This is a genomic window from Phascolarctobacterium faecium DSM 14760, from assembly GCF_003269275.1.
Classification (GTDB): domain Bacteria; phylum Bacillota; class Negativicutes; order Acidaminococcales; family Acidaminococcaceae; genus Phascolarctobacterium; species Phascolarctobacterium faecium.
This window is the reverse complement of record NZ_QLTS01000004.1, coordinates 57672-115342: the sequence shown is the minus strand read 5'-3', so window position 1 is coordinate 115342 and position 57671 is coordinate 57672. Positions and strand designations below refer to the sequence as shown.

At 44.0% G+C, this 57671-nt stretch carries 45 protein-coding genes, 8 tRNA genes and 1 riboswitch (2 of these 54 cut by a window edge); of the genes, 5 read left to right on the top strand and 48 right to left on the bottom strand.

Going from position 1 to position 57671, the window contains the following annotated elements; genetic code table 11:
• The 30 genes from C8D73_RS06590 to C8D73_RS06445 form a co-directional block, all read right to left on the bottom strand.
• On the bottom strand, positions 1–3003 hold the 5' portion of the coding sequence (locus C8D73_RS06590; RefSeq protein ID WP_113077698.1) for an acyl-CoA dehydratase activase-related protein. The gene continues 1236 nt to the left of window position 1, outside the view; the window shows 3003 of its 4239 coding nt (coding positions 1–3003); its start codon is at positions 3001–3003; the stop codon falls past the left edge of the window.
• Positions 3004–3379: 376 nt separating this feature from the next.
• The gene (locus C8D73_RS06585) at positions 3380–5041 is read right to left on the bottom strand and encodes a nucleoside kinase (RefSeq protein WP_113077697.1); all 1662 of its coding nucleotides are present in this window, start codon (positions 5039–5041) and stop codon (positions 3380–3382) included.
• Positions 5042–5106: 65 nt separating this feature from the next.
• On the bottom strand, positions 5107–6354 hold the full coding sequence (locus tag C8D73_RS06580; RefSeq protein WP_021717861.1) for a pyridoxal phosphate-dependent aminotransferase: 1248 nt from the start codon (positions 6352–6354) through the stop codon (positions 5107–5109).
• A gap of 45 nt (positions 6355–6399) precedes the next feature.
• Positions 6400–7626 (bottom strand): aspartate kinase, encoded by a 1227-nt coding sequence (locus C8D73_RS06575; protein ID WP_021717860.1) that lies wholly within the window; start codon positions 7624–7626, stop codon positions 6400–6402.
• Positions 7627–7786: 160 nt separating this feature from the next.
• A complete protein-coding gene (locus tag C8D73_RS06570; RefSeq protein ID WP_113077696.1) occupies positions 7787–10147 on the bottom strand; it encodes an endonuclease MutS2 in 2361 nt (786 codons plus the stop codon).
• Between the two features lie 9 nt (positions 10148–10156).
• Positions 10157–12625, bottom strand: a complete 2469-nt coding sequence (locus C8D73_RS06565) for a U32 family peptidase (RefSeq protein ID WP_113077695.1) — start codon at positions 12623–12625, stop codon at positions 10157–10159.
• 18 nt (positions 12626–12643) lie between these two features.
• Positions 12644–12889: a cell division protein ZapA gene (locus C8D73_RS06560; RefSeq protein WP_021717857.1), complete on the bottom strand. Its 246-nt coding sequence runs from the start codon at positions 12887–12889 to the stop codon at positions 12644–12646.
• Between the two features lie 15 nt (positions 12890–12904).
• On the bottom strand, positions 12905–13765 hold the full coding sequence (locus C8D73_RS06555) for a protease inhibitor I42 family protein (protein ID WP_113077694.1): 861 nt from the start codon (positions 13763–13765) through the stop codon (positions 12905–12907).
• Between the two features lie 34 nt (positions 13766–13799).
• Complete coding sequence (gene gltX / locus C8D73_RS06550; RefSeq protein ID WP_113077693.1) at positions 13800–15266, bottom strand: glutamate--tRNA ligase; 1467 nt, start codon at positions 15264–15266, stop codon at positions 13800–13802.
• A gap of 161 nt (positions 15267–15427) precedes the next feature.
• A complete protein-coding gene (locus tag C8D73_RS06545) occupies positions 15428–16660 on the bottom strand; it encodes a M20 family metallo-hydrolase (protein ID WP_113077692.1) in 1233 nt (410 codons plus the stop codon).
• Between the two features lie 24 nt (positions 16661–16684).
• Complete coding sequence (locus tag C8D73_RS06540; RefSeq protein ID WP_044491727.1) at positions 16685–17944, bottom strand: DEAD/DEAH box helicase; 1260 nt, start codon at positions 17942–17944, stop codon at positions 16685–16687.
• Between the two features lie 124 nt (positions 17945–18068).
• Positions 18069–18157: transfer RNA gene (locus C8D73_RS06535), tRNA-Leu, on the bottom strand.
• A gap of 6 nt (positions 18158–18163) precedes the next feature.
• Positions 18164–18237 (bottom strand) — tRNA-Cys (locus tag C8D73_RS06530).
• A gap of 5 nt (positions 18238–18242) precedes the next feature.
• Positions 18243–18317, bottom strand: a tRNA-Gly gene (locus C8D73_RS06525).
• 5 nt (positions 18318–18322) lie between these two features.
• A tRNA-Phe gene (locus tag C8D73_RS06520) sits at positions 18323–18398 on the bottom strand.
• A 4-nt stretch (positions 18399–18402) separates the two neighbouring features.
• Positions 18403–18479: transfer RNA gene (locus C8D73_RS06515), tRNA-Asp, on the bottom strand.
• Positions 18480–18557: 78 nt separating this feature from the next.
• A complete protein-coding gene (locus C8D73_RS06510; protein WP_046431010.1) occupies positions 18558–19229 on the bottom strand; it encodes a hypothetical protein in 672 nt (223 codons plus the stop codon).
• A gap of 131 nt (positions 19230–19360) precedes the next feature.
• Positions 19361–21217 carry a TonB-dependent receptor plug domain-containing protein gene (locus C8D73_RS06505; RefSeq protein ID WP_113077691.1) on the bottom strand — a complete coding sequence of 619 codons (1857 nt, stop codon included), beginning with the start codon at positions 21215–21217 and terminating at the stop codon, positions 19361–19363.
• A gap of 19 nt (positions 21218–21236) precedes the next feature.
• On the bottom strand, positions 21237–22139 hold the full coding sequence (locus C8D73_RS06500; protein ID WP_113077690.1) for a ChaN family lipoprotein: 903 nt from the start codon (positions 22137–22139) through the stop codon (positions 21237–21239).
• 227 nt (positions 22140–22366) lie between these two features.
• On the bottom strand, positions 22367–23602 hold the full coding sequence (locus C8D73_RS06495; protein WP_113077689.1) for a nitrogenase component 1: 1236 nt from the start codon (positions 23600–23602) through the stop codon (positions 22367–22369).
• Positions 23599–24900: a nitrogenase component 1 gene (locus C8D73_RS06490; protein WP_113077688.1), complete on the bottom strand. Its 1302-nt coding sequence runs from the start codon at positions 24898–24900 to the stop codon at positions 23599–23601. The genes C8D73_RS06495 and C8D73_RS06490 overlap by 4 nt, the downstream gene beginning before the upstream one ends.
• A 15-nt stretch (positions 24901–24915) precedes the next feature.
• Positions 24916–25695: an ABC transporter ATP-binding protein gene (locus C8D73_RS06485; protein ID WP_249033586.1), complete on the bottom strand. Its 780-nt coding sequence runs from the start codon at positions 25693–25695 to the stop codon at positions 24916–24918.
• Entirely contained in the window at positions 25685–26689 is a 1005-nt protein-coding gene (locus tag C8D73_RS06480; protein WP_249033585.1) for a FecCD family ABC transporter permease, read from the bottom strand. The genes C8D73_RS06485 and C8D73_RS06480 overlap by 11 nt, the downstream gene beginning before the upstream one ends.
• Positions 26682–27677: an ABC transporter substrate-binding protein gene (locus C8D73_RS06475; RefSeq protein WP_021717844.1), complete on the bottom strand. Its 996-nt coding sequence runs from the start codon at positions 27675–27677 to the stop codon at positions 26682–26684. Before C8D73_RS06475 ends, C8D73_RS06480 begins: the two co-directional genes overlap by 8 nt.
• Positions 27677–28447 (bottom strand): nucleotide-binding protein, encoded by a 771-nt coding sequence (locus C8D73_RS06470; protein ID WP_113077687.1) that lies wholly within the window; start codon positions 28445–28447, stop codon positions 27677–27679. The genes C8D73_RS06475 and C8D73_RS06470 overlap by 1 nt, the downstream gene beginning before the upstream one ends.
• Before the next feature lie 219 nt (positions 28448–28666).
• A complete protein-coding gene (locus C8D73_RS06465) occupies positions 28667–29620 on the bottom strand; it encodes an ABC transporter substrate-binding protein (protein WP_113077686.1) in 954 nt (317 codons plus the stop codon).
• Position 29621: 1 nt separating this feature from the next.
• Positions 29622–30584 carry an apurinic/apyrimidinic endonuclease family protein gene (locus tag C8D73_RS06460; protein ID WP_113077685.1) on the bottom strand — a complete coding sequence of 321 codons (963 nt, stop codon included), beginning with the start codon at positions 30582–30584 and terminating at the stop codon, positions 29622–29624.
• Entirely contained in the window at positions 30584–32566 is a 1983-nt protein-coding gene (locus C8D73_RS06455; RefSeq protein ID WP_170123181.1) for a TonB-dependent receptor plug domain-containing protein, read from the bottom strand. Before C8D73_RS06455 ends, C8D73_RS06460 begins: the two co-directional genes overlap by 1 nt.
• A gap of 213 nt (positions 32567–32779) precedes the next feature.
• A riboswitch (cobalamin riboswitch) is annotated at positions 32780–32971 on the bottom strand.
• Positions 32972–33078: 107 nt separating this feature from the next.
• Positions 33079–33861, bottom strand: coding sequence for a hypothetical protein (locus tag C8D73_RS06450; RefSeq protein ID WP_113077683.1), 783 nt, complete (start codon positions 33859–33861; stop codon positions 33079–33081).
• Between the two features lie 117 nt (positions 33862–33978).
• On the bottom strand, positions 33979–34629 hold the full coding sequence (locus C8D73_RS06445; protein WP_113077682.1) for a DNA-3-methyladenine glycosylase family protein: 651 nt from the start codon (positions 34627–34629) through the stop codon (positions 33979–33981).
• 187 nt (positions 34630–34816) lie between these two features.
• Between C8D73_RS06445 and C8D73_RS06440 the strand changes: the two genes are divergently transcribed.
• From C8D73_RS06440 to C8D73_RS06430, 3 genes are all read left to right on the top strand, one after another.
• Positions 34817–34893, top strand: a tRNA-Asp gene (locus C8D73_RS06440).
• A gap of 3 nt (positions 34894–34896) precedes the next feature.
• A tRNA-Gly gene (locus tag C8D73_RS06435) sits at positions 34897–34971 on the top strand.
• Positions 34972–34975: 4 nt separating this feature from the next.
• Positions 34976–35051: transfer RNA gene (locus C8D73_RS06430), tRNA-Trp, on the top strand.
• Positions 35052–35156: 105 nt separating this feature from the next.
• On the opposite strand, the gene C8D73_RS06425 is transcribed toward C8D73_RS06430, so the two are convergent.
• The 9 genes from C8D73_RS06425 to C8D73_RS06385 form a co-directional block, all read right to left on the bottom strand.
• Positions 35157–35390 carry a hypothetical protein gene (locus C8D73_RS06425; RefSeq protein ID WP_113077681.1) on the bottom strand — a complete coding sequence of 78 codons (234 nt, stop codon included), beginning with the start codon at positions 35388–35390 and terminating at the stop codon, positions 35157–35159.
• Positions 35391–35507: 117 nt separating this feature from the next.
• On the bottom strand, positions 35508–36083 hold the full coding sequence (gene pyrE / locus C8D73_RS06420; RefSeq protein WP_021716931.1) for an orotate phosphoribosyltransferase: 576 nt from the start codon (positions 36081–36083) through the stop codon (positions 35508–35510).
• Position 36084: 1 nt separating this feature from the next.
• Entirely contained in the window at positions 36085–36801 is a 717-nt protein-coding gene (gene pyrF, locus C8D73_RS06415; RefSeq protein WP_021716932.1) for an orotidine-5'-phosphate decarboxylase, read from the bottom strand.
• Between the two features lie 12 nt (positions 36802–36813).
• Positions 36814–37776, bottom strand: a complete 963-nt coding sequence (locus C8D73_RS06410; protein WP_021716933.1) for a dihydroorotate dehydrogenase — start codon at positions 37774–37776, stop codon at positions 36814–36816.
• The gene (locus tag C8D73_RS06405) at positions 37770–38543 is read right to left on the bottom strand and encodes a dihydroorotate dehydrogenase electron transfer subunit (RefSeq protein WP_113077680.1); all 774 of its coding nucleotides are present in this window, start codon (positions 38541–38543) and stop codon (positions 37770–37772) included. Before C8D73_RS06405 ends, C8D73_RS06410 begins: the two co-directional genes overlap by 7 nt.
• Positions 38544–38547: 4 nt before the next feature.
• Entirely contained in the window at positions 38548–41757 is a 3210-nt protein-coding gene (gene carB, locus C8D73_RS06400; RefSeq protein ID WP_113077679.1) for a carbamoyl-phosphate synthase large subunit, read from the bottom strand.
• On the bottom strand, positions 41757–42836 hold the full coding sequence (gene carA / locus C8D73_RS06395) for a glutamine-hydrolyzing carbamoyl-phosphate synthase small subunit (RefSeq protein WP_021716936.1): 1080 nt from the start codon (positions 42834–42836) through the stop codon (positions 41757–41759). Before carA ends, carB begins: the two co-directional genes overlap by 1 nt.
• Entirely contained in the window at positions 42824–44116 is a 1293-nt protein-coding gene (locus C8D73_RS06390; protein ID WP_021716937.1) for a dihydroorotase, read from the bottom strand. Before C8D73_RS06390 ends, carA begins: the two co-directional genes overlap by 13 nt.
• On the bottom strand, positions 44100–45056 hold the full coding sequence (locus C8D73_RS06385; RefSeq protein WP_021716938.1) for an aspartate carbamoyltransferase catalytic subunit: 957 nt from the start codon (positions 45054–45056) through the stop codon (positions 44100–44102). The genes C8D73_RS06390 and C8D73_RS06385 overlap by 17 nt, the downstream gene beginning before the upstream one ends.
• Positions 45057–45479: 423 nt before the next feature.
• On the opposite strand from C8D73_RS06385, the gene C8D73_RS06380 reads away from it, so the two are divergent.
• Together C8D73_RS06380 and C8D73_RS06375 are read left to right on the top strand one after the other, a co-directional pair.
• Complete coding sequence (locus C8D73_RS06380; RefSeq protein WP_021716939.1) at positions 45480–45749, top strand: CD3324 family protein; 270 nt, start codon at positions 45480–45482, stop codon at positions 45747–45749.
• A gap of 117 nt (positions 45750–45866) precedes the next feature.
• Positions 45867–46580, top strand: coding sequence for an SAM-dependent methyltransferase (locus C8D73_RS06375; RefSeq protein ID WP_113077678.1), 714 nt, complete (start codon positions 45867–45869; stop codon positions 46578–46580).
• A 60-nt stretch (positions 46581–46640) separates the two neighbouring features.
• On the opposite strand, the gene ppsA is transcribed toward C8D73_RS06375, so the two are convergent.
• The 9 genes from ppsA to C8D73_RS06330 all read right to left on the bottom strand — a co-directional run.
• Positions 46641–49028 carry a phosphoenolpyruvate synthase gene (ppsA, locus tag C8D73_RS06370; RefSeq protein ID WP_021716941.1) on the bottom strand — a complete coding sequence of 796 codons (2388 nt, stop codon included), beginning with the start codon at positions 49026–49028 and terminating at the stop codon, positions 46641–46643.
• Between the two features lie 460 nt (positions 49029–49488).
• The gene (gene glyS / locus C8D73_RS06365; protein ID WP_211305787.1) at positions 49489–51636 is read right to left on the bottom strand and encodes a glycine--tRNA ligase subunit beta; all 2148 of its coding nucleotides are present in this window, start codon (positions 51634–51636) and stop codon (positions 49489–49491) included.
• Positions 51636–52514, bottom strand: a complete 879-nt coding sequence (gene glyQ / locus C8D73_RS06360) for a glycine--tRNA ligase subunit alpha (protein ID WP_021716943.1) — start codon at positions 52512–52514, stop codon at positions 51636–51638. The genes glyS and glyQ overlap by 1 nt, the downstream gene beginning before the upstream one ends.
• A 279-nt stretch (positions 52515–52793) precedes the next feature.
• Positions 52794–53528 (bottom strand): DNA repair protein RecO, encoded by a 735-nt coding sequence (recO, locus tag C8D73_RS06355; protein ID WP_113077676.1) that lies wholly within the window; start codon positions 53526–53528, stop codon positions 52794–52796.
• Positions 53521–54843, bottom strand: coding sequence for a hemolysin family protein (locus C8D73_RS06350; protein ID WP_021716945.1), 1323 nt, complete (start codon positions 54841–54843; stop codon positions 53521–53523). The genes recO and C8D73_RS06350 overlap by 8 nt, the downstream gene beginning before the upstream one ends.
• Before the next feature lie 101 nt (positions 54844–54944).
• Positions 54945–55856 carry a GTPase Era gene (era, locus tag C8D73_RS06345; protein WP_370835350.1) on the bottom strand — a complete coding sequence of 304 codons (912 nt, stop codon included), beginning with the start codon at positions 55854–55856 and terminating at the stop codon, positions 54945–54947.
• A 13-nt stretch (positions 55857–55869) separates the two neighbouring features.
• Positions 55870–56274 carry a cytidine deaminase gene (locus C8D73_RS06340; protein ID WP_021716947.1) on the bottom strand — a complete coding sequence of 135 codons (405 nt, stop codon included), beginning with the start codon at positions 56272–56274 and terminating at the stop codon, positions 55870–55872.
• A gap of 11 nt (positions 56275–56285) precedes the next feature.
• Positions 56286–56771, bottom strand: a complete 486-nt coding sequence (gene ybeY / locus C8D73_RS06335) for an rRNA maturation RNase YbeY (protein WP_021716948.1) — start codon at positions 56769–56771, stop codon at positions 56286–56288.
• Positions 56749–57671 carry the 3' portion of a PhoH family protein gene (locus C8D73_RS06330; protein WP_044491485.1) on the bottom strand. 37 nt of this gene lie beyond the right edge of the window, so the window shows 923 of its 960 coding nt (coding positions 38–960); its start codon lies off the right edge, out of view; its stop codon occupies positions 56749–56751. The genes ybeY and C8D73_RS06330 overlap by 23 nt, the downstream gene beginning before the upstream one ends.

Below are 57671 nucleotides of genomic sequence, written 5' to 3'. Positions count from 1 at the left end.
AAACGACGGCGGTATATAAGCAGGTATGTCTGTTTCCTGATGTTTATCAATACGTTCGCGCATGGCCGCCAGCAAAGAACGGATACGGATACGTGCGGAACTGATATGGTTGATCTCGTCGACCTTCAGTAAGGTATACAGCCTGTGATGACGCTCTAAAATCTCTTTTACTACGTCTGAGGTGATGGCATCAAGCCCGCAGCCGAAGGAACTGAGCTGAATAAGCTCTAATTCCTTATGTGCAGCCACAAATTCTGCTGCCCGATAAAGCCGGGAATGCCACGACCACTGGTCAACAACTACCGGCAACTGCCCTTTAAGGCTTTCCGGCAGGTCGGCAACCGCATCTTCCGAAATGACTGTTAAACCAAAGGAGGCGATCATCTCCGGCAAACCGTGGTTGATTTCCGGATCTGCGTGATAAGGACGCCCTGCCAAAACTACGGCATGCCCATGCCCGTCCAGCACTTTTTGCAGCAGCTTGTGCCCCATATCTCTGATTTCCTGCTTATAGCTAAGCTGTTCGGTACGTGCTGCCTGTACGGCAGCTTCCAGTTCCTTATGCTTCAGGCCTTCCTGACGGAAAACTTCTGCCAGACGTTCTGCCAGGCGTTTATCATGGTACAGCGGCAGGAATGGATGCATAAACTCAACATCGGCCGCCCGCAGCTCTTCCATATTGGCGTAGACACTTTCGGCATAGGTTGCTACGACCGGGCAGTTATAGCAGTTATTGGCTTTCTGACATTCTTTTTCATTGTAAGGAACACAGGGATAGAAAATCTTTTTGACCCCTTTTACCAGCAGATCATGGATATGTCCATGTACCAGCTTGGCCGGATAACAGAGTGAGTCGGAAGGTATGGAGGCCATGGCCGATTCGTACAATTCCTTTGACGACGGCCCCGACAGCTCGACCCGATATCCCAGCCGGGTAAAGAGCGTGAACCAGAAGGGGTAATCCTCGTACATATTCAAAATCCGCGGTATGCCGATGACACCGCGCTTAGCGGCTTCTACCGGCAGCGGTTCGTAATCAAAAACCCGGTGGTATTTATATGCATACATATTAGGCGCGCTGGTATTGGTCATTGGCAGCCCCGCACCGCGCGGGCAACGATTGCCCGTATGAAATACTCCTGCCGGGAAGTAGTGAGCAGTTACCAAACAATTATTACCGCAGCCGCCGCAGCGATAGCTTTTACTGCGGTAGTCAAAAGCAGACAGTGTTGTGGCATCTACCAATGTCGATTTTTCCTGACAGCGGTCGTGCGCCAGCAGCGCAGCGCCAAACGCACCCATCAGCCCTGCAATATCCGGTCTGATGACTTCTTTGCCTGTCAGCTGTTCCATAGCACGCAAAATAGCATCGCTGTGGAAGGTGCCGCCCTGCACGACGATGGTATCACCAAGCTCGCCTGCGTCACGCAGACGAATAACTTTATAAAGCGCATTTTTAACAACGGAAATAGCCAGCCCGGCTGCAATATCGCCAATGGCCGCACCGTCCTTCTGCGCTTGTTTTACTTTAGAATTCATAAAAACAGTACAGCGTACACCCAAATCAACGGGTTCTTTAGCTGTTAAAGCCAGCTTGGCAAATTCACCAGCGTCAAGCCCCAGCCCCTGCGCAAAGTTTTCGATAAAAGAACCGCAGCCGGCACTGCACGCTTCATTCAGCATCAGGCGGTCAGGAATACCATTTTTCACAAAAAAGCATTTGATATCCTGTCCTCCGATATCGATCAAAAAGGAAACCTGCGGCGCAAAAAACTGTGCCGCCCGTAAATGTGCTACGGTCTCAACTTCGCCGAAGTCAGCGCCAAAAGCGACCTTCATCATTTCTTCACCGTAGCCGGTAACAGCCGCTCCGCCGATCACAGCCCCGGCAGGCATTTTTCCGTACAGATCCTTTAAGGCAGCAGCGGCGATCTGTACCGGATTGCCGTTATTACCGCTGTAATAAGACCACAGCAGTTTGTTATCCTCTGAAAGCAATGCCATTTTTAAAGTTGTCGAACCGGAATCGATACCCAGATAACATTTACCGTTATATGCGGCCAAAGCTTCACGCTCTACCTGATGCTGGGCATGTCTGCAGCAGAATTTTTCATAATCAGCTTCATCTGCAAACAGCGGCGGCAGTTTTGCCACTGCGTCCAGCGGCGCATCGTTCACTTTTGCCAGGGCCTGCAGCAGCTTTTCTTCGTTAAAAATCTCGCCGTCCTTACCTGCCAAAGCAGCACCGATAGCGACGAAGCAATCCGCATCTTCAGTTATCAAAGCTGCGTCAGCCTGCAATTTTAAAGTAGCAATAAACTGCTTGCGCAGCTGCGGTAAAAAGTGCAGCGGGCCACCCAGGAAAGCAACTTTGCCGCTGATTGGACGTCCCTGCGACAAATTGCCGATCGTCTGATGAACTACCGCCTGCAAAACCGAGCCGGCAATATCTTCTTTAGAAGCACCGTCGTTGATCAGGGCCTGCACATCAGTTTTAGCAAAAACACCACAGCGTGAGGCGATCGGATAAATACGCTTGCAACTTTCTGCCATACTGCCAAGTCCGGTAGCGTCAGTACCCAAAAGCGACGCCATGTGGTCGATAAACGCGCCTGTGCCGCCGGCACAGACACCGTTCATACGCTGTTCCGGCGAACTGCCCAGCCAGGTTATCTTGGCATCCTCACCGCCTAATTCAACTGCTGTTTCCGCTTCGGGCAGCAAAGAACGAAGCGCCGCGCGACAAGCAATAACCTCTTGTACATGCGGCACCCCCATACGTTCGGCAAATCCAAAACCAGCCGAACCGGTCAATATCAACGAAAATTCCCTGCCGTCAATAATAGCGAGAATTTTCTGAATCTCTTGTAAAAATGCAGTGCTGGGATCTGACAAATGGCGAAAATAATCTTTAAAAATTATTCGCTCCTTTTCATCTAAGACCACAAATTTGATCGTAGTCGAACCAATATCGACCCCTAAATGATAAATCATCTTCTGCATATAAAATCCCCCTGTCAGGAAGCAGCGTCTCTTCCTGTAGCCACAAAACTTAAAGTCAAAGTCCCCAATGGTTACAAACCTGCTTTAAGCCCGCTGTTTCTGCGCTTTATCCCCTGTATAAGCAATCATTTGCAAAGCATATTTATTTCTGTTACTTAATTCAATAAAAGGCAGCTTTTTTATAATTATATACCTCTTTAACTGGTATTATCAATGGTTTCGGCAACAAAAATCAACAAAAATACTCCATTTGTCGGATTAATAAATTACAAAATATCAAGGATAAGTAAAAACAGGATTTTACCAAATCTCTATGGATACATATTAAAAACGGCAGCTTTTTTAAAAAGCTGCCGTTGGTGATGCTTTTATTCAATTACAGGGCTTCTTTAAAGGCGCTGCCGCCCACAAATTCACGTAAAATAGAGTTTTTGGGAATCAGCTCTTTATCCAGCGGTGTCACATGGCTAAGCAGTCCAAGCAGTCTTTGCGCGTTAGTATAGACCGCTTCTGTTTCCGGTACGCCTTGCAGCAAAGGCTCGGCATACTTTTTCAATACTGCAAACTCATACACCAGTGTGGTATTAAAAATAATATCTGCTTCTTCCTGGAATGGGAAAATATATTTTTCTTCCCCACGGCGTACATCGTCCCACAGCTTCAAAGTCATCAGCGCGTCATGCGAACGGAACTGCGAATCACGCACCAGCCGGCGCAGCAGACGCATATCGGTAGTCTGGATACGGTTGTAATCATCCAGCGACATCGGCGTCAGGGCACTGATATAGACTTTCAGTTTATTACGGGCCGGAACAACGGCAGAAATACGTTCGTTCAAGCCATGGATACCTTCGACGATCAGCACAGAGTTATCGCTCAAAGTCAGCTCACGGCCACGGTATTCGCGCAGGCCGGTACGGAAATTGTATTTGGGTATTTTAACTGTTTCACCTGCCAGCAGACGCTTTAAATGGTCATTGAATAATTCCAGATCGATCGCTTCGACGCTTTCAAAATCATAAGATCCATCCGCTTTGCGCGGTGTATTCAAACGTTCTTTATAATAATCGTCCATTGATATCGGCACAGGTCTGAGACCATTGACTACCAGCTGGATGCTCAATCTTTGTGCAAAGGTCGTTTTCCCCGAGGAAGAAGGACCGGCGATCAACACGAGATGTACGTCTTTGCCTTTATCAGTGATTTCATCAGCTATGGCGGCGATCTTTTTTTCATGCAGTGCCTCAGCTACCTGAATGATCACTCCGGCATGGTCCTCTTTTATAATGCGGTTCAGCTTGGCAACAGTATTGCATTGCAGCATAGTTGACCATTCTTCCATCTCGTGGAACATTTTATTGAGTTTAGGACTGTCAACAAAAACATCCAGTTCGTTCTGACCCGTTTCCGGATAATTGATAACGATGCCGTTTTCGTAGTTTATCAGTTCAAACAGCTTCAAATAACCGCAATCCGGCAGCATCGGACCGAAAAAATATTCCATATGGCCCTTCAAGGTATAACAGGTCAGCAGTAAATCATCATCAATAGCGTGCAGCAGCTCCAAGCGGTCAGCTTCGTTCCGCTCGCATAAAATTTTTTCAGCTTCTTTTTTATTTATATGTTTATAAATGATCGGTTCAGACTTGGCTGCCAGCTCTTTCATATAGTCTTCCAAGGCCTTTAAATCGTAGTTGCTGAGTACGATATCGTTAGTGATTTCGCAAAATAAAGCGCTGCCCAGGGAATTACGGGCCTCAATTTTTACTTCCGGCCGCAGCTCTTTGATAGCTACCAGAAAAAGGAACAGCAGGCTGCGCACATAAACGCGCATCCCCTCCTCCGTATCCAGCGTTATAAAATCAACTGTACCATTTTCAAAAACAGGCTTTTGCAGATCAGTGCCAATGCCATTGAAAATACCTTCCACGATCGGGCTTTGATAGTTAGCAGCAAAGTCTCTGCTGACTTCCAACAGCGTCGTTCCTGCAGGATACTCTCTGATAATATTGTTGGGTAATGTCAATTTAATTTTCATAAATACTCCTTATGGGAAAAAAGACCGGAACTTTTTTAGCTCCGGTCTTTGATTGTTATCAATGCTTATTTTTCTACAGCCTGCATTGCAGCCTGTACTTTTGCAGCCATACCGGCGATCTTTTTAAGCGGTACTGCGCAAACGGCAATACGTACACCTGCAGCCAAAGGAACAGCAAAAATATTGTCTTCGTGCAGTTTATCACAGATAGCATCGGGATTTTTTGCCGGAATGGACAGGAAGAAGCCTGCTACATAAGGCAGCATCGGCAAGCCGCATTCTTCGGCTTCTTTTGTGAACAGGTCGGCACGTGCTTTGATCATTTGATAATAATCGTCACGCTCTTTTTCGGTAGCGGCAAGCAGTTCCGGGTCACTGTAAATATTAGCCAGAGTTTTCATTGCCGGACGGTTGATGTTGGACCAGGTCGCACGGCTTGTATATTGGTTGATGGCGGCAAATTCTTCAATGATTTCCTTAGAAGAAGAAACGCCGATCATAGCGCCGGTGCGCTGGCCATAAAGTGTAAAGCCTTTAGACATACTGTATGCCACAATACTGAGAATGTTAGCAGGCAGATTAGAAAGCTTTTTGAAGATCTTACGAACTTCTTCTTTTTCGCCGGCATAATCAATATATGCTACGTCTAAAAGCAGCGTTACAGTTTTATCAGTACCTGCAGTCGCTTCTTTGATGATGTCGATAACGCCCTGCAAGTCTTCTTCACTGAGGCTGTAGCCAGTAGGGTTATGAGCCGGAGTGTTGATCATGAGCAGCAGGCTTTTCTGTTTGCCCAAAATCTCGTTGACTTTGGCTTTTAAAGCCGGCAGATTGTATTTATTATTTTCATCCAGCATTTTATAGGTATCCAGCTTACGTCCCATATCCTGACACAAAACCTTATACGGTCCCCAGTACCAGTCGGATGTCAGCGCAGTTTCACCTGCGTCCATATAGTTCCAGATAGTATGATGGATAACGCCTGTACCACCGGCAGTAGCAACAGCGGCGATATAGCCTTCAGGCCTGGAAGTGCCGAAAGCAGCAGTAATAACTTTTTCAAGATAATCAGGCAGTCCGGAAATAGGAGCGTAGGCGATCAGCTCGTTTGTCGCAAGACCACGGTAAACCTTTTCGATAGTCGGCAGACAAACAAGTTTTTCATCTTCGTCTAAAATAGCGCCGATAGTGGCATTGGTTACTTTGTCAGCACCGTATTTAGCTGCTGCGGCAACGGCAGCGGCATTAGCGCCGAAAATTTTATCCTGGGCAGATTTTCCTTTAGCATGATTAGCTGCAATACTAGTGATCATTGGTAAAAGGCCTCCTTAATTTATATAAGTAACTTTGCTTGCTTTTTATTTTGCGCCTTCCGGGAAGAAATGTTCGTGGATAGCGTTCACAGCGGTTTTAACGTCCTTTTCCGGCACCAGGCAGGAAACGCTGATTTCGGAAGTACTGATAACGTCGATATTGACGTTGGCTTTGGCAAGCGCACCGAACATACCTGCGGCAATACCGGGGCTGCCCAGCATACCTGCACCAACGATAGATACCTTGGCAACATTGACTTCAATGTCAGCTTTATCAAAATGCATCGTTTCCTTCAGGCTTTCAATAACGCTCATCGCTTCTACCATATCGGTTTGGGTAACGGTAAACAGGATGTCATTTTTATGGTCGGTAGCGCTTGCGCTTTGAACGATCATATCGACATCGATATTGGCTTCAGCCAGAGCCGAGAAGATTTTATAGGCAATGCCCGGTTCGTCGCTGACACCGCGAACGGCGATTTTTGCGACATTAGTATCGTGCGCTACACCGCGAATAACAAAGTTTTTCTCTTGCACTGTGTATTCCTCCCTAATAATAGTTCCGGGTACGTCGTTAAAGGTAGAACGTACATGGATGGCAACGCCGTTGTGCTCACCATACTCTACGGCGCGCGGCTGCATAACGCCTGCACCCAGGCGGGCCAGTTCCAGCATTTCCACAAAAGTGATCTCGTCCAGCTTCTGCGCTCCCGGTACGATACGTGGATCAGCGGTATAAACACCGTCCACGTCAGTATAGATATCGCACATATCCGCTTTCAGACCTGCCGCAATCGCAACAGCAGTAGTATCGCTGCCGCCGCGGCCCAAAGTTGTGATCTGTCCCAAGTCAGTAATGCCCTGGAACCCGGCAACGATAACTATCTTGCCTTCGTCCAGAGCCTGCTTGACCTGACAGGCTTGTACGTCTAAAATACTGGCTTTAGAATGCTTATCGTTCGTTTTGATACCAGCCTGAGCACCGGTAAAGGATACTGCGGGCTGTCCTTTAGCACAGAAAGCACTGGCCATCAGGGCAATGGAGACCTGCTCGCCTGTCGCAAGCAGCATATCCAGTTCTCTTTTCGGCATTTCGGGATTGACTTTAGCAGCTAAAGTCAGCAAATCATCAGTATGGTCGCCCATAGCGGAAACAACTAAGACGATTCTGTCGTCCGGTTGACGTTCGCGCAGAATCCGGTCAACGATACCATGCATCTTCTCAGGTGTCGCAACCGAGCTGCCGCCAAACTTTTTCACTAGTGTAGCCATTTACTTCCCCCCGTTTGTTAACTTGCTACCCGGAAAAATCCATTCCAAGCGCACATAAAGCATATATTTTCACTAACTATTATCACATTATTTAGTCTTTCGGTCAATATCTTCTACAAAATTTTCTTGATTGTATTACATTTTTACACAAAACTGCCTTTTACAGATAAATTACCGTCGCACCGGCACCGCCTTCATGCAGCGAAGCCAGCTCCAGTCTTTTGACCGCACGGTGCGCGGATAAATAGGCAGTCAGTCCGGCACGTAAAGCACCTGTTCCCTTGCCGTGAATGATACGCAGCTCCGGCAAACCTGCCAGCAGTGCATCGTCGATGCCTTTATCTACGGTCGGTATCGCTTCTTCGATCGTCATACCACGAACATCCAGTTCCTGTCTGGTAGAAGCAGTACGTGTGACCAGCATATCATGGGCATACCCCTTGCGTTTTTTAGGCCGCAGATCTTCGCTCACTTTGGTCTTACCTTTTACCAGCAGGCAATTTTTAGCAGGCACGTTAGTTTTTAATATACCTACCTGCACTGTCACATCGCCGCCGTTAACAGCAACAATCGTACCATTTTGACGCAGTGAAGGTAAAAAGACAGTCTGCCCGACTTTGGCAGTTTCTTTTGACAACGGCGTACCTTCCGGCAATGGCGCATCTTCACTGAACTGTTTATTTAACTGTTTGCGCGCGGCTTCTGCAGCAGCTTCCAGTTTTTTCGCATCAAAGTCAGCCTTCATTGAGCGCAGCTCTTTTAAAATAGCTTCCGATTCCCTACGGCTGCTGCGGTAAATCTCATCAGCCTGTTCACGGGCTTTACGCAGCATTTCGTTCTTGCGGCGGTCAAGCTCCTGTTTCTGCTTGTGCAGCTCCTGCTTAATCCGCTCACTTTCCAAACGCAGCATTTGTATTTCTTTGTTCTGCGATTCATATTGGCGGCGTTCGCCTTCCAGCTCGTGCAATACATCTTCCATATGCACATGTTCCTGATCCAGCAGTTTACCGGCATTTTCAACAATCTCTTCCGACAGTCCCAGCCTTCTGCTGATATTGAAAGCATTGCTGCTGCCCGGAACACCCATCAGCAATCTGTAGGTCGGCCGCAGACTGACAGGATCAAATTCCACGCTGGCATTTTCCATTCCCGTATGTCCATAAGCAAATGTTTTCAATTCGCTGTAGTGTGTCGTGATCATTGTCAGCACGCCCTGTTCATGCAAATGCTCTAACATCGCCATAGCCAGGGCAGCACCTTCGTTAGGGTCAGTACCGGCACAGATTTCATCCACCAGTACCAGATCACCGCTGCGCACTTCATTTAAAATCTCTACCAGATTGGTCATATGTCCGGAAAAAGTACTCAGGCTCTGCTCAATGCTCTGCTCATCACCAATATCGGCATAAATAGCTCTGAAAACCGGCATTTTAGCACTGCGGGCAGGTAAAAACAAGCCGGCCTGCGCCATTAACGCAAACAGCCCGACCGCTTTTAGAGCTACGGTTTTACCGCCGGTATTTGGACCGGTGATCAAAAGCGTATTAAAATCTCCGCCCAATTCTATATCCAGGGGCACTACTTGACTTTGATCCAGCAGCGGATGACGTCCCTGCACGATCTCGACTTTGCCGCCTAAATGCAGCATTGGCCTTACGGCTTTCTGAGCCTGCGCCAAATAAGCACGGGCACAGATAACGTCAAGATTTGTAAGAGTCTCGACGCCGGCAGTGAGCAGATCACCGTCTGCCCCGACGCTGCCGGACAGCTGCCTCAGAATCCGTTCTATTTCCTCTTTTTCTTCGGCCATATATTTTTTGATATCATTATTCAGGTTGACAACGGCCATCGGCTCAATAAACAGGGTTGCTCCACTGCCGGACTGGTCGTGAACGACGCCCGGAAAATTGAGTTTATATTCCTGTTTGATCGGAATGACATATCTGTCTCCGCGCATAGTTACCAGCGCGTCCTGGAAATATTTTTGATTATTAGGATCGTGCAGGACTTTTTCCAGCTGTTCACGCACACGGTTTTTCGCTATCTGAATGCCAGTCCGTAAGCCGCCAAGCTTTGTCGAAGCACTGTCTTTGATCTCGCCTTTTTCAGAAATAGCATTCTCCAGTTGTTTTTCCAGACGCGGCAGCGGCTGCAAAGCTTCGGCATAGGCTGCCAAAGTCGGTGCCAGCTCACTCTCCTCCTGCAAAAAGGTCTTGATCTGACGGATCGCCGCAGCCGTACTGCCGATCTCCATCAAGGTTTCAGCTTCCAGCACAGCCCCTAATTGGGCATGCTTAACAGCAGCCACAATATTATGCGCGCCGCCAAAGGGGAATCTTTTCCCTTCATCCAGCAGGCGCAGTGCCTCGGCGGTTTCCTCCTGCAAGCGCTTAACGATACTGAACTCACTTTCTGTGCGTATCGCTAAAGCCTGCGCCTTCCCCAGCGAGGTGGCAGTTTTGCTGGCCAGCAGCGCTTTTACTTTATCAAATTCTAATGTCTTAACAGCAAATCTTGCCATAATTACTCCTTATAATACGCCGCGGAAATAATGCCCCCTGGTCGTATGCGGCAGGTTTTCCGCAACTTCGCGGTCACCTCGCAGCACTTCCTTATACAGCGTTACCAATGATGCAGTTTCTTCATTAGTATAATTACGCGCGTCTAAACGCAGCCGGCCAACGCCGATACTTTCCATATGCTTGATATTGGTCAGCATCGACAGGTCATGCGCATTTAAAATATGCATTCGGCAGTTCTGATCGGTAACTATAGGAAACTTCGCATCCTTGCGGTCACTCAAAAACAACTGCTCCCGGCAGTTAAATTTACAGGCGCCCTGATGCAGATCACCTAAAAAGCTGCCGCCTACACAGTATTCCGAAACCATCATTTCAATCCGACCCTGCACCATACATTCCACAGGAACGGGGCTGACTGCGGCTAAATGTTCTACCTGCGCCATTGTCAGCTCGGCTGACAGGGTTGCTCCCACGGCGCCCTGTTCACGCCAGAATTCCAAATTCTGATCGTTATAAATATTCAAAGACATATCGGCCCACAAAGACAGCCCGCTGTATTGCTGCGCCAGCTGCCACAAGCCGTTGTTGCTGATATAAACAGCATCGGGCTTCAACTGCTGCCAATAGGCAAACAGCTCTGCAAAATAAGGCAGCTGTCCTTCTTTAACAATACGCGGTGTCGCTATGGCCCATTTTTTACCATAATTTTGAGCAAGACCGGCAACTTCGGCATAAGACTGCCTCGGCAGCTGCCTGCTGCTGAAAATATCCCCGCCAAAAATAATATAATCAGCGCCTCCTGCCAAAGCAGCCTGTGCTTTAGCAACAGTATCGGCATGCACAGTCAAAAGCGCATGTTTACTGCGGCTGATTTTTTCTGCAGGAACCAGATCACGCGGAACTTTATGACGTTGTACACGCATCGGTGCAAAAGCCTCCAGACGTGCAGTATCTAAAGCTTCGACAGCTAAACGGCGAGCCTCGTTGATCTCGCTCATCGGCACCATTACGGTTTCATCACATTCCAGCACCAAGTCTGACAGCTCATATTCAGTCGTGCCCAGTCGATCTACCTGTTTACGCACAGTTTCCTCATTTAAAGCATGCTTGCGGGCAGCTTCTACAATAAACTGCGTTTCACCATAGCCTGTATTGCCCTCGTCATCAGTCAGCAGCACCGTCATTGGATTGCCTGCTCTTGCTGTTACTAAAGCACTTACAGGGATACGGCGTTTGGCCTTCTCACCAAAGAACTGTGCGGCATATGTCATCAGACGGTTATCAAAGGTTCTGAAAACACGGTCATTCATTTTAATGCCATGCGGCACATCGATAGTGACCTGAGAACCTGCGGCAGCCACAGCTACTTCCTGTCCGTTCTGCAAAAGTGACGTCACAGTAGTGCCAACACGACCACCCACGCTGACCCAAAACTCTAAGCCATCATCCAAATGCAATTCTTTATCAAGTTTCAGTGTCGCTTTGTTAGCAGCTTTATCAAGCTTAACAACACGCCCCACCAAAACACCGCGATTGTTTGGCCGGCGGTCGCTCATCATTTCCCTGCCGGGCCGCTCCAGCAGATAAGCATTTGTAAAATCACGATTAAAGATCTGTTCAATATTGGCAAAATCTTCTTCCGGAACCTGGTAATCACCGCCAAGATAACTGTCGATAGCCCTGCGATAAGCATCGACAACTACGGCTACATATTCAGGACGCTTCATACGTCCTTCGATTTTATAGGATGTTACACCGGCTTCGATCAGCTGCGGTAAAATATCCAAAGTATTCAAGTCCTTAGGACTCAAAAGATATTGCCCTGCGTCTTTGCCGCTCAGCAGATCTTCTCCTGCTTCATTGACCAGCTTATAAGGCAGACGGCACGGCTGAGCACAACGTCCGCGATTGCCGCTGCGACCGCCGATCAGGCTGCTCATCAAACATTGACCTGAATAACATACGCACAAAGCTCCATGAATAAAAACTTCTATTTCTGTATCTGTGCCATGACAGATCGTATTTATTTCTTCCAGACTCAACTCGCGCGCCAGAACAACACGTTCCATACCGGCTTCAGCAGCAAGCTTAACACCCTCGGAATTAGTAACCGTCATCTGCGTACTGGCATGCAAAGGCAGGTCCGGCACTATTTGCCGGGCCAGACGGATCACACCCAGATCCTGTACGATAATACCGTCGATGCCCACATTACTCAAAAACAGCAGATAATCAGCCAATTCGCCCAGCTCACTGTCATCGACCAGCGTGTTGACAGTGATATACAGCCGCACACGGTGCATATGAGCAAAGTAAACAGCCTTCTGCATTTCTTCACGGTCAAAATTACTGGCATACTGACGTGCGCCAAAAGCTTTGCCGCCCATATATACAGCATCAGCACCGGCATTCACCGCCGCTTCCAACGCTTCCCAGCTCCCGGCAGGAGCGAGCAGTTCGATGGTTTGCTTTTTCATTAACTAAAAACCTCTTCTCTAAATATCCTTCGCCGCTTTCAGCAAGGCTTCATATTCACGACGTAAGGTATATAACTCTCCCGCCAGATCCAACGCCGCCCATACAGCGACTTTGGAAGTTGTGACCAAATGCTGGCTTGTCGCCAGTTTCTGCATTTTTTTATCGACCATTGCCGCAATCGCGTCCACATCAGTACGCGGCAAATCAGTCTTTAAAGTATATTCATCATTAAAAATTTTCACGGTAACGGCAGTTTTTTCCATCTCAGACCTCCGTTATCACAATACTTTAACAGTAAAGCTGAATTTGTCAAAGCCGCTGCCTTTTTCCCAGGCACGCTTATATTCCATATTCACCTTGTATTCGCCCGGCTCCTGGGCACCGAAAACAATTATTTCTAATCCAGGCATTCCGGTCCGGTTGTTGGCAGCATTACCAGGCAAAACATAAGAACGTCCCAGTTCATAAAACTGACCAGCATAACCATTACCCTCTACAAACCAGGAATAGCCCGTTGTACGATTGGATTCCAACTGTAAAGCCAGCAGCTCTCCGGCCTTCACAGTTACGACCTTATCCTCAACAGCACGAGTCAATCCATATACCGTAAGTAAACGGCCTGCTTCGCCTGTACGCAGCAACGGAAACAATTTACTATAAGAAACAAAATTACTGTAAGCAGCACCACTGCTGGTACGCGTATAAATACCGTTATCAGCAAATAACACGCCTTCATAAGCGCCTAAAATTTCATGTACGGCATTGCCTTCGCCAACAAAATCGCGAATGCTGAACTCATTGCCGGTAGTCATATCTAAATTTACAGCCTGATAAGCAGTACGGCCGCCGTTAGTCGCTTTCAGCAAAATACCGACTAAGCTGGGACGGTTCAGCTTCACTTCATAGCTGACTGTACCGCTGCCGCCAACCTGCGCCAGCAAGTCTTTGACTTTGCTGTTCAAAATGCCGTTAACACTTTTTTGAAGATTAGTATATCTCAGACCATCAATCTCCGGTATCTCGCCCTGCATATTCTTTGTCGCAACAACTTTGCTGAAAACAGTTGTTGGTTGCTCGGCAAAAGCTACAGTACTTAATCCCAGTATCAGGCAGCACAGTAAGATCCCCAGTATTCTCATCAGCGTCGCACCTCTTTCAATAAATATTTTTGATTTAAGCTAAGGCCTTGATATATTGAACAGCCTTGCGCATTCTGCTCAAGGTAGTTTCTTTCCCCAGCAGCACCATAACATCAAATAAGCCCGGGCTTACAGTACGACCTGTCAGAGCCAAGCGTGTCGGATGCACAACTTTTCCCAGTGATAATCCCTGCTCTTCGGCAATCTTATTATAAGCGGCTTCCGTACTGGCAAGATCAAAAGTCTCTAACGCTTCAAGCGCATTGATGCAGACAGTTAAGAGCTCGGCTGCTTCCGGTTTAAAATGCTTGCCGACCCCTTTTTCATCATAGCTTTCTACCTCTTTAAAGAAGTATTCTGCGGCTTCAACAACTTCCTGCAGTGTTTTGACACGTACGCGCACTACGTCTACCAAACGGGCAAAATAATCTTTATTTGCCTCCAGCCATGCTTCATCTACCAGGCCGGATTTGATGAAGAAGATTTTTGCCTCAGGCAGAACTGCTTCCAGCGGCAATGCTGATAAATATTGTCCGTTCATCCATGTAAGTTTTTTCGTATCATAAACGGCTGCCTTTTTCGACATTTTTTCCAATTCAAACTGAGTCACAGTGTCCTGCAGCGAGAAAATTTCTTCTTCGTTGCCCGGAGCCCAGCCCAGCAGAGTCAGATAATTTACAATTGCTTCCGGTAAATACCCCTGTTCACGGAATTCTTCAACAGAAGTTGCGCCGTGACGTTTACTTAACTTACTGCGGTCAGGAGCAAGTATCATCGGCATATGTCCAAATTTAGGAACAGCAAAACCACAGGCCTCATAAAGCAGTACCTGCTTAGGAGTATTGGATAAATGTTCTTCGGCACGCAGCACGTGACTGATGCGCATTAAATGGTCATCAACGACCACAGCAAAATTATAGGTCGGCATACCATTAGTTTTAACGATGACAAAATCATCAAATTGCGTTAAATCAAAAGTAACGTCGCCGTGGATCAGATCATGTACTGTCAGGTTTCCTTCCGTAGGTATTTTAATGCGTACGGAATAAGGCTCACCCTTAGCTGCTCTGGCCTTTGCTTCCTCGACAGGCAAATCTCGGCAGGTGCGGGCATAACGGAACGGCTGTTTGGCCGCACGTTGTTTCTCGCGTTCTGCTTCCAAAATTTCCGAAGTACAGAAGCAATAATACGCCTTACCTTCTTCCAACAGCTGTTCGGCAACCTTGCTGTAAATCTCACGACGCTCTGATTGGTAATATGGACCCACTTCACCGCCTACTTCAGGTCCTTCATCCCAGTTCAGCCCAAGCCATTTCAAACTGGTAAGTATTTGGCTTACGCTGTCTTCTTTCAACCGTTCAGTATCAGTATCTTCAATACGCAGCACCAGCTTACCATTATGTTTTTTAGCAAAAAGCCAGTTAAATAAAGCTGTTCTTGCTCCACCGATATGTAAATAACCCGTTGGGCTGGGTGCAAAACGCACACGCACTTCTTCCATGTTATCGTCTCCTCAAATTGAAAAATGAAAATTCTATATCATTATAATTATATTACGAACAAAGTAAAAAAGCAAAGCAGCCCTGCCTTAGCAGGACTGCTTTGCAGCAGATTTTACAGTTATTTTTCTTCTCAGCCTGTTTTTATCGTTTGGTTTACTTTTTAAGCAGATGCTTCTTCTTTTACAGCTTCCGCCAAAATCTCGATCGCCAGACAAATATCTTCGTTGTCAGCATATTCTGCCGGGTTATGGCTAATGCCGCCTTTACAAGGGACAAACAGCATACTTGCAGGAGCCAGTTTAGCCATGTGCATAGCATCGTGGCCGGCTCCACTGTTCATATGGCGATAAGCGATACCTTTCGCCGCACAGATAACATCCAGCTTTGCTGCCAGCTCTTCCGACAAAGCGACAGGATTATCGGCTGTCAGCATATCCATAGTGATAGTAATACTGTCATTTTTAGCAATTTCTGAAACCGCATCACGAATATCGCTCAAGGCACAGTTGATACTTTCTTCATCTACTCCGCGCAAATCTACCCACAAGGTAGCCTTGCCAGGAACTACATTGATCGAAGACGGCTCTACATCCAAAACACCAACTGTAGCTACCGTGCCACTTTCCGCTTCATTAGTTGCAGCTTCTTCAATGGCTATAACAAGCCTGGCCGCACTTACAAGCGCATCTTTACGAAAACCCATGGGAGTGGCTCCGGAATGATCAGCTATACCTTCGACAATGATTTTAAACCGCGTCGGCGCCGCAATATTATGAACGATACCAATGTGTTCACCTGTTTCTTCCAGTACCTTACCCTGTTCAATATGTATTTCCCAAAAACTTTTAAAGCAGCCTGCTGCTTTACGTGCCTGTTTGTAGGCAGCAGGGTCACAGCCCCATTCTGTCAGTGCTTCTTTAAAAGTCACTGCACCTTCTTTGGCAGCGCCCGAGAATTTATCAGGGTCGCCAACACCGGCCATCAGTTTACTGCCGATGGTAGCAAAGCCAAAACGGCTTGATTCCTCTGCCCTGAAAATAATAACCTCAATCGGCCGCTCCAGTTCTTCATCCTGCAGCATATAAAGTACTTCTAAAGCACCTACAACACCTACAGTACCATCATAGGCACCACCCTGCACGACAGTATCGATGTGGGAACCCATGGCAACAGGCGCCAAATCAGTATTTTTACCTTCACGACGCAAAAAGACATTACCAACAGCATCTACAGACAGCTTCAGCTGTAAGTCCTGTATCTGCTTGAGCAGCCATTCCTGCGCTGCTTTGTCTTCTGCCGTATAAGCCAATCTTGTGATTCCGTGTTCTGTTTTGCCAAATTGCGCCAGCCCCTGTAACAGTCCGGCTACTCTTTCTTTGTTTATCGCCTGCATAACAGTCCCCTCACTTTCTCACACTTATTTATTCTTATTTTGACGGCGGTTAGAGCCGGTCTTAGGTGCTTTACGTTTATCCACGACAGCTTTTTTACCGCGTTTCGGTTTAGCAGCTTCTGCCTTACGTTTTTTCTGTACTGGCGCATGCTCACGACGGGCTATCGTTTTGCCGTCTAAATTCTGCCGTTCCATTTTCACATCAAGCTTGTTTTCAATATTTTTGAGCCATTTTACTTCTTCAGCAGTGTATAAGGTAACTGCAATCCCCTCGTTACCGGCACGCCCAGTACGTCCTATTCTATGCACATACCAGTCTACGTCATGCGGTATATCATAATTAACGACATGAGTCACGCCTTCGATATCCAGCCCACGTGCAGCCAGATCACTGGCAACCAGGACCTGCAGCTTGGCCTCACGGAAGGCTTTCATTACTGTTTTGCGTTTGGCCTGCGACATCTCACCATGCAGCACATCTACATTATATCCCTGAGTTCCCAGCCACTCACCCAATTCTTTTGTGCGTTCTTTGCTGAAGCAAAAAACAATCATCAGATAAGGATTGTAACGGTCTATTAATGAAGCAACAGCCTTATTACGATATTCGTCCGTAGTTTTGATGCAGATCTGTTTGATATTTTCAACCGTTGCTTTATTAGGGTCAATATCGATCAAAGCACAATTACGGGTAATACGTTTACCAAGCTTCTGCACTTCCTCTGATAAGGTAGCACTGCACAGCATAGTCTGCCGTTCCGGATCAGTCATTGCGATAAGCTCCGAAGCTTCATCAATAAAGCCCTGCTTAAGCATTTCATCAACTTCATCCAAAACCAGATATTTAACTCCGCCAAGGTTAGTATTGCCTTTGCGAATATGATCTAAAAGACGCCCCGGCGTACCGATCAAAACATGGCTTTTGCCGTCCAGCTTATGCTTCTGCGCCTCAAAATCACGGCCGCCGGTAACCGCAAGCACCTTTACTTCACTTCCGCCCAATAACTTCTTCAGCTCTACTGCTATCTGCTGCGCCAGTTCACGAGTCGGCGTAATCACCAACGCCTGTACAAAAGGCTTAGCCGCATCCAGACGTTCTACCATCGGTACTAAAAATGCCAGTGTTTTACCAGTACCTGTCTGCGCTCTTGCGATAACATCACGGCCTGCAAATAAGGCCGGTATAGCCTGTTCCTGAACAGGCATCGGCTTTTTAATACCCATTTGCTTAAGCAGCTCAACCGTTTCAGCACAAACCTTCAATTCTGCAAAACTATTCACCATATTTCTCACCGCTTTCATTTCAAATCCTAAAATTAAATAATAAAAAAAGCGTCCGATGCGGGACGCTCCGTCAATCTCTTGCTTGACTATGTAGTTGTACTGCTTGCATTCACCATAAAAATAATGGTGCCGAGGACCGGAATCGAACCGGTACGGGGATCACTCCCCGAGGGATTTTAAGTCCCTTGCGTCTGCCAGTTCCGCCACCCCGGCAAAAAGTGGAGGCGACACCCAGAATCGAACTGGGGATAAAGGTTTTGCAGACCTCTGCCTTACCGCTTGGCTATGTCGCCTTAACTGGAGCGGAAAACGAGATTCGAACTCGCGACCCCCTCCTTGGCAAGGAGGTGCTCTACCACTGAGCTATTTCCGCATAAATGGTGCCTCAGCACAGAATCGAACTGTGGACACAAGGATTTTCAGTCCTTTGCTCTACCAACTGAGCTACCGAGGCAAAATGGCGACCCGGATGGGACTCGAACCCACGACCTCCGCCGTGACAGGGCGGCATTCTAACCAACTGAACCACCGGGCCATTCAAACCATGTAGGCATATTATATGGCATTTACATCAAGATGTCAAGAGTTTCAGACAATAAATTTATTACATTCGTTACGCTTTGCCAAGTTTTTGCAATGCCTGTTCCAGATTATTATCCAGCAGATTTTCCAGATCTTTTAAATTTCGGCAATCAAATTCATGTGTTATTCCTGTCATAAACCGTTTTTTCGTTTCAGCAAAAAACTCATCGCGGAAGCTATTATAGAAAAACACCAGCTGATTACCATGTTCAAAGTCACTGTAATCAATAAAAAGCGTTGAACCATTGATATAATCGATGGGATTGTCAGGAGTTATATACAATTCAAAAGCACCTATTTTCTGCGGCAGCTTGCCGGTATACGCCCAGTTCAGAAGCCCGGCTTCCTCTATCAAGGTTCCCATCTGATGCTTCTTTTCCCTGTTCACGTCCGCTAAAAGCTCCGGCAGCTTCTCATGCATCATTTTAGCAAATTTATCCCTGTCGCGGCAAAAATAGCGAATATCTCTAAACGTATGCATGCCAATCGTTTTTACAGGTACATAATCAAAGGTTTCCGAAGTATAAATCAAATCAAGCTTGCTGTGCATTGCTTCATTACTATATGAAGCAATCGTTAAGATCTGTCCGTCTATTCCCTGTCCCATTGTTAACTTAAAGCCATCTATTTCCTGCGGCAGTTCTTTTAAAAATTCCCACTCGCCAAGCTGCGCCTCTATCTCTGTGATTTTAGGCTGTCCCATGCTAACACCTCTCTATCCTTTTATGCTCAATTACTAATCTATAATTTATTATTGTAGCACAAATGCACTGCTGATAGCAAAGAAAGCTGCTGCCCAAAGGCAGCAGCTTTTTCAAATCCTGCATACAATTTTTAGAAGGTCATTTCCGCACCAACACGCCACAACCTTCCCGAATAACGCATACTGGTAATCTTTTTATCAAAAAGATTATCGATTCCGGCATAAGCACGATATTTATCGCCCCAGCGTTTATTAACGACAAAATTAAACGTATTGATACTGTGATCTTCACTGTCTGCCCTATAATCAGAATACCACTTATTCCAGGCAGTAATATTCCATTCCTGTTTTACAGGCTCTGTCCACATCAATTTTGCTGTATAAGTATTACGGGCGCTGTAATTCAAACGTGTATTAGTCTTATCATTCATAGCATCCAGATAATCATAATTACCGATTACTGTAAAACCATTTCCCAAGTCATGCTTGATTTCAAATTCAACACCCTCTGAAGAAGACTTTTCTATATTCATATATTGATAATTAGGCGCTAAACTGTAATCCATAGCAATGGCATCAGTCTTTTTGTTTTTGAAATATGTTAATTTAACTGCAGTATCATCGCCAAATTCCTGTTCATATGATAACTCATATCCCTTTGATTTTTCAGGACGCAGATTCGGATTGGAATAAGTACCATATAATTCTGAAATAGACGGCGCTCTGTAACCTTCTCCATAATTAGCCTTAAGCCTTGAGGCCTCTGTAAAGGAATATGTCGCGCCAATATTCGGAGAAGTCTCGCTGCCAAAGCTGTCATGGTGATCATAGCGAACAGCCGGAATCAGCAGTAGTTTCTCACCCAGTTTCAATTCGTCATGTATAAATAAAGAATATTGATCAGAACTTTCGTCAATACTGCTGTCTTTGCGACCGTCAGTTCTGAACTCGCCGCCGAAAGTCAAACGATTATTATTGTCTAGCTTGATCGTATCACGTGCTTCAATATTCCAAAAATTAAATTTGGAGCTTCCCACACTGTTTGCGCTCATAGCACTGGTAACATCTTTTTTTAATTCACCGTAAGTTGCGCTTAGCATATAATTACTGTTATCATTCTGTCCGTTATAAGTAAGGCTGGCACTTTTCCTATCTACATTATATATACCTAAATAAGAAAAAGGACCGCTGGCACTGGTAAATTTTTTGAACTGCTGATTGGTATTCTCATAGTTCAGATATAAATTTAAACTGTTGTTTTGGTCCATTTCATAATCTACATCCAAGCTATAATTTTGAGTCGGTCCAAAATATTTACTCATATTGGCATCATCCCATTTAAAATAGCGGACTTTAGTAAAGTTAGCATCAAAAGCAGCACTTAACTTACCGTCTTTGCCGCTGTCAAAATGGTAATAATTACTCATTTCACGGCTATTTGTAGCTACACCTACAGTCATTGATTTTTTTTCAGATTTTTTCGTAATAATATTAATAACACCAGCTGAGGCCTCTGATCCATATAATGCACCTGATGGCCCGCGAAGCACTTCGATTCGTTCTATATTGTTCACATTCAGCCGTGACAGCACATAGGTATTAGTAGAAACCTGGCCATACCCTTCGCCGGGAATACGACGCCCGTTAAGCAAAACCAAAACATCATTTTTCCCGCTGCCTCTGATTCCCAAAGTGTGCCCTACACCCGCAGCTTCCGGTATTTCTATGTTAGTCGCCGTACGTAAGGCATCTATAACATTGGTTGCCCCAATATTCTGGATATCCTCTTTTGTTATAACTTCCACACTCTGAGGAACTTCTTTTCTGCTCAATTCTGTACGGGTAGCAGTTACCACATATTCATCTAAAGTAAATTTCTGTGGTTCTTCAGCATATACCGCTGTGCCCCCCAAAATGACATTTGTGCCAACAACTAATGTCATCAATATTTTCCTGTTGAAAAATTGTTTGTTTTTTATTTTCATCATAATATCCTTCCTCTGATCATTATTCTTTTTCTACTCTTGGAAAATAAATAATATATTCGCCGTCTTTTTTATCATCAGCATAGGTTTCCATATAGTTTTTAGATTCCGGCATGTCTTTAGGCGTAATTACACCTACTTTTAACGCCGGATTCAATGCTTCCAATTTTTCGACAGTTCCCAAATGTCCGTCAGAATGAAAGCAGCCGTTGATATGAAAAATTACCTTATCCTGATTATCCTGCCAATAATAAAAAATACTTTCCGCCATCTTGTCATCTTTTATGCACTGTGCGGCAAATACCTGATCTATCCGTTCCTGGGGAATTCGCATCGGTGTTTGCCCCTTAGTCATATAAGCAGCAAATTTCTCTTTATACTTTCCTGCAGGCGCATAGGTCCTGACCGGTAAATATTGCTTATCCAGCTCTGCTACTGCAGCTAAAGTTCCCTCTTTCGCCAATTTTGCTGCTAAAAAACGTGGTATATTGCTGGCTAAGACTGGCAGCTTATGTGCTTTTGCAAATTCTACCAGCTGACGGTAATCTGTTTTATATCTTGGCCAGGGACGCGATTTTGCCAGAAATTCCTCCTCCGTAATTCTACCGGCTAAATACTCATTTAAAACGAACTGGTTATCTGCCTCAAACATTTCCAGTGACAAAACAAGCTTGTCACCATGAATGGCATACAGTTGCTGCAGCATTTCATATTCCAGCTCATGCAGTACATCCTGATCATGAAATTCACCAAAAAAAACTACATCATAATCAACAAAGTTTTCAGCCATTTCAGCAAGAGTAACGGCTTTTCTGTCTGCCGCAGAAATAATCACCGTATCTTTTACTGTTGGCAATGCGGCATGTGCTGATTCCGCCATACTCATAATGAGGCACATGCATAAAAATTTTAAAAACCGTTTCATTCGAACTCCCCCTAAAATTTCCTTATAATGAATACTAAAACAACAACAGCGTCAGCCTCCTTTTTATTATAAAAATATAGTATGGAATCTTTCAGGCCCATAACTTACCGGCATTTAGCCTGTCCAGAAAAATTTTTCTTACGCGTCAAGTTAGCCTTAGCTAACCTTTTGTTTTTAAGTATCCCCTCACGTATTATATCTCGAGGGGATACTTAAAGTTTTCATTATTAAGCTAAAGTCTGATAATATGCTTCGATAGTTTCCAGTAAGAAATCTGTCCCCTTTTCGCCAAGCAACGGCAAATGTGTCGCTATCTGGGCTCCGTCAATAAAAGGAGCGCTTACTCTCACTACGACATTACTGCTATCACAAAGCCTGTGCGAAACATCGTCTGCCAGAACAAGTGTCTTCTGCATTTTTTTTAATATATCAATTTTTTCTTTTTCCACAGATATATACTGAATATCCAACTCAGGCTCAACGATACTTTTTAAAGAATGGCTGCAAAGTTTATACTTAACATCGATCCCTACAGACCGAAGAAAAGCACTCAACCCTTTAACCAGGTCATACTCGCCGATCACAGCTGCCTGAGGTGTTTTTTTTCTGCCCATCATCATAGCATACATTTTTAAAGACGCTGTATTCTGTGCTTTAAGACGTAATCTGGCGCACATTTTAACGTCAGGTAGCTGTCCCAGAATTTTACCGACTTCTTCCAACCATGTTAAAGTTGCTGCATAACCGTAAGGAGCACTGACAACAAATGGCATATCAAATTTATTTTTCAGCACTTCTGCTGCCGGTAAACCTTCCTGACGCATTACCAAATTTATTTCAGCTGTTCCGATATCACCGATTTCATCAACAGATGTTTCGTGGCACAGGCAGGTATGCAATTCATAACCAAAGGCTTCACGTATCAAGTTCTGCAGCTCCCAGACATCCGATGCGGCACGATAACTGCCCATTGACGCGCCAATAATATTAAACACTTTCTTTCTCTTTTTCTGTTCTTTACATGGAAGATTATTGACCAGCAATTTATAAACTTCAGTCAGACCTATGCTGTAATCACCCCTAAATCCGCCCTGCTCAAATGCAACCAGCTTAGCCTGAACTTCTTTCTGCATATAATTACAAACGCCTTTTATATCAGTACCAATAACTGCGGAAATAGAAGATGCCACGACAAAAATAACTTTTGGTTCATAGCTTTTATCCAATTCGACAATAGCTTCTTCCAAACGGGTAACATCGCCCATGACCACATCGTCTTCGTTCATATGTGTTGTAAACAGCCTATGCTGCCAGTCTACTCCTAAAGTTCCATAAAAGCCCATACTAAAATGAGTTGTCCCGGCCGGGCCATATTCAAGAATGATGCTGTCTTTTACGCTGAGCAAACTCCAAATGATACCCATTCTATCTGACGGAACAGGCAAATATCTGCATAAACTCATAAGCCCAGCTCCTTTCTATATTCTTTGGCTTCCCTAACAGACTTGACTAACTGCTGCAGTAAATATCCTGTAACTTCAAAACCCAGCATGCCACTCGCTCTGTCGCTGTGAACAATGGCAATACCTTTTTGACGCAGCCTGTTGCCAAACTCATGTCCCAAATATAAATAAGGAGACAATACATCATACACATATTGCAGCGGCGCGATATTAGCCGCTTTGCAAACATAAGGGTCTGTATACTGCAATATTTCTTTTGCATAAGGTTCATCTGCTTCTGTATATCTGTTGGTTTGAATCACCTGAGGCACCATTCCCAGGGAACTGAGGAAACAGTTCATTTCAAAAACTGCATACGGCGTATTCCCGTAAATATAAGTAATACCCTCCAATTCACCCTTGTTTTTTTCGATTTTCTCTCTTGCGTTTTGATAAAGTCCTTCCAATTCTCCCGGCAGTTCCAGCTCTAAATACCCAAAAAGATTTTTATAGGCTTCATAGATTTTTTCGGGAATAACAAATTTATTAAAGTAAACGTAAGGAATACCAAATTTTTCCTGCATCTTTTGGGCCAGCGGCAGCGCAATATCATTAACGACAATATTCACTTTCGCTGCAGCAGCATTTTTTATATCGTCTACCGAACAGCCGCATGGCAGCTGCAAACCGATTTTTACGCCGGCTTTCTGCAGCATGGCATAAAGCTCCGTCGTTGCAAAATCACCCATTCTCTGCCCCAGCAAATTGACACTGTTGTCACTATCACACGATTTCATCATTTCAGCACAAACAGTAATCGTTCGTTCCAGACCAGGCAAATGGTCCTCACATTTAAAATGCTCAGTATGAACCGGCAGCACCGGAATACCATAAAGCTCACTGAGACCTTCTGAAATAGCGTCAAAGTCATCACCAATTATTTCAATGACACAGGTAGTTACCAAAAATACACATTGGGGGCGATATTCTTCAATTATTTCTTTAAAAGCTTCCTGTACCTTTTCCGCACTGCCAAAGGTTACATCATGGTCATCCAACACGACTGAAACACAACGGCCGTCAATGCCCCCAAATTTTTCAGAATGTATGGTCATACTTTTAGTGTAATAAGTGCATTCATCCGTACCAACCACAACGATCAGGCTGTCCTTGATGCCACCAACAGCCATAGCCGCACCCATCAGAGGACAGTGTGTCCCCGGGAACAAAGCATGAGTAAGCTGTGGTATATCTTTAATGCTTTGTACCTGACTCAATTTAGCAAGTTTTTCAACCAGCTCTTTTCCATCCATCGCCATAAAAAACTCCTTTTATCAACTTATTTCTTTAAACATAATTAAAGGCTTCTTACGCCCAGGAATCTGCACTACATCACAATCTACGTCGTAAACCTCACGCATCATTTTAGGTGTGATAATATCCTGCGGACGACCTTCACCATACTTACAGCCATTTTTCAAAACTATGATCCGGTCACTGATCTCCAGCGCATGACTTAAATCGTGCAGGACCATCACTACGCCGATCCCCGCCTCATGGTTCAGCCTTTTTACAAGTTTCATCGTTTCCTGCTGATGCGCAATGTCCAAATATGTAGTCGGCTCATCCAAAAACAAAATTTCCGGCTGCTGCGCCAATACGGTAGCTATCCATACCCGCTGCGATTCCCCGCCCGAGCATTCCTGAATAGATTTATCCCGCAGAGCCCAGGTACCTGTTGCTTTCAAGGCCCACTCTATTATCTTTTCATCTTCTTCCGTATTATGTTCGTACCACTTCTGATAGGGTACGCGCCCATAACCTACTAAATCTCTGACTTTAAAATCAGGAGGTGCGCAATGGCGCTGCGGCAAAACACCAATACATTTGGCAAGTTTTTTACTGTCGATATTGTACAGATCCTCCTGATTCAGATAGACGCAGCCCATACTACAGCGCAGCAATCGTGTCAGCGCTTTCAGCAGAGTAGATTTACCTGAACCGTTAGGGCCGACGATAGTCGTGATCTCACCTTTTTTTACAGTAATATCCATTTCCCTGACTACAATACGCCCATCGTAACCGATCTCTAATTTTTCACCCTTAACTTCCACTTACTTTGCCCTTCTTTCTTAACATATACAAGAAAAACGGTCCGCCGGTAACTGCCATAACAATACCTACAGGTATCTCCATCCCAGGTATAAGTGTCCTCCCCAAAGTATCTGCCGCCAGAAGAATCACCGCACCCAAAAGCATACTCACCGGCAGCAGTGCTTTATAGTCGGAGCCAACCATCATTCTCGCAATATGCGGGACAACCAGCCCTACAAAACCGATCATACCGGCCTCTGCTACCGTCGCAGCTGCCAAAAAAGCAGCCACCGCAGATAAAAAGATACGTACAAAAGTTACATTTACACCCAGGCTTTGAGCCATTTCGTCACCCAGCTGCAAAATGTTGGCATTTTTTATACAGCATACGCCTAAAACAAGACCAATAAAAGAATACACCGTAATGATATAAACATGATCCCAGGAACGTCCCGAAAGACTGCCGTTCATAAAAGATAAAACACTGGAAAGATTATCAGAATTCAATAATTGCAAAAAGGAGTTATACGCTCCCAAAACCGTATTTATCGCAACACCGGACAAAATTATTCTGACAGTATCAATCCCATCGCGCCAGGCCAGCAAATAAATAAGTACACAGGCCAATGCCGCACCGCCAAAAGCAAAAAGCGGCACTGATGAAACCAAAGTCGGAAACAACAGTAGAATCGTCGTTGCCGCAGTAGCCGCACCGGCAGAGACGCCTATAATCCCAGGATCAGCCAGAGGGTTACGCATGACAGCCTGCAAAAGAGCACCTGCAACAGCAAGGCAGGCCCCTACTTCGACTGCCATAATCAGACGCGGTAACCGCAAATTATAAACAACTACCCTCACCGGTCCGCTTTCATCATAAAAAAGAGCCTGTATGATCTGCTGCAGCGAATACCCGGCACTACCAACTCCCAGCGCAACAACAGCCAGCAATAATAATACTGCCACTAAAACCAGGCAAACCATACTTACCCGCAGGACATTTACTTCTTTACCCATTTTGTTTCAGCTTCTTCGCATCAATAATATCGATCAATTCATTTATATTATCAATAACATTGATCCCGGCTGTCGCAACATATTTTATCGGCAGATAAATAACCTCATGTTCGCGTATCGCCTTAATATTGTTCCAGTATTCAGGGTTTTTGGCAAAATCCTCTTCCATTACCTGCTGATGCTCTGCCGCAGTTTTAGAACCGCCTACACAAAACAGTAAATCCGGTTCGTAAGATAAAGCCTGCTCCAGATCAATCAATACCATCTTATTGTTCTGATACACATTTTCGTACCCCAGCATATCCAGCATACTGCCTAAAGTCCCATCTTTACCCTGTATATAATGACGCGGCGGGGCTGATTGCAGCACCATAACTTTTTGCCCTTTATTTTCCTGTCTTTTTTCGGCCATTCTGGCTTCCAATTTGTTGAACCTGTCCGTAATAGCTTCAGCACCTGCATTATGTTGACCAAAGGCTTTGATCAGTACGTCAGTCAATTCCTTGATCGACTCATAAGATACAACATGCCCGGCATCAACATAATAAACAGGTATTTTTTCACGATCCAGAATTTTCCCATAAGTATCCTTAGACTGATAACCTACTATCACCAGATCTGGTTCCAAAGCAATAACTGATTCGATATCAAAATTAGAATTCATCGACACATTCAGCAGCTTTGCATCCTTCACCAAATCTGCAGGCCATTCCAGCATCGCCGCCTGGGGCACAGCAACCTGTTTAATACCCATCTCATACAGTGCCAAAACCGGAGTATGCACTAAAGATACGACTCGCTGAGGCTTTGCTTTTAAAATAACCGGTTCAGTAAAACCATAAGCCTGCAGCGTAGGTGTATACTCAAGTTTATAAGTTTCACCGGCAGCAGCCGACACATCTTCACTTTTATTGCCTGTATTAAAGCAATAATACAAAAGCGCACCTACTATAACGACTACTGCCAACAGCAACAATTTATTTTTCATTATTCATCCCCCTTAGTATCTTCACTCATTTCTAAAACTTTATCAGCCAACTCCTGATAGATCTTGACCATCGGCGAAGCCTGTACAAATTCGCTAACCGTACCGCCCTGATTTTCAGCTGTTTGTATATCTCCCGAACGTGGAACATACATTACGACCTCGGTTTCAATCTCAGCGGCAGTCTTGGCCACCAGTTCCTGTTCATTCTCAATATTTTTAGCGTTCAAAATAATGCCTTTCAAGCGAGCATAACCCCTGCGTCCAAAGTTTTTGATCGCCTGAGCAATATTATTAGCCGCATAAAGCGCCATCATCTCTCCTGAAGAAACAATAAACACTTCTCTGGCATAACCACCCCTGATAGGCATTGCAAAACCGCCGCAAACAACGTCGCCGAGCACGTCATAGATGACGATATCCGGCTTATAGATTTCAAAAGCCTTCAACTCCTCCAGCTTTTCAAAAGCTGAAATAATACCGCGCCCTGCACAGCCTATACCAGGTGTAGGACCTCCTGCTTCTACACACAGGACGCCACCAAAGCCTTCAAAAACAATATCTTTTAATTCTAAAGCTTCCCCCTTTTCTTTAAGCTGTTCTAAAACAGTAGGAATACGCATCCCCTTCATCAAATTCTTAGTTGAATCAGACTTAGGGTCACAACCTACCTGCATTACTTTATAACCTTTAAGCGCCAATGCCGCCGATAAATTTGAAGTAGTAGTAGACTTGCCAATACCGCCCTTGCCATAAATCGCAATTTTTCTCATCAATAAACTGCCTCCCTTAAAAATAAATAGCTCACTGTTTTCAACCAAAAACATTCTATATTTAAATCAATATAAACAACTTTATTCATAAAATAAAATGCAATAGAGTTAGCTGTAGCTAACTCTATTGCATTTTAACACTCTTTAACTTTAGTGTCAATACAAAAATGCCCGATCAATGTATAAATTCTCACATCGACCGGACATTATTTAAGCCTCCTAATATAGCTCCGGATAACTAACAGCAGCCAATTCCTCTACAGCATTAACAGCGTATTGAGAAGTACTGTACAAATACCTATCGTGAACTTGAACAACTTGATGATTACGAATAGCCTTAATCCCCTGATATGCTTCATTAGTCATAATCTGACGTTGAAATTCACCAGTATTTTTTGTGCCACTGTAATCCCAGCTTGGCACCAAAATAATATCTGGATCCAATAAAAGCATCTGTTCTTCTGAAAAAGCAGCATTTCTAGGAATATCAAGATTCTCAACAGCATTAATAATATTTGCATAATGGCACATATCATCAAAAGATGAACCCTTGATACCCATTGGCCCCATAAAAGACAGTGCCACAATCTTTTTTCTCTGTTCTGGTTTTATTTTTCCGACTTTAGACCAAATTGCAGACAATCGTTCATCCATTTGCTGCTGCAATAGGTATCCCTGCTCATCTTCTCCGACAGCAGCAGCAAGCTCAGCAATATTAGCCTTGATTTCCTGCATTGTATTAGGTGTCTTATGAACATAAACTTTTATTCCGGCAGACCGAAGCTGACCAACAAAGTCTATCCCATCCCAATCAGGTACTACCACAAGATCAGGAGCATAAGATAAAATTGCTTCCAGATTATTACGCTGCACTCTGCCTTTAATTACCTGAGCTTTAACACTGACCGATGAAATACCAGCATCGTCAGCCAGATAAGTAAGTGCAGCAATGCGTTCCGGCTCAACTAACTCCAGCAATATTTCATCACTGCCTATTCCCATTGAAACTATTCTTTTAGGTTTCTCTGAAAACTCGATCACCGTACCAGTAACATCAGTTACACTGTAAGCAACCTTGTTTTTATCACTTTCTGCTTTAATGCCGCAACCGCTGCACACTAAAAACATCAAACACGCCAGCAATGTCATCATATTTTTAAAAAATATTTTCATCTCATCTGCTCCTAACACCACAGGCTTTTTGTTGTTGAGATAACTTGACGCTCATATCTGACAAACTGTCATAAAATAATTCATGAACTAAATATTGCGGCTGTACCTTTTCTAAAATCTCAGACACTCCAGTATCGCTAAAGGGCATATGTCGATCTATTTTTGCGATATGCATCAGCAATGCTGCAAAATCGATTTTCGGCGGCACCACTTTGGCAAACTGCTGCTGATACTCTCCTGAAAGTGAGCAGCTTAAATGCACACCCTTGATCAGATGCTTTAGATCTCCTAATTTATCCAATACTTGACATATATAAGCGATGCCAGCCAGTTCGTCAGTTAAATACATGTTTGTGCTCATTAAATGTCCTGTATCGAGCATAATTCCAACGTTCTTTGTTTTTAATAACGAGAAAAATTTTTCTACCAGTCCCGGCTCTAAAAGTTTCAGCCCCGGCCACCATAAATTCTCAAAAAGTACGATGACATTATCTGGAATAATATGGCAAACACTATTAAATACAGCTGCTGTTGCATTTAATATCTGTTCATCATTATATTTGAAATCAAAAGTAAAAACTTCTTCATTTCCGGCATTGGAAACATGCCATACCAAATATTCCGGATGTACTGATAATGCAGCCTGCAAGTTGCTTTTTATGACATTAAGCCATTCTTCTGCATTCGCTGCACCGCCATAATAATCTTTTAACTGCTGTTCACTATTAAAGCTTTGCCTAAGCAACTTTTGATTGCCGCAAAAAAAACTCATCCATTCCGGCCAATAATTTAAATGTACTCCTAGCGTCAGATCCTTGTATGGCACCTGCCCTAAAGGTTGATATACCCTTTGCTCAATACCAGATAATTCAAACTCTTTAAGAAAGCTCTGCAGATTTTGCTGAACATCGGACAAATCGGCTTCATACATTGGCAATGAACAATAATTAAATAACTGTTTCATTAAAAATTGTACTCCATACCCACAATAAAACTGCGTGATGGCATCGGATATTTTGCCTCACCATTACTATATTTACCACCATATTCCTGATAACGGGCATTAGTTAAATTATATCCTTTAATAAAAACTTTCGCATCCTTATTGATTTTATACTGAGCTCCTAAATCTAAAGTAAAATAGGATTTATCAGCATATCCATAAGAATCATAACCATTAGTGTACATCAGTACTTGCCCATTAACAACATTCAAATCCATGTTTAAAATCAGCTTTTCATTTTTATATTTTATACCAGCTCTATAAATATTTGGCTTTATATTATCGTAATTTACACATCCATATCCATCATTACGCTCAGATTTTGCATAGGTATACGACAAATACCCCGATAAATTATCGTTAAAATAATGGTTTATACTTAATTCCATACCTCTGCGCTTTTCCTTAGCAACATTAAACGCCTGATATGCACCATTACTATTGCCTTTCCACGCAATGGCATCTTTAATATCACTATAAAAAACACTGGCAGTAAAATTTGTCTTTTCACTTATTTTAGTATTGGTTCCAAGTGTCCAAACATTACCTTTTTCTGGTTTTAAATCAGGATTTCCTAACGTCCAACTGTCATACCATACACCATTATATTCATAAGGCATATTTTGTTTCCAATATAAATCTTGTACTGTTGGTGCCTTAAAAACTTTGCCCCACGATAAATAAACATTGGTATCTTCATTAAGTTTTTTATTCAAAGATATACGCGGAGTCAGTTCACTTCCATATGTACTGTGATGATCAAAACGCAATCCTGTATTCAACTGCCAAGAATCTGCAAACTTCCAGCGATCTTCGAGAAATATAGCTTGATTATCTATTTCTTTTTTTCCGTCAAACATTACATCATTATTCACTTCAGTTTTATAATAACTTATACCCGTAATTAAATTATTCTTTTCGCTCAATTTAAAGCTTTGCTGCAAATCAACACCCCATGTACTATCAATAAAGTCTGATTTATTATCTTTATCAGGACTTAAAAATTGTGCATGATGGTGATTTCTATATATCTGCATATAACCGCTATTATCAGTACTTTCTTTCCAATCATAACGCATAGAAAGATTATTATTCAATCTTTTATGCTTATCTGTGGTTGTAATACCATAATAACCAAAAGGAGCTCCGCCTTCAGTATTCAAGTGTTCAAACTGCATGGTAATGCGGTTGTCCTTCCCAATCTGCTGATCCAGTTTCAGGTTGACACCATCTGTATTAAAACCGGAGTTTGGCATAGTTTTAACATCGCCGTCAATATCCTTATAGCTATAGTTGCCGCGACGATCTTTACTGGCACTGACAAATATCCCCAAACCGTTTTCAGTTGCACCACCAGCAGTAATACCGTACTGCTCGGTATTCCATGAGCCGGAAGCAGCACGGACAGTAACATGGCTCTCCAACTCACTGCCTTTTTTTGTAATAATATTTATAACGCCGCCAACGGCATCTGTACCATATAAAGCTGAACCTGCACCCTTCAATACTTCTATTCGTTCAATAGCATTGACAGGCGGAAGCCAATCTGCACTGTAATTACCGCTACTTCCTAAATTAACGCGCCGTCCGTCGACAAGTATTAAAACGCGCTCGTCTCCATTAATCAAAATTTTGTCCTGTCCCATACTTGTACCTTTTGCTCCGCTGCCAAGAACATTGACCCCGGGAATTTTACTGATAGCTTCAGCGGCATCGCTGTAATTATTATCAGCAATACTTTCTTTTGTAATAACGCTGATATTAGCAGGAGTATCAGACTTATTAGTTGCTACACGGCTTGCCGTAACTACAAACTCACCTAAAGTAAATCTCTCTACAGGCTCTTCTGCAAAAACGCACGTCCCCCCCATAAATACACCACTGGTGACTAACAGCGTTAATAAAGTACTCTTCTCCAAAATAATCTTCTTCATTTGCTCCATTCCTTTCCTGCACGATGTAAAATGTCGGGACAACATAAAACGCAGACCATATTCGAAAGCATATAGTCTGCGCCATTTCCCCAGTTGACCAAATAGACTTTCGGATACATGATGAAAAACAAAGCGTCGCAAATATCATTCGGCTAACCACACCAAACTGATAATAACGACACTGCGATTCATGTATCCGACCCGTACATCGCAAGTCATAAAAGGATTATTAAAAAACTGGCAGGTCTCCTGGCTCTGTTTCATCGCACTGCAATTCCTTCTCAGACACTAGTCCAATGGTTTCGCATTACAGTGCTCCACATTACAGTTGCGGGACAGCTCCGGATTTTACCGGATTCCCTATTAAGCCGCTGAAATTTTATAATCTCTGGCACCAATTTTCTACAATATTCAATTTTAATTTAATAATACATCTTAAATCGTTTATAATTCTACCATATTCTTTATGCGCTTGCAACTACTTATTGATAATAATCTGCAATAAACATTATTAACAATATTTATTCTGCAGCACTTGCCGCGCCCTGCTCTGTGAATTCAACTGCCTCATCTGCTCGAAAAGTGCTGTCAATACCATTATTTTTCCAAATCAAAGCTTTTTTAGGACTTCCTTTCAAAACATACCCATCGATACTAAAATTAATTTCAGTTTTAGCTTTAAATTCAACAAACCCTGCATTATCCAAGTCTACGGCATTATTCTGCCAGCCAATAGGGCGCAGTTTAGTATCTTCTGCCAAAGTACCCATTTTTACAGCACCATCATCATAAAAACCCACAATACTATCGCTTTTTAAAGTCACAAAGCCATATTGATTATCACCTATACCGATTGTAATGTCATTGGCCACAGTTCCACTGGTTACTGTCCCTTCTGCACTGAAAGAAACCGCAGTTCCGCCTTTGTAACGAACGTGCCCATAACTTGGTAAAGCAATGCTATATAGATTACTGTTATTCCAATAACGATAGTGACGAGGGAAAAAATTTCCTCCGTTCGTATACGCTGAAATAAAATAATAATCATTGATAATACGCTGCCAACCCTGTGGTCGTAAAAATGTATCATTTGCTAGAGTTCCGCTTATAACGGCACCTGAATCATTGATCATAACCACAGTATTTTTCTTAAACTTTACCTGATCGCCGACAGACCATCCCTGTGGATATAATTCTTCATTTTTAGAAAGCTTTTTACTTATCGGTTCGGCAAAAACATCACTGACAAAAGTGACTAAGCATAGTATAAGAGTTATTTGGAGCAAAACCTTTTTGTCCAGCATATTATAACCTCCTTTTCTATCTATATCTTTATTCATTATATCATTTTCTTTTGAAATATCTTTGTTCTCACAAACAGTTTACAATCATAAAAAACAAAAAGACCGCATTGCGGTCTTTTAATTTTTCTTTTTAACAACTTTTTCTTCCTGCTCTTTTTCAGCAGCAAACTGCCATAAATACCATACACCTAAAGAACGCCATGGACGCCAATGCTCGGTTATTTTAGAAATTTGCCCACGCTTGGGAATATCACTTAATCCCATAAGAAGTTTTAATTCTTTCTTAAAGATAAAGTCAGCCGAAGGAATGACATCAGTTCTGCACAAGGCAAGCAATAAAAACATTTCAATAGTCCACTGCCCTAAACCGCGAATTTGGACAAGCTGCTTAGTTATTTCAGCATCAGTCATTTCAGAAAATTTTTCTATAGTTACCTGACCTGCAACAGCTGCTTCAGCAAAACTTTTCAAATATTCGGCTTTCTGTTTTACCAGTCCCTGTTCGCACAAGGCTTCAATGGAAACTTCCACTACCGCCTGTGGCTGCAGTGGATTTCCTAAAAATTTTCCTAGTTTTTCCAGTAATTGCAGACTGACATCAGGTGGTAACTGCTGTGAAACAATACCTGTAACTAATGTCCCGAAATACTTCTCCTTTGGCTCAGGTTTCAATTCACACACAGGAAACCTATCGATCAATGGGATCAGCTCAGGCGCATGTTCACGCAGATATTCGGCTCCTGCAGCCCAATCTGGGGTTTTGAGCATGATACATCCTCCTTATTTACTTTGGTTATTCAACGAAACAGTACTATCGTTGATATTACTTATGATTATACGCTAAAACGATTATTTTGCAAAGCCGCTGAAAAGTAATTTAGTAAAATTACAGAAAATCCTTGCATCATTCATGGTTTTATGGTATTATTTATATCTGTCAGGACTACTGACAAATGGCCCGGTGGTTCAGTTGGTTAGAATGCCGCCCTGTCACGGCGGAGGTCGTGGGTTCGAGTCCCATCCGGGTCGCCATTTGCGGAAATAGCTCAGTGGTAGAGCACCTCCTTGCCAAGGAGGGGGTCGCGAGTTCGAATCTCGTTTTCCGCTCCATTTTAGGGGTATAGCTCAACTGGTAGAGTAGCGGTCTCCAAAACCGTTGGTTGTGGGTTCGATTCCTACTGCCCCTGCCACGCAAAAGTAAGCTGCAGACGATGTCTGCAGCTTTTTTATTTTAATATGTCTAAAATAAAACCAAGGGAAGTCAGCTGTAATGCCTGACCTCCCTTGGTTACTAATTATAAAAAAGGACTGTCCTTACTTTGATAATCTATTTTATATTTATCAGGATTAGCTTTGACAATAGCTAACAGTGCCTTGCCTTCACTTCCATATTCACCCGCCTGCTCTTTTACTTCCTTTTGCAGATCAAGCATCCACGGCACTAAAGGTGGCATCCATCTTAGCAAGCAGGCGGCAAGTTCATCAAGATTATCTCCTTCTAAAATATGATCTCTGATTACAATATGCATCTTTTTTCCCCCTTTTACACGCAGTCTCTATTATAACAAAAATCATATGAAAATAAAGTCCGATCACTTTATTATAAGCGATCGGACTTTATTTTCATACTATTAACACTGTACAATTTATTTTCCGGTACGACCACGTTTAGTAAAAGGCTTACCTTCTTTACAAAGTGGGCAGTCCTCTTCTTTAAATGTTGGTACATCAAGATGCAGTAAAGCTTCAGTACGAATACCAAAATCAACTTTACCGCCGCTGCGGTCAACCAAAAGCCCAATACCGACAGGAATGCCGCCATGTTCTTTAACAACATCCAGAACTTCCATAACACTGCCGCCAGTTGTAACAATATCTTCAACGATCAGTACACGAGTTCCTTTTGGAATCTCAAAACCGCGTTTTAAAGTCATTTTACCATTTTCGCGTTCGGTAAAAATAGCACGGGTATCAAGCGCTTTACCAACTTCGTGCGCCAGCAGGATACCGCCTGTCATTGGACCTACTACCAGTTCTACATTATCAGCAGCATAACGTTCAGCCAACTCCTGACAAAGCTTTTCTGTGTATTTAGGATGCTGCAGCACATTGAATTTTTCTACATACATAGGGCTGTGCAAACCACTGGTCAACAAAAAATGTCCGTGAAGCACGGCTTCAGTTTCTTCTAAAAGCTGCATTACTTCTTTTTCTTGCAACATATCAAACACCTCTGATTTCTGCTACGATGCTTTGTGCCGCAGCAATTTTATCTTCTGCTTTAGTAATAGGACGCCCTACTACGATATGGCTGGAACCATTTTTAAATGCTCCGACAGGAGTAGCGATACGGCTTTGGTCATCTATAGACGCACCAGCCGGACGTACACCGGGAGTAACGATCAAAAACTCGGGACCACAGGCACTTCGAATACCTGCAGCTTCCTGTGGCGAGGCAACGACACCATCCATGCCAGCTTCCTGTGCCAGCTTTGCCAAAGCAATAACCTGCTCTGCAATAGTGTTCTTATAATTAAGATCACCAAACTGCTCATCATCCATACTGGTCAAAATAGTAACAGCAATCAGTTTCGGCGCCGGGCGTCCCAATTTTGCAGCAGCTTCACGCACAGATTTAACAGCTGCCTGCATCATCTTTTTACCGCCTACGGCATGTACATTCATCATATCTGCACCTAAACCAGTAAGAACCGCCAAAGCACCTGCAACGGTATTGGGAATGTCCTGTAATTTTAAGTCAAGAAACACCTGCTTATTATGACCTTTGAGGAAGCGTATCATTTCACTTCCCGCAGCATAATAAAGCTCCATACCAACCTTATAATGGCTGACATTATCTCCTAATTCCAATACTACTGCTTTAGCCTGTTCCATTGTGGGGAAATCCAAAGCTACGATCAAACGATCGTCATGATTCATCCTGCCACCCCCTTAACGTTTTACAGCGCGTTTCAGATGGATCTTACCTTCTGGCAACGCCAAACCGATCATATCTTTAAGTTTTTTAATGCCATGCTTATCCATATATTCCAAAATACCATGTGAAATAGTTTCTGCAATACAAGGATTGGTAAAATTAACAGTTCCTACAGCAACTGCGCTGGCACCTGCCAGAAAAAATTCTATCGCATCTTCTGCTGTCATAATGCCGCCCATACCGATAATAGGCACATGTACGTTCTGAGCAACCTGATAACACATCCGCACTGCAACAGGACGTACAGCCGGACCGCTAAGTCCGCCGATAACATTGCCTAAAACCGGCTTTTGCCTGTCAATATCTATTTTCATACCAATCAAGGTGTTGATCAGTGAAATAGCGTCAGTTCCCGCCGCTTCTACAGCCTGGGCCATGGCTACGATATCGGTCACGTTGGGTGAAAGCTTGGTAATCACCATTTTAGACGTATTGCTTTTTACCGCTTTAACTACTTCAGCTGCACTGTCAGGGCAGGTACCAAAAACCAGGCCTCCTTCTTTGACATTTGGGCAGGAAATATTTATTTCTAAAGCGTCAACGCCTTCTACATCCAGTTTTTTGGCAACCTTGCCGTAATCTTCATAGGAATGGGCATAAATATTAACTATTACCGGTACGTCATACTGACGCAGTTGCGGCAACGTTGTTTCCAAAAAATAATCCACACCAGGATTTTCAAGTCCGATACTGTTGAGCATCCCTGACGGAGTTTCAACAGCACGCTGTCCCTTATTCCCCGGCTGCGGTTCTAAGGAGGTACCTTTAACAGTAACAGCCCCTACTTTTTCAAGATCAAGAAAGTCGGTAAATTCCAGTCCAAAGCCAAAAGTACCGGAAGCTGTGGTAATCGGTGTTTTCATTTTCAAGCCGGCAATATTTGTCGCCAACCGTCCATCATACAATGCTTTTACCATTCGCCCACCTCCTCGGCCCAAAATACCGGGCCGTCGGTACAAACCTTAAGCCGCTTGCCTATACCACTGCACGAACAGGACAAGCAAGCGCCAAGACCGCAGGCCATATACTTTTCCAAAGAAACCTGACATTTTATATTTTTTTCGTCAGCAACTTCAGCTACAGCTTTCATCATCGGCACAGGCCCACAGACATAGACGCAGTCATATTTACCGCTGTCTAAAAGCTGCGGCAAAAGAGCAATTACTGTCCCCTGCACACCACAACTGCCGTCATCTGTCGTAATATGGATATTTTGGCAAATATCTTCGTACAAATCTGTCCAAAACAGTTCTTCTTCCGAACGCCCTCCCATCAAAATCTCTATGGGCTTGTTCTGCGCACAGAATCCTTCTGCCAAATACAGCAGCGGCGCCAGTCCCAGACCACCACCAACCAGCAATGGACGTTCAGCCTCCATAGCGAAGCCATGGCCTAAAGGACCTACGATACTCAGCTTATCTCCACTGCACACTTCTGCCAGAATATGAGTAGCCTCGCCAATAATGCGGTAGATCATAATGAAAGTACCATTATCCGCATTTACTCCGGCAACGCCAAAAGGACGGCGAAGCAACGGAGCCGTATTCTTGCAGACCTGCACATTCACGAATTGTCCCGGGACCGCCGTTTTGGCGATCTCGGGAGCATAAACTTCTATTAATTTTGTAGTAGCGTTTAAAACACGCTGACCAATAACAGTGGCGTTCGTAATAGTTTTTGGCACGGGCTTATCCCTCCCAGGCTAAATCCTGCAATGCAACGATGCTGACCACACGGCGGCGGCGCATTGCCGACATAACGTGCTGCAGTTCACGTGCTGTGTCCATAGAAGTCAGGCAGGCAATGGCATGCTCTACTGTAGAACGTCTGATTTTAAAGCCGTCACGCTCAGCATCACGACCATGGTTAGTTGTATTGATAACCATACTTATCCGGCCTTCTTTGATATCGTCAAGAATGTTGGGGCTGCCCTCGCTGACTTTAGTCGCTACGGTCACCTTAACACCCTTTTCTTTCAGATATTCCGCTGTACCTCCGGTAGCCATGATTTCATAGCCCAGATCGGCAAAACCGGCCGCAATTTCTGCCGCTTCAGGTTTATCCATATCAGCAACAGTGATCAGTATCGAGCCTTCATGCGGTACATTGATACCGGAAGCAATACATGCTTTATACAAAGCACGTGAGTACTGATAATCAACGCACATTACTTCGCCTGTAGATTTCATCTCAGGCCCTAATGTAATATCGACATTACTCATTTTGTTGAAGGAGAACACAGGGGCTTTAACTGCATAATAGTCCGGGAAGAAGCCCAAGCCTGGTTTATACCCCTGCTCACGCAGCGAATGACCCATAGCTGCTTTAGTTGCTACATTGATCATCGGCACGTTGGTGACCTTACTCAGGAAAGGAACTGTACGGGAAGAACGCGGATTTACTTCAATTACATAAACCTCATTATTCCGTACGATATACTGGATGTTGATCATGCCTTTTACTTCCAGTCCAAGTGCCATACGGTTGGTATAATCAATGATAGTTTTGATAACCGACTCGGACAGATTACGCGGCGGATAAACAGCGATAGAATCGCCGGAATGCACACCTGCACGTTCGATATGCTCCATAATACCGGGAATCAGCACTTCATTACCGTCGCAGATAGCATCGACTTCGACCTCTGTACCCTGCAGATAATGATCGACCAGTACCGGATGTTCGCGTGAAGCCTTAACAGCACTGGACATATAATGTTTCAGTTCTTCATCATTATAAACTATTTCCATTGCGCGACCGCCCAAAACATAAGACGGACGAACCATAACCGGATATCCGACATCAGCTGCAGCTTTTAAAGCGCCTGCCGTATCAAAAACAGTATGCCCTTTCGGACGCGGAATATTGCAGTTTGTCAAAAGCTGTTCAAAACGTTCTCTATCTTCGGCTCTGTCAATACTGTCAACACTGGAGCCAAGTATTTTCACGCCTGCATCTGCAAGCGGTCCAGCCAGATTGATTGCCGTTTGGCCGCCAAACTGTACGATAACGCCTTCAGGCTGTTCTTTATCAAGAATATTCAAAACATCTTCTACTGTCAAAGGTTCAAAATACAGACGATCAGAAGTATCAAAGTCCGTACTTACAGTTTCCGGGTTATTGTTAATAATGATGGTTTCATATCCAAGCTCTTTCAGTGCCCATACGGAATGTACAGAGCAATAGTCAAACTCTACGCCTTGCCCGATACGGATCGGTCCGCTGCCTAACACAGCAACCTTCTTTTTATCACTGACGCGCACTTCATCTTCAACAGCATAGGTAGAATAATAATAAGGTGTTTCAGCTTCAAACTCGGCAGCACAGGTATCAACCATTTTATAGGTTGGGATAATGCCCCAGTCCTTACGTATAGCACGTACTTCCATCATCTGTTTACCGATATATTCGCCAATAACCACATCGGCAAAGCCCATGCGTTTAGCTTTACGCATTATCTCCTTAGTCATCGGTTCAGTTTTTAAAACAGTTTCCATCTTGACGATATTCAATATTTTCTGCAGGAACCATCTGTCGATCATCGTGATCTCATGGATCTCTTCCAGACTTACGCCTCGACGAAGTGCTTCGGCAACAACAAAGATACGTTCATCATCGATCTTAGAAATGCGAGCACGAATTTCTTCATCACTCAGTTCTTTTAATTCCGGCATTTCCAGATGAGTCAAACCGATTTCCAAAGAACGGATCGCTTTCAGCATTGCTGCTTCCAGTGTGCGTTCGATAGCCATAACTTCGCCGGTAGCCTTCATTTGGGTGCCTAATGTACGGTCGGCTGTAACAAATTTATCAAAAGGCCAGCGCGGGAATTTCAGTACTACATAATCAATAGAAGGCTCGAAGCAGGCAGTTGTCTTTTTCGTTACAGCATTTTGAATCTCGTCCAGATTATAACCGATAGCTATTTTACTGGAAACCTTTGCGATCGGGTAACCGGTAGCTTTAGAAGCCAAAGCCGAAGAACGGCTGACACGCGGATTTACTTCGATTACATAATAACGTTCAGAATTGGGATCCAATGCCAGCTGCACATTACAGCCGCCGCGCACACCCAATTCACGTACTATATCAATAGAAGCCTGACGCAGCAGCTGTACTTCGCGATCGCTCAGAGTCTGCGCCGGAGCGGCAACGATAGAATCGCCGGTATGTACGCCTACAGGATCAAGATTTTCCATTGAGCAGACAGTGATGCAGTTATCAGCCGCGTCACGCAGCACTTCAAATTCAATCTCTTTCCAGCCCGCTACGCTGCGTTCAATCAATGCCTGACCAATAAGACTGTATTTCAAACCTTTATTAACGATTTCATCCAGTTCATCTTCACTTTCAGCGATACCGCCGCCGGTGCCGCCCAAAGTATATGCTGGCCGAACGATCAGAGGAAACCCGACTTTACGGGCAAATTCCTTCGCTGCCGCCATCGTTTCAACAATAGCGCTTTCCGGAATCGGCTGATTGATTTTTTCCATAGTTTCTTTGAAAAGCTCACGATCTTCTGCTCTCTTGATACTATAAATCTGAGTACCTAAAAGCTGCACGTTATATTCGCGCAGAATACCTTTTTCCTCCAGATCGATTGCAAGATTCAGGCCAACCTGACCACCCAAAGTTGCCAGCAAAGAATCAGGACGCTCGCGTTTAATAACACTTTCCAAAAATTCAACATTAACAGGCTCAATATAAACACGGTCGGCAATATGCACGTCCGTCATAATCGTAGCCGGGTTACTATTGACAAGTACGACCTCCAGCCCTTCTTCTTTCAGAGAACGGCAGGCCTGAGTACCGGCATAGTCAAACTCAGCAGCTTGACCGATAATGATCGGGCCGGAACCGATAACAAGAACTTTTTTGATATTTTGCAGCTTTGGCATCAGTTTTGGCCTCCCATCATTTTTACAAAACGTTTAAATAAATATTCATGGCCGCCTGGTCCGGGGCTTGCCTCGGGATGATACTGAACTGCGAAAGAAGGATGGTCAAGATAACGCAAACCTTCAATCGTACCATCATTCAGTGAGATATTAGTTATTTCCACATTCAGACCGGCTAAAGATTTTTCGTCAACAGCATAACCATGGTTTTGTGAACTGATCAGAACCTTATTTTCCAAAAGGTCTTTAACCGGATGATTGACGCCACGATGCCCGAATTTCATTTTAAAGGTATCAGCACCATTAGCCAAAGCTAAAATTTGATGACCTAAGCAGATGCCGAAAATAGGCTTCTTGCCGATCAGCTTTTTAACTTCTTCAATGATCGGCTGTAAATCCTTCGGATCTCCGGGGCCATTAGCTAAGAAAATACCGTCCGGCCGTGCTGCCAAAATCTCCTCTGCTGTAGTATATGCAGGAAAAACCGTCAAATGGCAGTCAAAACTGGCCAGATATTCAAGAATATTTTGTTTGATACCAAAATCCATGACCGCAACATGATATTTGCCGTTGCCAAGCGTATAAATTTCAGGAGTTGTTACTGTAGCTACCTGATCATGTACTTCTGGTGTAGCCAGCAGCTTTTCCACTTCCTCCTGCGGCATTTCTGCCGGCACGATAACACCCTGCAGTACACCATAATTGCGAAGTTTACGGGTAATCGCACGCGTATCCACGCCTGTCAGTACAGGTACATCCTGTTCATCTAAAAACTGTTCCAGCGTTTTTTCGCAGCGCCAGTTGCTGGGATGATCACACAGTTCACTGATCACATATCCCTGAAAAAAAGATTTTCGCCCCTGATTAAAAAGATCGTTAGTACCATAATTTCCAACTAAAGGATAAGTCATAACAACAATCTGCCCGCAAAACGACGGATCAGTTAAGGTTTCCTGATAACCGCTCATACCAGTAGTGAAAACAACCTCACCTACCGCATTGCGTTTACCATACAGCTCGCCTTCATAAACACTGCCGTCTTTTAATACCAATTTACCTTTTCTTGCTATCGTTTGCATACTTCACCATCTCTCATTACGAATTTACCTGCTACCATCGTAGCTACGGCTTTGCCTTTACAATGTTTTCCTTGGAAAGGAGTTACCTTGCCGCGTGTATAAAATTTCGTATTATCAACAGTCCATTCTTTGTTAAGGTCGATAATAGTTACATCTGCCGGATAACCAACTTTTAAACTTCCAGCTTTTAGTGCAAAAATATTCGCAGGTTCTGTACTCATTTTACCAATAATTTCGTTAATTGTGAAGATGTTTGTATGATAAAGATCAGTTAAAACTACACCAACGGATGTTTCCAAACCCGTAAATCCGCAGGGAGCATAACGGAACTCAACGTCTTTTTCTTCAGGAGCATGCGGAGCGTGGTCAGTGACGATCGCATCTACCGTGCCATCTTTAACTGCAGCGCGCAAAGCCTCTACATGATCCATGCTGCGCAGCGGCGGCGAGACCCTGGTAGCACTGCTGTAAGTAGCACAGGCCTCGTCAGTTAAAGTCAGATGATGTACTGTAACTTCACAGGTCACATTGACACCTTTTTTCTTAAAGCCGCGAATGATATCAACAGCGCCTTTACTGGCAACATGCGCAATATGTACATGTGCGCCGGTATATTCGGCAATAAGACAGTCGCGGGCAACAGCAATATCTTCTGCTATTGCAGGTATACCGGGCACTCCGATACGTGCGGAAACAGCACCTTCATGCATGTAGCCTTCATGTCCCAGTTCCGGTTCGATAGCATGGGAAATCAAAACTTTATCAAAAGCACCTATATATTTGGCGGCAAGTGTAAACAGACGCGGACTGTTGACAAAGTGCCCGTCATCCGAGAACGCCATCGCGCCTTTTTCAGACATATCGATCATTTCAGCCAGCTCTTTACCTTCTTCGCCTTTGCTGATAGCACCGATAACCTCTACATTAACATAGCCTTCACGTGCAGCACGTTCCTTAATACCGGAAACAATGATAGAGTTATCAATAACGGGTTTGGTATTCGGCATGCAGGCGATAGTCGTAACACCGCCGGCTGCCGCAGCCATTGTACCTGTTACGATATCTTCCTTAGCTTCCAGGCCCGGTTCACGCAAATGTGTATGCACGTCAACCAAACCAGGCGCCACTATAAGCCCATCGGCATCATATACTTCATCGGCAGCAGCTTTAATCTCCGCCGCAACTTCTTTGATTACACCGTCTTCCACCAATAAATCCATAATGGCATCAATATTTTGGCTGGGATCGATGACACGACCGTTTTTAATCAATGTTTTCAATTTGCTTACCCCCCGTCAAAGTCAAGAATAAGAGTGCCATACGTACTGCTACACCATTTTGCACTTCATCACGAATAGCGGCGTTATCGCAGTAGCCGACCTCCCAGGAAATTTCCAGGCCGCGATTCATCGGCCCGGGATGCAGGACAGTAACATCGGGTTTTGCCAGCGCCAGACGCTTTTCATTCAAGCCAAAGATTCGTGCATATTCACGCGGAGACGGGAACAGTCCTTTTTTCTGACGTTCCAGCTGAATGCGCAGGACATCAATAACATCTGCACCTTCGATAGCATCTTCAACACGTTTGTGTACGGTTACGCCCAGACTTTCTATATCGTGAGGCAGCAAAGTCATTGGTCCGGCTACATGTACATCAGCCCCCATCTTAGTCCAGGCAGCGATATTAGTACGGGCAACGCGACTATACAGAACGTCACCTAAAATCGCCATTTTTAACCCCTTCAGATCTTTTCCCTGTTCACGAATGGTAAACATATCCAGAAGTCCCTGAGAAGGATGTGCATGCGCTCCGTCACCGGCGTTGATGATAACAGGATCAGCAACCTCCGCAGCATAAGCAGCGGCACCCTCGATCGGATGGCGCATAACGATTGCGTCACAAGCCATAGATTGTACAGTAAGAATAGTATCGCGCAGGCATTCACCTTTTACAACGCTGGAGCTGGCAGTAGTAATATTAACTACGTCAGCGCCAAGATATTTTCCAGCCAGCTCAAATGAGGTTCTTGTTCTGGTGCTTGGTTCATAAAAAAGGTTGATAATGGATTTTCCCCGCAGTGACGGCACCTTTTTGATATCACGTTTCATGATTTTCTTCATTTCTGCCGCAGTTTGCAGAATCATTTCATATTCCTCGATGGAAAGTGAATCCAGATCAAGGATATCTCTGCCACCCAGAGATACGTTTGCTTTTGCCATTGTCCTACCTCCTATTAATCACATAAAAAAGCCTTCTGTGCCTGCAAGATGGCAAAGAAGGCTTGTAGTACAAGTTACCTAAAAGTCTACCTTACAGTCTCACAGGACCGCTTTAAAGGTAATATTCTATTGGTAATATTTTACCATCCATTAAGTGGTACGTCAAACCAAAATCAAAATATTTTCCAGGAATTTTACTTCCCACGCATTACAGCAAACCTACAAATCTGCTTCTTGCAATATCTGCCGCTATCGTATAAGATAAACCCAGAATCTATTATTTGAAAGGAGGATTGCTTTATCAATCCTTTAAGAAATATCGATGCGGTCATGTCAGGTAGCAAAGGCTATTTGACAGGCAATCGCTAAAACAAAACAGCTTTTGCTGCCATCCCGGTAATTATAAATCTGGGAGGAAGCAATATGTGCTATCAAAACGGTAAAAAAATATTACCACCGCCACTTTTATCAGCTATTCAGGAATACATAGACGGTGAATATATCTATATCCCTCGTAAAACCAATAACAAACGCCCCTGGGGATCGACCAAAGGTACAAAACAACAAACTGCTGAACGTAATCAGGAAATATTCTGCCGTTATCTAAGTGGAATTCCTGTTACTGTTCTTGCCGAAGAATACTTTTTGTCATCTAAAACAATATACAGTATCATTGCTAAAAAGAAAATCTGATCCTTGAGAACGTCATTACCTGACGTTCTCTTTTTCTTTTCAGAAAAAAAATGCAGGAAGTAATTTTGTAAAACCTGTAATATAATAAACACAAAGACAGAGAAAGCAGGTGCTATAATGAAATATCCTAAAAGCGAACAATACGACAAGCAATTTCTGCTTGAAAATATGATGGGCCCTAATGCCTTAAAAATTTTAGAAGAACTTACAGAAGGAATAAAACTCACGTCAGATATGAAAATACTTGATTTGGGCTGCGGCAAAGGACTTACATCAATCTTTTTAGCAAAAGAATTCGGCGTACAAGTCTATGCAACTGACCTTTGGATAACAGCTGCAGAAAATTTTGAGCGCTTCAAAAAGCTCGGGCTTGAAGATCGCATCATACCAATCCATGCCAATGCCCTTGACCTTCCCTATGCTGAAAATTATTTTGATGCGGTGATCAGTGTCGATTCATATCATTATTTTGGCAATACACCTGAATTTATGGACACCAAACTAGCTCCTTATATCAAACCAAATGGTATCATTGCCTTAGCCTTCCCCGGCTTCAAAAAAGATTATCACAATAATCTGCCGTCCGAACTGCTCATTTCCTGGGGTGCTGAAGATCTTGATACCTTTCACAGCTGTAAGTGGTGGCACGAACTGCTTTCACAATCTCAAACGATCAATATCGAAAGCATCTCAGAGCTGAAGTGTATGGAGGAAGCCTGGCAGGACTGGCTGGAATGTGATGAGGAACATGCCATCAACGATAGAGCTTCAATGAATGCCGGTGCAGGGAAATATATGAATCTTATCGCCATCAAAGCTAAAAAACTCTAAATTCTATTTTTAATAAACAAACCCCGCTGTCTTAAAAGACAACGGGGTTTTTCTTAATTATTATTTCCAGTCAAGTTCTTCGACTTCTTTACGGCCGCGACCTGTTAAAGCGTCGAGCATAACACGCTGCTCTACTTGAGCAACTAATTTTTTGGTAAATTTAACAGTATCAGGATTTACGGAAATACTGTCGATACCGCTCTTAATGAGGAATTCACAGAATTCAGGATAAACGCTGGGAGCCTGACCACAGATAGAAACAGTTTTGCCTTCGCTGTGAGCAACCTCAATAAGGTGACGTACTGCACGGCGCACTGCCAGATTACGTTCATCATAGATATGGGAAACAGTATCATTATCACGGTCACAGCCAAGCACCAGCATGGTCAAATCGTTAGAACCGATAGAATAACCGTCTACATACTTATTGAACTGATCGGCCAGAATGATATTGGAAGGAATTTCAGCCATCAACCATACTTTAAAGTCCTTACCGCGCTCCAAGCCACATTCAGCCATAATCTTAACCACTTTTTCACATTCCTCTACATTACGGCAGAAAGGAATCATAACATTAAGGTTTTTCAGACCAAACTCTTCACGAACTTTCACTACAGCCTGGCATTCCAGTTTGAAAGCTTCGATGTATTTAGGATCATAATAACGTGAAGCACCGCGCCAGCCCAATAATGCTGAAGGTTCATAAGGTTCGAACTCATCGCCGCCTTTCAAATCACGATATTCACTGGATTTGAAATCGCTGAAACGCAGAGTAACCGGTCTGGGAGCCATTGCCTGACAAACCTGACGCATACCTTCTGCCAGCTGATCGACAACTTTTTCAGGATGTCCGGTTTTAATGAGATACAAAGGATGTTCATGGATATAAGTAGTCCAGATGAACTCTTCACGCATCAAACCGATACCATCACAGGGCAGACTGGAATATTTCTCAGCCAGTTCCGGATCGCCCAAATTCATATAAACTTTAGTGCCAGTCGGCGGGAAGTATTCAGCAACCGCTACAGCAGCGCCTGCCTGATTTTCTTTTTTAGCTTCTTCAATAATGCCTTCATAAACTACGCCATGAGTAGCATCGATAGTTACATCAATACCGTCAGGAATAGTAACAGTAGCAGCTTCACCACGGCTCTTAGTACCAACGATACAGGGAATACCCAGCTCGCGGCTAACGATGGAAGCATGACAGGTCATTCCGCCGCTGTCAGTGACGATAGCTTTGGCTTTTTTCATTGCCGGTACCCAGTCAGGAGCGGTCATCTCAGTAACAAGGATCTCTCCTTCTTTAAATTCATCGATGCGGGAAGGATCAAGAATAACGTGTACGCGGCCAGAAACTTTACCCGGGCTTGCAGGCAAACCTTTCACGATAACTTTATGATCAGTAGTAGTCATAGATTTGCTTTCCTGCACTTTTGCTCCTCCTTCTTTATTGCGGCGGCTCCATACGGTTTCCGGACGGGCCTGCAGAATCCAGATTTTATTGGTACGTTCATCAACGCCCCATTCCATATCCATATAGCAGCCATAATGTTTTTCGATCTTTTTAGCATAATCAGCCAGTTCCAAAATCTGCTCGTCAGTCAAAGTCTGTACTTTGCGCAGTTCTTCAGGGACCTGCACTTCTTCACAGTCGCCGCCTTTTTTGCGTACAAGCATGATGTCCTGCTCATTTACGCAGCGGTCAATGATTTTGTGGTCATGTTTGGAAATAGTATAATTATCAGGAGTAACAGTACCCTGAACAACATATTCACCCAGTCCAAAGGCTGCCTCAATCAGGATATTATTGTCATCGCCAGTAGCAACGTTAACAGTAAACATAACACCGGAAGTTTTAGAGAAAACCATCATTTGTACAACGGCACTCAAAGCAACTTCTATATGATCAAAGCCTTGTTTTTCACGATAATAAACAGCACGGTCGGTAAAGCAGGAAGCGTAGCATTCCTTTACCTTTGCGATAATGGTTTCAGCACCCTGTACGTTCAGATAGGTATCCTGCTGACCAGCAAAGCTTGCATCCGGTAAATCTTCAGCTGTAGCACTGGAACGAACGGCGACATAGGGATTCTCTTCGCCGACTCTTTTACCAAGTTCAACATAAGCAGCGCCAATAGCGTCCTGCAGATCCTGAGGCATTTTCTCAGCCATGATGGCATCACGCAGACGAGCGCTGACATCACGCAGTAAAGCGCTGTTTTCAACGTCAGTCAATTCAGACAAAATAGAGCGCATCTTTTCTTCAAGACCGCTTTCTTTAATGAAGTATCTATAAGCGTAAGCCGTAGTAGCAAAACCGTAAGGAACGGGAACATCTGTCTTAGCAGTCATTTCACCGAGGGAAGAGGATTTGCCGCCAACGATATCAACGTCTTTTCTTTCTAATTGCTCAAACCAGAGAAGAAACTGTTCTTCTTTTTTCATGATTGTAGCACTCCTTTATATTATACTTTTTGGGCTGCGCCCTTAATATAGTGTATACTATATCATATTTGTACACCACATTCAAGGACTTTTTTCATCGCTTTTTAACTTTTTGTGTTAAATTTTACAAAATATGCTTATTTTCAGTACGGCCCTCCTTTACTCTTTAAATAATATTTTCGTCACAGGAAAAACAGAGTATATATATTAGTATACACTAAATGATACCTGGGAAAAAGTAAAATCAGCAGATTATAACTAAAATCCATCTCATAGACTGCGCCATATATGTAAAGATTGCACAATGTACTTCTTAGTATATTTCTTAACAATACAATCAAGCCCACGAATCTCACTGCAAATACAAGGAAAGCCCCTGATGACAGACACGCCGCGTACTAAATGTACTCTGGTGTTTGTAACCAAGGGCCTGACAAAACAACTGCCGTAAAATGTGCGATTAAAGAACGATACAGCTCAAATCGCCGACAGCATTTGTAACCTCTTTCGCCTGCTCAAGAAGGGCCAGACGATTATTTTTAATATCAACATTTTCATCCATGACCATAACACTGTCAAAGAATTTATTTACAGGCTCAACTACCTGCTCGGCAAGTTTTAATGCACCGGCATAATTATAAGTCACGATGTCCGGGATAAGCTCTTTATTAAGACGAATCAGAACATCATGCAATTCCTGCTCTGCCGGGTCGGCAAAAAGCGCACTGCTTATAGCAACTTCAGTCTCAATTTTTTTGCAAAGATTGCAGACACGGATAGAAGCCTGAATAACAGCTTCTGCTTCCGGCAGAACTACATACGCATTCAAAGCCTTGCAGCGCGCGTAAATATCTACTAAATCATCGTTGCGTTCATCGGCAAAAACAGCATCGACAACGTCATAACGGATGCCCTGTTCGATCATCATATTTTTCAAACGTAATTTAAAGAATTCTAAAATCTGCGGTATCAATTTACCGGTATCTTCCGGTTTGATATTGAGCAGATACAGCGCACCTGCCAGAATTTTGATCAGGGGCATATGATAGTTACTGCTGATAAGAATATTGATGATACCCAAAGCCTGACGACGCAATGCATAAGGATCCTGCGAGCCTGTCGGTGCAAGTCCGCGGCTGAAAGTAGCAACGATATTATCCATTTTATCACTGATGCCGACAATACGTCCAATAGTACCCTTCGGCAGCTCGTCACCGGCAAAACGCGGCAGATAGTGTTCATAAATACCTTCAGCAACTTCAGCAGGTTCGCCGTCTAATTTGGCATATTCACGCCCCATAACTCCCTGCAGCTCTGTAAATTCAACCACCATCCCGGCAACAAGATCTGTTTTAGACAGCAAAGCTGTACGTTTGAGGTTAGTATCGTCAACTTTAACATTAATGGCAAACTTAACCATTTCAGCCAGTTTAGCCAACCGCTCACTCTTATCATACATGTTGCCCAGACCTTCCTGGAATGAAACTGTTTTCAATTTTTCCAGACGGTCTTCCAATTTTAGTTTGCGGTCTTCATTGAAGAAGAATTCAGCATCACTGAGACGAGCGCGTAAAACACGTTCATTACCGTGTGCGACAACATCTAAAAACTCTTTACCGCCATTGCGGACTGTAATAAATTTATTGAGCAGCCTGCCTTCTTCATCCACTACCGGAAAATAACGCTGATGTTCACGCATTGGGGTGATAATGGCTTCCTTCGGTAACGACAGGAATTTTTCTTCAAATTTCCCACATAATGCAGTAGGATATTCAACAAGATAATTGACTTCTTCCAGTAAGTCTTCGTCAATTTCAGCAATTCCGCCTTCGACAGCCGCCAGTTCTGTCACCTGCTGACGAATCAATTCACGGCGGGCATCCTGATCGACCATCACAAAGTTATCAGCCAGTGCCTGTACATATGCATCAGCGTTGGGGATCTCAACAGCTCCCTGCATTCCCATAACAGCAGAATGCACTACATTGCCAACCTTATTGATAGCCGCGCTCAGCAGGCCTTTAGTTTCCACAGCCTCTTTCATAGATTGCTGCATAAAACGATGTCCCATCGAATACCTGCCCGATTTTACGCCGGTAATTTCTACCGGTATTACTTTTTCACCGAACAGTGCTACCAGCCAGCGGATAGGACGCACGAACCGAAAATCATAATCGGCCCAGCGCATATTTTTCGGGAAAGATAAAGACTCCAGGATATCAAGCAGCAAACCGGGCAGTAAATCGACAACAGGTTGACCTGCCAAATGTTTTACTGCATAAACGTATTCTCCGCGCACTTCCAGGTCTTTAACGTCTATCCCCTGCCCGCGGGCAAAGCCTATTGCCGCTTTGGAAGGAGCTCCGCTTACGAAAGCAATTTTTGCAGACGGCCCTTTAGCCTCAATCGTACTGTCTGCCTGAGCTTCTGCTACACCTTCAGCAATAAAGGTCATCCGGCGAGGCGTGCCATAAACCTTGATATTTTCAAACGGAATACGCAGCTCCTGCATTTTATCTGCAGCAAGCTCTTGTAATTGTTTAAGAATACCCGGCATAAATTTTGCGGGGATCTCTTCAGTACCGATTTCAAATAATAATTTTTCCATTATTTATTCTCCCCTTTCAATAACGGGAAGCCAAGTTTTTCCCTTTGTTCAACATAAGCAGCTGCGCACAAACGTGCCATAGCGCGCACACGGCCAATGAAAGCCGTTCTTTCGCTGACGCTGATGGCGCCGCGGGAATCCAAAAGGTTAAAAGTATGAGAACATTTCAATACATAATCATAAGCAGGACGGATATATCCGGCCTCAATAACGCGTTTTGCCTCAGCTTCATATTTATCAAACAGATCAAACAGCAGTGCTGTATCAGCTACTTGAAAATTGTAAAAAGACTGTTCTACTTCGTTAGTATGGAAAACGTCACCATAAGTGACTCCATCCACCCATTCAATATCAAAAACATTTTCCACACCCTGGATATACATAGCCAGTCGCTCTAAACCATACGTGATTTCAACAGTAACAGGTTTCACGTCGATACTGCCGACCTGCTGAAAATAGGTGAACTGGGTAATTTCCATACCATCCAGCCAAACCTCCCAGCCAAGTCCCCAAGCACCTAAAGTCGGTGATTCCCAGTTATCCTCAACAAAACGGATATCATGTTCTTCCTGACGGATACCCAGTTCGGCCAGGCTCTGGAGATAAAGCTCCTGAATATTATCCGGAGACGGTTTAATAATTACCTGATATTGATGATGCTGGAACAACCGATTGGGGTTATCCCCATAACGCCCGTCAGCCGGACGTCGAGATGGCTCTACATAAGCCACACGCCATGGTTCCGGTCCTAAAACGCGCAGAAAAGTTGACGGATTCATAGTTCCCGCACCTTTTTCGACGTCATAGGGCTGGCCCATGATGCAGTTTTGGTCTGCCCAGAATTTCTGGAGCTTCAAAATAATTGTTTGAAAATTCATGTTCTGCCTCCTATTTTATTTGTTACAACGACAAAAACAAAAGTCTCCGTCCCTGTAACAATTAAGTTACAGGGACGGAGACATAAATCACTCCGCGGTTCCACCCTGCTTGACCGCTCATACGGTCCGCCTCGATGTTTATAAAATTGCAGCTCCCGGGTGCCTTTGTTTTCTCATCTGCCGGCTTACACCATCCCGGCTCGCTAAAACAGAAAACTACTTATCCCTTTCATCGCTTAAAAGAAAATATATCAAATCAGACGTCCTTTGTCAATGCTTTTACAATCCTAACTGCGCTAAAAAGCTTAAACTTTTCAAAGGCTTGTCGATCTGGTAAACAATAAACCGATAAAGTATCTGTTCCAGCTGCATCAAATCGCCGCCGCGCACAGTAAAAGGCTGTGGATCATTGAAATCCAGCGCAATCAGCTCCTGCAGCAGCTTCTGAGCGCCGCTGCTAAAGGGCAACTCTTCCCCTCCGTGACAGGCTTCGCAAATAAGGCCGCCCTGAACGACACTAAAAAAAGCATCTCCTTCAACAGCTTCAGTACAGTTGACACAGGCGTCATAAACAGGAGCAAATCCTGTTAAAACAAGCAGCTTGCAAATAGCCGACAACGCGACCAGACGCGGGTTATTCCTGGAAAGTATTTGTACTGCTCCTACAAGCAGCTCATAAATATCTTCCTGCGGCTCATGTGCTTCCGTCAGAGCTTCTGTCACTTCAGCAATCACCGAAGCATAAGCCATCTGTTTGATGTCCATTTGCTGCGGCAAAGCAATCAATTCACAGCTTTTCATACTGTCCAGACGTTTACCAGAATATAGCTGCATATCGAGCATCGCAAAAGGCTGTATCAGCCGTCCGCCAGTAGTCCTCGCATAACGGGCACCGTACGCTAAAAAAGGTATTTTACCATGGGCACGCGAAAAACAGACTGCGTATTTATCCGCAGTCTGCCAATCCTTTACTTTTAAAATAATTACTTCGTCCTGATATGCAGTATTACTCATCAGCTTGTACCGCAGTACCATCTTCCTGTAACCTGGTAGCTTTGACCCGTGTTACTCTAAAGCCTTCTGCTTCAGTAACCTCAAAGCGCCAGCCGCCGGTAACGACTCTGTCACCTTCTTCAGGCTTACGCCCTAAAAGTCCGAAGACAAAACCGCCAATGGTATCTTCCTCCGGTTCGTCAAATTCAATATTTAAAAGTTCAGAAATCTCGTCCAGTAAAACAAGGCCGTCGAACTCATAGCTGTCATCGCCTAAGCGCAAAATATCTTCTGCTTCTTCGCCATCATGCTCATCCTGAATATCACCGACAATTTCCTCCAGGAGATCTTCCATTGTAACCAGACCAGCCGTACCGCCATATTCATCAGCAACTACAGCAATCTGGATACGCTTATGCTGCATCATCTGCAGCACTTTAGCCGTTGACATTCCTTCGGGAACAACGACAATATTGCGCATTCGTGTCCGCAGATCAAAAGCCGGATCGTCGTCATCGTCCAGATCCATCAAATCACGCACATGAATAACGCCCAAAACATGATCTTTGTCTTCCATACATAAAGGATAACGTGTATGCCGGCTTTCACGCACAGCCTGCAGATTTTCCTGCAGCGTATCATCAGTATACAAACAAATCATATCCTGACGCGGCACCATGACTTCACGAGCCACGCGGTCGGCGAAATCAAAAACATTATCAATCAGACGGCTTTCCATATGATCCAGCTTACCGCCGCGTTCGCTGGCACTGACTATCATCCGCAGCTCATCTTCACTGCGCGAGATATCTTCATCAGGGACAGGATCAACGCCTAAAAGGCACAATACAGCATGGGAGATTCGATTAAAAAGCACAACCAGCGGATATAAAAGGTAATGAAAAAAAACCAACGGATAAGCGACCGCCATCGCTACCTGCTCGACCTTACCTAAGGCGATAGTGCGAGGCACCAGTTCGCCGAAAACAACATGCAGAAAAACGATGATAAGAAACGCACAGGCAAAAACCAGCGAATGATCATACCAGGTGCCGGCACTTACACCAAACATACCGCGGAACATTTCAGCGAGAAGCGGGCCGCCAAACCAGCCCAAAAGCAAAGACGAAGCAGTAATACCAAGCTGAGTCGCACTCAGGTAGGTATCAAGCTTTTCGCTCATTTTTAAAACTGTGTTAGCTCTGCTTTTTCCCTGCCGGATCAATTCATCCAGCCTGCTTTTTCTGATTCTGACTAAAGAATATTCAGCCATAACAAAAAAGCCGTTCAATAAAGTGATCAATAATGCAATAGACAGCTCAAATAAGCATGTCATAGCGGGGTCGCCGTCGATAGGTCATCTCTCCTTACTTATATAAACTTCATAAATTGTTATTAGCATAAGCATACCATACTACTGTATTTTCAGTCAATAAATCAGCCTTCATAGCCGAATTGCTTCAAAGCCTTATCCTTATTGCGCCAATCAGGTTTTACTTTAACCCACAGATCAAGAAAAACCTTATTGCCGAGCAGTGATTCAATATCCTTCCGGGCCTGCTCGCCGATCTTTTTCAGCAAGCTGCCCTTAGCCCCAATCACGATACCTTTTTGGGATTCACGTTCCACAAAAATATTGGCACGAATATAAATATCATCATTATCACGTACCTTGAATTCATCAATCTCCACAGCAATAGAATGTGGCACCTCATCACGAGTTGACCGCAGTACCTTTTCACGAATCATTTCCGCAGCAATTATCCGTTCCGGCTGGTCGGTTATCATATCGTCCGGGAAATATGCCGGACCTTCCGGCAAATACTTGGTGATCTCATTTACTAAACCCGGGAATTCAGTATCCTGCAAAGCAGAAACAGGCACTACTGCCGCAAAGGTAAAATCTTTAGTATAGCTTTCAATAATGCCGAAAAGCTTACCTTTGTCTGCCAGTTTATCGATTTTATTGGCAACAAGAATCACCGGAGTTTTGACCTTGCGCAGCTGCTCCAGAATATAATCCTCTCCGGCACCGCGCTTTTCCGAAACATCAACAACAAACAAAACCACATCTACCTCGTGCAGCGTACTTTCTGCAGCCCGTACCATATATTGCCCCAGCTTATGCTGCGGCTTATGGATACCGGGAGTATCCAAGAACATGATCTGAGCATTGTCAGTATTCATAATACACATGATCTTATTACGCGTTGTCTGAGGACGGTCACTCATAATTGCAATTTTCTCCCCGATCAATCCATTCGTCAACGTTGATTTGCCTACATTAGGCCGGCCTACAATAGCCGCAAAACCAGAATAATGCTTGCCATCCTGCTTATTTATACTAATCGCTCCTTTGCTTTCACTTACATTTATTTTTTATATTCAGGGACTCAGAGCCAAAACCATATGGCAGCAGTTCTGCCACAGACATTGTTTTTGTCTGTCCCTTGCAATTTGCCAGGATTATTTTTTCAAAAGGAAACTCTGCCAGCACCTGACGGCAAGCGCCGCATGGTGCCACCGGCTCATCTGTATCGGCAACTACGCACAAAGTTTTAAACCTGCGTACGCCGCTGCACACAGCTGCAAAAACAGCATTACGTTCTGCACAGCAAGTCAACCCATACGAAGCATTTTCTATATTGCAGCCGGTAAAAATTTCTCCGTCAACAGTTTCGACCGCCGCCCCAACTTTGAATTTAGAATAAGGCGCGTAAGCATTATCACGTGCCGCCTGCGCTGCCGCTAATAACTTCGTCTCCATAACTGCTCCTTTTAATGAACCAGAAATTCTTCCGAAAGTCTGATTTCCCGTAAAGCTTCTTCCTCTTTAGCCCGCATAACTGCTTTATCCTCATCTGTCATATGATCATATCCCAGAAGGTGCAGCAGGCCGTGTACCGCCAAATAAACGATTTCACGTTCCAAGCCATGTCCAAATTCTTCCGCCTGTCTGGAAGCAGTTTCAGCGCTGATAATGATATCTCCCAAAAGATGTTCTTCAGGCCCACCTAAAAGCTCCGGTTCCTCTTCACTTTCTTCATCAAGTGCAAAAGAAAGTACATCTGTAGGCCTGTCGACATTACGATAATCGCGATTCAGCATATGTATTTCTTCATCATCAACAATAGTAATATCAACTTCTGTCCTCTCAGACAGACTGTGCAGCCTGGCTACTACATTCAATCCCGCAGTCAGCAGCTGCTCCAGCTCTTCACTGATCTGTAATTTATCCTGGTCATTTTCCAGCGTTATTATCATTGTCTGCCTCCCGCTGTTTCTGGCGTCTGCTGTCATAATTCTCATATGCCCTGATAATAGCGGCCACGATCTCGTGACGAACGACGTCAGCTTCTCCAAAACGAATAATACCTACCCCCGGAGTTTTCTGCAGAACATAGGCCGCCTGTTTCAACCCGCTGTTTTTACCGTTTGGTAAATCAATCTGTGTAATATCACCAGTAATGACCATTTTCGACCCAAAACCAAAACGGGTCAGAAACATCTTCATTTGCTCCGGTGTTGTATTCTGCGCTTCGTCCAGAATAATAAACGAATCATTCAAAGTTCGTCCGCGCATATAAGCTAAAGGAGCAACTTCTATCGTCCCTCTGGCAACATATTTCTGAAAAGTCTCGCTGCCCAGCATGTCATATAACGCGTCATACAACGGTCTCAGATAAGGATCGACCTTATCCTGCATATCACCTGGCAAAAAGCCAAGTTTTTCACCGGCTTCTACAGCAGGACGAGTCAGAACGATCCGTTCAACCTCTTTATTCTTTAAAGCCTTCACAGCTAAAGCGACAGCCAGATAAGTTTTGCCTGTACCTGCAGGACCTATCCCAATAGTGACATTACTGCGTTTAATGGTTTCTACATAATCCCATTGTCCCAGTGTTTTCGCCTTTACCTGACGGCCACGGTTGGTAACGATTATCGTATCGGCATACATACGGTGCAGACTTTCCAGCCGGCCCTCTGCAATCATCCCAATACTGTATCTGACATCATGTGTAGTCAGAGGCATACCCTGACGATACAAAAAAAGCAGCTCTTTGAACAGGGTTTCAATCTGCCCCACTTCATTGTCTTCACCGCTGAAAACGATCACATTGCCGCGCGCAACAATAACACTCTCATAATGTTCCTTGATTACCC

Excerpts from the sequence above, each read along its gene's own strand:
- C8D73_RS06585 (WP_113077697.1), bottom strand. The coding sequence starts at position 5,041 with ATGAAAATTAAATTGACATTACCCAACAATATTATCAGAGAGTATCCT.
- C8D73_RS06580 (WP_021717861.1), bottom strand. The coding sequence starts at position 6,354 with ATGATCACTAGTATTGCAGCTAATCATGCTAAAGGAAAATCTGCCCAG.
- C8D73_RS06575 (WP_021717860.1), bottom strand. The coding sequence starts at position 7,626 with ATGGCTACACTAGTGAAAAAGTTTGGCGGCAGCTCGGTTGCGACACCT.
- C8D73_RS06570 (WP_113077696.1), bottom strand. The coding sequence starts at position 10,147 with ATGGCAAGATTTGCTGTTAAGACATTAGAATTTGATAAAGTAAAAGCG.
- C8D73_RS06565 (WP_113077695.1), bottom strand. The coding sequence starts at position 12,625 with ATGAAAAAGCAAACCATCGAACTGCTCGCTCCTGCCGGGAGCTGGGAA.
- C8D73_RS06560 (WP_021717857.1), bottom strand. The coding sequence starts at position 12,889 with ATGGAAAAAACTGCCGTTACCGTGAAAATTTTTAATGATGAATATACT.
- C8D73_RS06555 (WP_113077694.1), bottom strand. The coding sequence starts at position 13,765 with ATGAGAATACTGGGGATCTTACTGTGCTGCCTGATACTGGGATTAAGT.
- gltX (WP_113077693.1), bottom strand. The coding sequence starts at position 15,266 with ATGGAAGAAGTGCGTGTGCGTTTTGCACCCAGCCCAACGGGTTATTTA.
- C8D73_RS06545 (WP_113077692.1), bottom strand. The coding sequence starts at position 16,660 with ATGCAGGCGATAAACAAAGAAAGAGTAGCCGGACTGTTACAGGGGCTG.
- C8D73_RS06540 (WP_044491727.1), bottom strand. The coding sequence starts at position 17,944 with ATGGTGAATAGTTTTGCAGAATTGAAGGTTTGTGCTGAAACGGTTGAG.
- C8D73_RS06510 (WP_046431010.1), bottom strand. The coding sequence starts at position 19,229 with ATGGGACAGCCTAAAATCACAGAGATAGAGGCGCAGCTTGGCGAGTGG.
- C8D73_RS06505 (WP_113077691.1), bottom strand. The coding sequence starts at position 21,217 with ATGATGAAAATAAAAAACAAACAATTTTTCAACAGGAAAATATTGATG.
- C8D73_RS06500 (WP_113077690.1), bottom strand. The coding sequence starts at position 22,139 with ATGAAACGGTTTTTAAAATTTTTATGCATGTGCCTCATTATGAGTATG.
- C8D73_RS06495 (WP_113077689.1), bottom strand. The coding sequence starts at position 23,602 with ATGAGTTTATGCAGATATTTGCCTGTTCCGTCAGATAGAATGGGTATC.
- C8D73_RS06490 (WP_113077688.1), bottom strand. The coding sequence starts at position 24,900 with ATGGCGATGGATGGAAAAGAGCTGGTTGAAAAACTTGCTAAATTGAGT.
- C8D73_RS06480 (WP_249033585.1), bottom strand. The coding sequence starts at position 26,689 with ATGGGTAAAGAAGTAAATGTCCTGCGGGTAAGTATGGTTTGCCTGGTT.
- C8D73_RS06475 (WP_021717844.1), bottom strand. The coding sequence starts at position 27,677 with ATGAAAAATAAATTGTTGCTGTTGGCAGTAGTCGTTATAGTAGGTGCG.
- C8D73_RS06470 (WP_113077687.1), bottom strand. The coding sequence starts at position 28,447 with ATGAGAAAAATTGCGATTTATGGCAAGGGCGGTATTGGCAAGTCTACT.
- C8D73_RS06465 (WP_113077686.1), bottom strand. The coding sequence starts at position 29,620 with ATGAAAATATTTTTTAAAAATATGATGACATTGCTGGCGTGTTTGATG.
- C8D73_RS06460 (WP_113077685.1), bottom strand. The coding sequence starts at position 30,584 with ATGAAACAGTTATTTAATTATTGTTCATTGCCAATGTATGAAGCCGAT.
- C8D73_RS06455 (WP_170123181.1), bottom strand. The coding sequence starts at position 32,566 with ATGGAGCAAATGAAGAAGATTATTTTGGAGAAGAGTACTTTATTAACG.
- C8D73_RS06450 (WP_113077683.1), bottom strand. The coding sequence starts at position 33,861 with ATGCTGGACAAAAAGGTTTTGCTCCAAATAACTCTTATACTATGCTTA.
- C8D73_RS06445 (WP_113077682.1), bottom strand. The coding sequence starts at position 34,629 with ATGCTCAAAACCCCAGATTGGGCTGCAGGAGCCGAATATCTGCGTGAA.
- C8D73_RS06425 (WP_113077681.1), bottom strand. The coding sequence starts at position 35,390 with ATGCATATTGTAATCAGAGATCATATTTTAGAAGGAGATAATCTTGAT.
- pyrE (WP_021716931.1), bottom strand. The coding sequence starts at position 36,083 with ATGTTGCAAGAAAAAGAAGTAATGCAGCTTTTAGAAGAAACTGAAGCC.
- pyrF (WP_021716932.1), bottom strand. The coding sequence starts at position 36,801 with ATGAATCATGACGATCGTTTGATCGTAGCTTTGGATTTCCCCACAATG.
- C8D73_RS06410 (WP_021716933.1), bottom strand. The coding sequence starts at position 37,776 with ATGGTAAAAGCATTGTATGATGGACGGTTGGCGACAAATATTGCCGGC.
- carB (WP_113077679.1), bottom strand. The coding sequence starts at position 41,757 with ATGCCAAAGCTGCAAAATATCAAAAAAGTTCTTGTTATCGGTTCCGGC.
- carA (WP_021716936.1), bottom strand. The coding sequence starts at position 42,836 with ATGCAAACGATAGCAAGAAAAGGTAAATTGGTATTAAAAGACGGCAGT.
- C8D73_RS06385 (WP_021716938.1), bottom strand. The coding sequence starts at position 45,056 with ATGGCAAAAGCAAACGTATCTCTGGGTGGCAGAGATATCCTTGATCTG.
- C8D73_RS06380 (WP_021716939.1), top strand. The coding sequence starts at position 45,480 with ATGTGCTATCAAAACGGTAAAAAAATATTACCACCGCCACTTTTATCA.
- C8D73_RS06375 (WP_113077678.1), top strand. The coding sequence starts at position 45,867 with ATGAAATATCCTAAAAGCGAACAATACGACAAGCAATTTCTGCTTGAA.
- ppsA (WP_021716941.1), bottom strand. The coding sequence starts at position 49,028 with ATGAAAAAAGAAGAACAGTTTCTTCTCTGGTTTGAGCAATTAGAAAGA.
- glyS (WP_211305787.1), bottom strand. The coding sequence starts at position 51,636 with ATGGAAAAATTATTATTTGAAATCGGTACTGAAGAGATCCCCGCAAAA.
- glyQ (WP_021716943.1), bottom strand. The coding sequence starts at position 52,514 with ATGAATTTTCAAACAATTATTTTGAAGCTCCAGAAATTCTGGGCAGAC.
- recO (WP_113077676.1), bottom strand. The coding sequence starts at position 53,528 with ATGAGTAATACTGCATATCAGGACGAAGTAATTATTTTAAAAGTAAAG.
- C8D73_RS06350 (WP_021716945.1), bottom strand. The coding sequence starts at position 54,843 with ATGACATGCTTATTTGAGCTGTCTATTGCATTATTGATCACTTTATTG.
- C8D73_RS06340 (WP_021716947.1), bottom strand. The coding sequence starts at position 56,274 with ATGGAGACGAAGTTATTAGCGGCAGCGCAGGCGGCACGTGATAATGCT.
- ybeY (WP_021716948.1), bottom strand. The coding sequence starts at position 56,771 with ATGATAATAACGCTGGAAAATGACCAGGATAAATTACAGATCAGTGAA.